The sequence below is a fragment of the Pseudomonas reactans genome (genome assembly GCF_013385825.1).
In the GTDB taxonomy this organism is placed as follows: domain Bacteria; phylum Pseudomonadota; class Gammaproteobacteria; order Pseudomonadales; family Pseudomonadaceae; genus Aquipseudomonas; species Aquipseudomonas reactans.
Window position 1 is genome coordinate 396,416 of sequence record NZ_JACAPG010000006.1, and the last position, 56,900, is coordinate 453,315.

Genomic DNA, 56,900 nt, shown 5'->3' on the forward strand with positions numbered 1-56,900 from the left:
CGGTAGATAGGCGCTGAACACCAACCCGGTGGACGAACTGAGCAGCGGCAGCACCGAACCCAATTGCGTCACCACCGTGACGGCACGCACGGCGGGTTCGATCTGCACCACGGTCGCGCCCTGGTTGCCCCATACCGCCAGGAAGCAGGTTTCATTCAACTCATCGCGCAGCTCCGCCAGGGGCATCGCGCCGACCTTCAACACATCCATGCTGCCCAGCGCCGCCAGGCCCACGCGCAAGGCTTCGCGGCCCAGCCCATAGTGGTTGGTGGCGGTGTTCTGTTCAGCGAAACCCGAGGCGATCAGTGCCTGCAGGTAGCGGTGCACCTTGCTCGCCGGCATCTGCACATGTTCGGCCAGACGCGACAGCGAAGTCGCCGGCGACAGTTCGGCGAGGGCCTTGAGGATATCGGTGCCCACTTCGGCCGAGCGGACTTTCTGTTTACCGGTGTCGCGGGGCTTTTCCATGGAAGGGCGAGAATCCGAGAGATGAATGGGCGTCTTTATAGCTTGACGGTCGACAGTGATCAAATTACGTTATGCGTAACTGGATTACGATAAAAACAACTTCCGTACAGAGGACGATCCATGAACCTCGAATACCTGTCGGGCTTCGGCAATGAATTCGCCAGCGAAGCCTTGCCCGGCGCACTGCCGGTCGGCCAGAACTCCCCGCAAAAAGCGCCCTATGGGCTGTACACCGAACTGTTCTCCGGCACGGCGTTCACCATGGTGCGCAGTGAAGCCCGGCGCACCTGGCTGTACCGCATTCAGCCGTCGGCCAATCATCCTGCTTTCATCAAATTGGAACGGCAATTGGCCGGTGGGCCGCTGGGGGCGGTGACGCCCAATCGCTTGCGCTGGAATCCGTTGGATTTGCCGAGCGAACCGACGGATTTCATTGATGGGCTGGTAGGCATGGTCGCCAATTCGGCGGCGCAAAAGCCTTCAGGCATCAGCGTTTACAACTACCGCGCCAACCGTTCCATGGAACGTGTGTTCTTCAACGCTGATGGCGAACTGTTGATTGTCCCCGAGCAAGGCCGCCTGCGCATCGCCACCGAATTGGGCGTGCTGGAAGTGGAACCGCTGGAAATCGTCGTGCTGCCGCGCGGCCTCAAATTCCGCGTTGAGCTGCTGGATGCGCAAGCGCGCGGTTACGTCGCCGAGAACCATGGCGCGCCGTTGCGCCTGCCGGACCTGGGCCCCATCGGCAGCAATGGCCTGGCCAATCCGCGTGATTTCCTGACGCCGGTCGCCCACTACGAAGACGTGAAGAAACCGACAACACTGGCGCAGAAATTCCTCGGCGAACTCTGGGCCTGCGAGTTGGACCATTCACCCCTCAACGTGGTCGCCTGGCACGGCAACAACGTGCCGTACAAATATGACCTGCGCCGCTTCAACACCCTTGGCACCGTGAGTTTCGATCACCCGGACCCGTCGATCTTCACCGTCCTGACCTCGCCCACCAGCACCCACGGCCTGGCCAACCTCGACTTCGTGATCTTTCCGCCGCGATGGATGGTGGCCGAGAACACCTTCCGTCCGCCGTGGTTCCACCGCAACCTGATGAACGAATACATGGGCCTGATCCAGGGCGCCTACGACGCCAAGGCCGAAGGCTTCCTGCCCGGCGGCGCGTCGCTGCACAGCTGCATGAGTGCCCACGGCCCGGACGGCGAGACCTGTACCAAGGCCATCAACGTAGAGCTGGCGCCGCACAAGATCGACAACACCATGGCCTTCATGTTCGAGACCAGCCAAGTGCTGCGTCCCACCCAGTTCGCCCTGGACTGCCCGCAACTGCAAACCGCCTACGACGCGTGCTGGGCCTCGCTGCCCGCCACCTTCAACCCGAACCGGAGATAACCCATGACTCAGCCCACACTTACCCGCAGCTGGGTGGCCTCCGCCAATGGTCACGCGGACTTCCCGCTGCAAAACCTGCCGTTGGGCGTGTTCAGCATCAACGGTTCTGCACCACGCGCTGGCGTGGCGATTGGTGATTCGATCCTGGATCTGCACGCCGCCATTGATGAGTTCGACGGTGAAGCCCGTCGCGCCGTCGAAGCGACTGTCGGTGGTCAACTGAACGCTTTCTTTGAACTGGGTCGCGGCCCGCGCGTGGCCTTGCGCGAGCGCCTGCTGGAACTGCTGGCCGAAGGCAGCAAGCTGCACACCCGTGAAGCGCAGGTGCTGCACCGCGCCGCCGATTGCCAGATGCATGTACCGGCGCGGATCAATGACTACACCGACTTCTACGTCGGCATCGAGCACGCGCAAAACGTCGGCAAACTGTTCCGTCCTGATAACCCGCTACTGCCCAACTACAAGTATGTGCCGATTGGTTACCACGGTCGGGCTTCGACCATTCGCGCGTCGGGCACCGATGTACGCCGTCCCAAGGGCCAGACCCTGCCGGCTGGCCAGACCGAACCGACCTTCGGCCCCTGTGCGCGACTGGACTACGAACTGGAGCTGGGCATCTGGATCGGCCAGGGCAACGAGATGGGCGATTCGATTGCCATTGGTGACGCGGCCGATCACATCGCCGGTTTCTGCCTGCTCAATGACTGGTCGGCACGGGATATCCAGGCCTGGGAATATCAACCGTTGGGGCCGTTCCTGTCGAAAAGCTTCATCACCACCATCTCGCCTTGGGTGGTGACGGCTGAAGCCTTGGAACCGTTCCGCAAAGCGCAACCGGCGCGCCCTGAAGGCGACCCGCAACCGCTGTCGTACCTGCTGGATAAACGTGACCAGGCCGCAGGTGCCCTGGATATCGAGCTGGAAGTGCTGCTCACCACCGCCGTCATGCGCGAACAAAACCTTCCGGCTCATCGCTTGGCCCTGAGCAACAGCCTGCACATGTACTGGACGGTTGCGCAATTGGTGGCGCACCACAGCGTTAACGGTTGCCAATTGCAGGCAGGCGATCTGTTTGGTTCGGGGACGTTGTCCGGCCCGAAAAACGGTCAATTCGGCAGCCTGCTGGAAATGACTGAAGGCGGCAAAAAAGCCGTTGAATTGCCGTCCGGCGAAGTGCGTAAGTTCCTTGAAGACGGCGACGAAATCATCCTGCGTGCGCGCTGCAACCGTGAGGGGTTTACCTCCATCGGTTTCGGCGAATGCCGTGGCACCGTGATCGCGGCGCGCTAGGAGGGCAGGGCGATGGAACTCTACACCTACTACCGTTCCACTTCGTCGTACCGGGTGCGCATTGCCCTGGCGCTCAAGGGCCTGGATTTCACCGCGGTGCCGGTCAACCTGCTGGTCCCGGCGGGCGGCGCCAACCGCCAGCCCGAGTACCTGGCGATCAACCCGCAAGGTCGCGTCCCGGCCTTGCGTACCGAGGAGGGCGAACTGTTGATTCAGTCGCCGGCGATCATCGAATACCTGGATGAACGTTATCCACAGGCGCCGCTGCTCTCCAAGGACCTGGCGACCCGCGCCCATGAGCGCGCGGTGGCCTCGATCATCGGTTGCGACATCCATCCGCTGCATAACTCCAGCACCCAGAACCTGCTGCGCCAATGGGGGCATGACGAGGCGCAACTGTTGGAATGGATCGGTCACTGGATCAGCCAGGGCTTGGGCGCGGTGGAGCAGTTGATCGGCGACCAAGGGTTTTGCTTCGGCGAGCAGCCGGGGTTGGCCGACACCTTCTTGATCCCGCAACTGTATGCGGCCGAGCGCTTCAAGGTGCCGCTGGCGGCGTATTCGCGCATTGGGCGGGTGGCGGCGTTGGCGGCGCAGCATCCTGCATTCATTCAGTCTCACCCCGCCAGCCAACCCGACACCCCCTGACCCCTGTAGGAGCCGGCTTGCCGGCGATAGCGTTATTTCAGTCGATCAATCGTTGCCTGATTCACCGCCATCGCCGGCAAGCCGGCTCCTACACCGTTGCGCTAGACCATAAAAATAAAATCAAAGGTACCTTGCGATGCACAATCAGATTGCCAGCTTTCGCGCGGCGCTCGACGCCCGTCCGGTGTCGCGCTATCAGTGGCTGATTCTCCTGTTGCTGGCGCTGCTGCTGGTGACAGACGGCTATGACGCCCAGGTCCTGGGTTACGTGGTGCCGGCGCTGGCCCAGGATTGGGGGTTGGAGAAGGCTGCATTCGGCCCGGTGTTCAGCGCCAACCTGCTGGGGCTGACCTTGGGGTCATTGCTGGTCACGCCGCTGGCGGATCGGTTCGGCGTGCGTCGTATCCTGCTTGGCTGCGTACTGATCTACGCCACGCTGACGGTGCTGATGGTATTCGCCAATTCGCTGAACACGCTGATGGCCGCGCGGTTTATCTGCGGCATCGGCATGGGCGGCGCGATGCCCAGCGCGATGGCCTTGATGTCGGAATACTCGCCGCCGCGCCTGCGCACGTTGATGGTGACCTTGGCGGCGTGTGGCTTCTCGTTCGGTGGCGCAGCGGGCGGGTTTGTAGCGGCGGGGTTTATCGAAGGCTTCGGCTGGCAGGCGGTGTTCCTGGCGGGTGGCGTGACGCCGCTGCTGTTGTTCCCGTTTCTGGTGTGGCTGCTGCCGGAGTCCTTGCCGCGTTTGCTGCGTGATGCACCGCCCTATGCGCGGCTGCAGAGCGTAACGTCACGCATGCTGCCGGACTGGCAACCGCCGCCGGCGACCGAGGCCGAAAACCAGCAGGAGCAGGGCAGCAAGCTGACGGTGGTGGAGCTGTTTCGCAACGGCTACGCGCGCCCGACGCTGCTGATCTGGGCGACCTTTTTTGTCAGCCTGATCCTGCTGTATTTCATGATCAGCTGGTTGCCGTCGCTGCTGCTGGAAAGTGGCTTGGCGTTGAAAGAAGCCAACCTGGTGACCTCGATGTTCCTGTTTGCCGGCACCTTGGGCGCCATCGGCATGGCCTGGTTTGCCGACCGCTTGAAAAGCAAAGTGCGGCTGTTGTCCAGCGTGCTGGCAGCGGCTGCGGTATGCACCATTCTGCTCGGCCTGAATCATGACAACCCGCGTTACCTGGTGGCCTGCGTATTTGCGGCCGGGTTTTGCATCATCGGTGGTCAACTGACCCTCAATGCCTTCGCCAGTAACTTCTACCCGGCGCACGTGCGCGCCACCGGCACAGGCTGGGCGTTGGGTGTAGGGCGATTTGGCTCAATCCTGGGGCCGCTGTTTGGCAGCCTGTTGTTGGCGATGCATATTCCGGTGCAGCAGATTTTCTTCTTCTGCGCGATACCGGCGGTGATCGCCGCGTTGTTGATCATTCAGGTGCGTTCGCCTGGAATCGAGGTGCCGAAGAGTCCGCTGCCGGGCGATATTCTCAAGACACCGCAGGCTTAATGCACCACTGAATTGGGCGGCAGGTGGCCCAGGCGCTCGGTCAGGCGCAGGCGTTGGATCGGGTCTTCGCTGAGCATCAGCGCGTGTTCCAGGTCGAAGCGCTCGGCGTTGGGGCAGTCCAGGCGCTGATACAGGCTGGCCCGTGCCAGGTAGTCGGCGGCACTGGCGTTGCCCAATTCCAGCACGCGTTCGGCGTCGATCAAGGCCTGGAGCGGGTCGTCGTTGGAAAGGTGCAGTTGGCGCAGGTTGCGGGACAACCGTTGCAAGATCGAACGCGGGTCGGCTGTGTGGAGGTGATCGGCCTGCAGCTTGAGGTTGGGGCCGTATTGGCGCTGCAACAGATCACGGCAATCGTTGGGATACAGGCGCCGTCCACCGCAGGGATCCAGCAGGTGATCGGCGCCGGGGACTCTTAAAAGGAAATGGCCGGGGAAATTTACGCCGACCATGGGGATCTCCAGGCGCCGCGCCAGCTCAAGGGCGATCAAGCCCATGGCCAGGGGTTGCCCGCGTTTGCGTTGCAAGACCTTGTCCAGCAGGGCGGCGGCGGGGCGCAAGGGCGTGAATTCATCCTGGGCAAATCCCAGGTCATTCAAGCGCCGCAACAGCGGCTGGCCCAGTTCATCCGCCGGCAACAGCGGCATGCCCAGGCTCACCTGTTGTTGCAGCAAGGTCAGTTCCTGCAGGATCTGCAAGGGCTTTACGGCCGGATCATGCTCGGCAGCAATCCACAACGCCGCTTCAAACAGCGCGGGTGGGGAGCGTTCCAGGCAGGCGAAAAAGGCTTTGCGGGGATTCATTGCATTCTCCGGCAGATGCCCCCGTTTTAGCCTTGCTGGGAATTTTCGTCCAGTGGCTTGGGAAATATCCTGCGTGCTTATGTCGCAAGCCCTGTGAAATCGGGCGGCTTATTCCAGCCTGGTCCGGCAGTTTTCTGCCGCAAGCCTATACTTGGCCCACTACCAGAAGTGATTCGGGAGCTTGACGATGTTTGCTCTCATGCACAGCACCCGCCTTGAATCGCTGCACTTGAGCATCGACCCGGCCACCGGGCTGAAGGCGGTCATCGCCATCCATAACAGTCGCCTGGGGCCCGCCCTCGGTGGCTGTCGCTACCTTTCCTACCCCGACGACGAAAGTGCCGTGGCCGATGCCGCGCGCCTGGCCCAAGGCATGAGCTACAAGGCAGCCCTCGCCGGTTTACCCGTAGGCGGAGGTACCGCCGTGATCCTGCGTCCCGGCCATGTGGAAAGCCGTGCTGCATTATTTGAAGCCTTTGGTCGATGCGTTGAGCAACTCGACGGCCGTTACATCACCGCCGTCGACAGTGGCACTTCAGTGGCGGACATGGATTGCATCGCCCAGCATACCCGCTACGTCACCAGCACCACCGCAGCAGGCGACCCATCGCCCCATGCCGCCATGGGCGTGTTCGCCGGCATCCGTACCACCGCGATGGCGCGCCTGGGCAGCGACAACCTCGAAGGCCTGCGCGTGGCCATCCAAGGGCTGGGAAATGTGGGCTACGCCTTGGCCGAACAACTGCACGCCGCCGGAGCCGAACTGCTGGTAAGCGACATCGATCACGGCAAGGTGCAACTGGCCATGGAGCAGTTGGGCGCACACCCCATCGCCAACGACGCGTTACTCAGCACGCCGTGCGACATCCTTGCGCCTTGTGGCCTCGGCGCCGTGTTCAACCGCCAGAGCGTCGGCCAATTGCGTTGCGCCGCTGTGGCCGGTTCGGCCAGTGCGCAATTGACTCATCTGGACAACGCGGATCAATTGGAGGCACGCGGCATCCTCTACGCCCCCGACTACGTGATCAACTCCGGTGGCCTGATCTACGTCGCGCTGAAGCACGGCGGAGCGGAACTGCCGACGATTACCGCGCACCTGTCCAACATCGGCACGCGCCTCACCGAGATCTTCGCTCACGCCCAGGCGGAAAAACGCTCACCCGCCCGGGTGGCGGATGAGCTGGCCGAGCGCTTGCTGTACCGCTGATGCCCCCGTCAGAGTTGATACTTCTCGCGCACCAGTGAGCCGATCCCCATGCGATCTAGAATGTGCATCGGGCACAGGATCGTGACGCGAACGGTTCCCGGCAACCTGCTGATTTCAATCGAACCGTTAAGCGTTGCGCGGTTGCGCACCTCATCCATCGACAGGCCCGTGACCGCCGCCGCGCGCTCCAGGCCGTTTTCCGTCGCCAGGTTGAGGTCGGCGCCGCTGCCGATAAAGGTAATGGGCCCGTTGTCTTCGATCTCGAATTGCCCCCAGCGCTCGCCCAATGCCTTGACGTGCAGCCGTTGCTCGGCGGTCATCGGACGGGCCATGGGCGGCAGGTCATCAAGGTTTTGCAGCAGGATCGGGCCGTCAAGGTTCAACCCCTTGATCACGTTGGCAGTGAGTTCGGTTTCGCCCGACACATCGGTGGCATGCCCGGCAATTTCGCCGTTGCCTTGCTGGGCGTGCATATCGCCCATATAAACCCCGGCGCCGGGGACTCTCACCGGGCAAATCAGCACGCAACCTTCACGTACCGAGTTGGTGTCCATATGCCCGTCGGTTTTCGCCGCATGCAGTTGGTCATGGGTCATGCCGTAGCGGTGGGGCGCGCCGACCAAGTACTGGCCGAAGTCGGCACAGTTGTGGGAGTCCGGCAGGTCGCGTGAAGGCGTGGTGCCGATATTGCCCAGGAAAGGCCGCATGTGCGCGGCAAGGCCGGGGATATCGGCGCGGGCCAGGGACAGAATCGAATGCTGGGCGGACATCTCCGGCAACGCCGCCATATCCGGTGCCTGGCCGGCGAGGCGGTCGGCGACCAACTGGTTCACGGTCAGGCTCACCTGATGCTCGGCATCGAACACGATTACGTAGCCATGGCTGAAACGAAACGCGCTGACCTCCGCACCGCAGGCGTTGCAACGAATGGCGTCTGCGCCGATCCCCTCGACATGGCTGGCGGGATGCTCCTGCCCACAGTTGGAGCAGAACTTGGCGACAAAGGGATCGCCGTGATAGCGCCCCTCAACAAAGCGCATGACGCCTGACGAAGTGGCCAGCGACGTCACGCGCATGCGTTTGATCTTCAGGGCCACGGCGTCACCGACCTCTGCGCCGGCGATGAATACGGGTTGAGTCACCTCATGGCCACCCTCAAATGCGGGCGTGATCATTGGGCCCCAACACCCCGGCGGAGTACCGGTGATAAGCGTGCCGCCATCGGCTAGCGGGCCGAGCATCTTCTGGCTGGGGCCGATGAGGCCATTGGTGTAGGTGTTGACGATCAGGCGATCAACCGGTGTTGAGTCGTGCATTTTTATTCTCCGGGTCCTATGTGATTGAACCTTCGGTCACGGCGTATTGAACAGGGAAGGTTCAGGCAGGCCCAGTAGACCGGTGTTTTGTATCCCGGATATGTCGCGCGGGTGCGTTAATACACAGTGGTACATAACGAGGGGAGAGGAGGGTTTGTCAGCGTAAAAATCCTGATAGGGTTCTGAAGGCGGGCGCTTTTCGGTGTTTGCCCGCCATCGTTTTCCTACTTGCCGCGGAGAGTCTTCATGTCCAATCAAGCAACAGCGCATTCCGTAACGTTCAAGCGTCCAGACGGCGCTGAGGTCAATGGCTACATGGCCAGCCCGGCTGTGCTGGAAGGCGCGCCGGCCATCGTATTAATTCAAGAGTGGTGGGGGCTTAACGAGCAGATCAAGGGCGTGGCCATCCGCCTGGCCGAGTGCGGTTACCGGGTGCTGGTGCCGGACCTTTATCGCGGCGCCTCGACCGTGGAAGAGGAAGAAGCCCATCACCTGATGGACAGCCTGGATTTTGGCGATGCGGTGTCCCAGGACATCACAGGCGCGGTGCGTTACCTGCAGGCCGACTCGAAAAAAGTGGGCGTGACCGGCTACTGCATGGGCGGGGCGTTGACGCTGTTGGCGCTCAATGCCATTCCGGAGCTGGCTGCGGGTGTGGTCTGGTATGGCTTCCCACCGCTTGAATACCTGGATGCGGCAAAAATCAAAGCACCGCTGATTGGCCATTGGGGCACGCAGGATGCTTTTTTCAATATCGACACCGTCGCGAAACTGGAGTCAACGCTGCACGCGGCAGGTGTTGACGCTACGTTTTATCGCTACCTGGCCCGCCATGCCTTTGCCAATGAAACGGCGATCGGCCATGGCCGTATCCCCGACACGCAATACGACGCCGCATGGTCGCAATTGGCGTGGGACCGCACGTTGACCTTCTTCGGTAAAACCTTGTGGCAGGGGTAAGGCGTGAATAGCCTTTGGTAAAACCATGAGTCGCCGGTCTGCCTGAACCCGTTGGTTCACCCTGAATCAACGGAGGCGGGCCGCCGGTCCTCTTACTCCGCCTCCGGCTGCCCGATCTCGGCCAGGGCGCTGGCGTTGTTCTTGAACGCTGCTGCAAAGGCGGCGCGGTTCTTGGCCATGAAAATACCGGCGTCTTCTGCCTGCTTTTCAGTCAAGCCTTCCACGTTTTTCAACAGGACATCCATCAGAGACTCTGCCAGTTCAAGCATCTGGTCGTGTGCGTCGGCAAGTTTGCGATCCACGAATGTAGTCTCCAAGTCGCGGGTACTGCGATACAGGGTTTCAACAGCCATTTTTTGGCCTCGTCATCAGGGTGCAGTAGTGAAGGGGAGTAGCCCTTGTGTTCGGGTGTTGCTGGAATGCTGTATTTATATACAGTAAAAAGGTTAAGCCAAACCATCGAGTTTGGATAGCAGTTTTTTAATGTAGCCCGTAAATACAGGTTTGGAGTGCCTCATGTCACCCCGCCATCATCTTATACCTGCCCCTGGCCTTTTTTCTGCATGCAGAACAACCGTCACGTCCAACCCGCATTATCCGGTCGAGTCGACCTAAGGAAGCATCATCGTGAAGATCAATTGGGCCGAAAGGCTACGCCAGCAAGTGCACGGGCTGGCCGAATCCCTGGGTAACCTGTTCGTCGAGTCGTTCCACTACCTGGCGCTGTTCGCCATTGGTGCGGTGACGGCCTGGGCGGCGGTGATGGAGTTTCTGGGGATGTTGGAGAACGGGCACATCAAGATCGATGACATCTTGCTGTTGTTCATCTACCTGGAATTGGGTGCGATGGTCGGGATTTATTTCAAGACCAACCACATGCCGGTGCGGTTCCTGATCTACGTGGCGATCACCGCGCTGACGCGCCTGCTGATCTCCAACGTGTCGCACCACAACCCGCCGGACGTGGGAATCATCTACCTGTGCGGTGGGATTCTGCTGTTGGCGTTCGCGATTCTGGTGGTGCGCTACGCCTCGTCGGCCTTCCCTTCGGTGAAGGTTGAAGGCCCGCGCCGTAAGGGCGAGACGAGCCTGGAAACCGAGAAGGGCGAGCTTTAAAGCCCGACGCTGAACGGCAGGGCGCGGGTGGGCGGTCGCTGCAGGACTTTGTGATCGCCATCCGTCATCACCGCCAGGATCTCCATGGCGCTGTGGCCCTGTTCGATGGCAATGCCGAACTGGATGCTTTGCACCAAGCGTTTAAGCCGCTTTGGATCATTGCGCTGTTCGGCGCTGATCATGCGCTTGGCCACTACGCCTTGCTCGTTCGAGAGGGTCAGCATGATGCTGCCGTCCAGCCGTTGGATGCTCAAGTTGACGCGGTATTCAGGGGTGAAGGTGTCGGTGATGATCTGAAAAGGATTGTCCATGATGCGTACCGCCTGATAAGAACATGCAGTCATTGACGACCGGTGTCGGGATTAGTTCGCGTTTCTTGACCATCGGCCACTCCGTCGCTGAGGTTTTCACAAGGTCCGTTTCCCTCTACAGCTGTACAGCAAAGGCCGTGCCGCATAAGGCGCCGAGCCGTTATTGCGGGACAAAAAAAGGCGAACCGAGGTTCGCCTTTTTGTTGGGTGATCTATTTCAGGGCAGTACCGAGAAAACGATCGCAGACAGCGCAATCAGCCCAATCACTACTACAAATACATTCGACACCTGGCCCGAATACTGACGCAGCGATGGCACGCGACGAATGGCGTACATCGGCATCAGGAACAGCAGGCACGCGATGATCGGCCCGCCCATGGTTTCGATCATGCCCAGGATGCTTGGGTTGAAGGTGGCCACGGCCCAGCAGGTCAGCACCATGAACAGCGCCGTGCAGCGTTCCAGCCATTTGGCCGACATCGAACGGTTGCGCCCGCGCAGGGATTTGACGATCAAGCCCTGGAAACCTTCGCTGGCGCCGATGTAGTGGCCGAGGAAGGATTTGGTGATAGCTACCAGCGCAATCAACGGTGCGGCGTAGGCGATCACCGGCGTCTGGAAGTGGTTGGCCAGGTAGGACAGGATCGAGATGTTCTGCGCCTTGGCCGCTGCCAGGTCGGCTGGCGACAGTGCCAGTACGCAGCTGAAGCAGAAGAACATCACGGTCAGCACCATCATTCCGTGGGCCGTGGCCAGGATGCCGCTGCTTTTGCGTTCGGCCTGGGCGCCGTACACGCGTTTCTGGTCGACGGCGAAGGCGGAGATGATCGGCGAATGGTTGAAGGAAAATACCATCACCGGAATCGCTAGCCACAAGGTTTTGAAGAACAGTGGCATAGGCATGCCCTCCCCGGCGGAGGCGAAGAATGCACCATTCCAGTTGGGGATCAGGCTGAAGGCCAGCAACAGCAGGGCGGCGACGAACGGGTACACCAGGACGCTCATGGCCTTGACGATCACGCCCTGGCCGCAGCGCACGATGGCCATCAGGCCAAGGATCAGCACCAGCGACAGGATCGCCCGAGGCGGTGGGGCCATGTGCAGTTGGTGTTCCATGAAACTGCCCAGGGTGTTGGTCAGCGCCACGCTGTACACCAGCAGGATCGGGAAGATGGCGAAGAAATACAGCAGGGTGATCAGCTTGCCTGCGCCGACGCCGAAGTGCTCTTCGACTACTTCGGTGATGTCACCGGATTTGCCTGACAGCACAAAACGCGTCAGCCCACGGTGGGCGAAGAAGGTCATTGGGAAGGCCAGCAGGGCCAGTAAGATCAACGGCCAGAAGCCGCCGACGCCGGCATTGATCGGCAGGAACAAAGTGCCGGCACCGATGGCGGTGCCGTAGAGGCCAAGCATCCAGGTGGTGTCGTGTTTGGTCCAGCCGGTGGTCACGGTTGTTTCGGCAGCGGGATTTTCTACGGCAGGTGTACGTACATCGGTCATCGTTATTGCCTCGTTATTATTTTTGCGCGGGCTCACGTTGGGGCGATCAGGGAATGCTCCTCAGCACTCCACCCAGCTCACGGCCAGGCCGCCCCGTGAAGTTTCTTTGTATTTGTCATGCATGTCGGCGCCGGTATCGCGCATGGTGCGGATCACCCGGTCGAGAGAAATGAAGTGTTTGCCGTCACCGCGCAGGGCCATTTGCGTGGCGTTGATCGCCTTGACCGCTGCGATGGCATTGCGCTCGATGCACGGCACCTGTACCAGGCCGCCGACCGGGTCGCAGGTGAGGCCGAGGTTGTGTTCCAGGCCGATTTCGGCGGCGTTTTCCAGTTGCTCTGGAGTAGCGCCCAAAATATCGGCGAGCCCTGCTGCAGCCATGGCGCAGGCCGAACCCACCTCACCCTGGCAGCCAACTTCGGCGCCGGAAATCGAGGCGTTTTTCTTGCAGAGGATGCCGACTGCCGCAGCGGCCAGGAAGAAATTGACTACGTCATCGTCAGACGCGTCGGCGTTGAACTTCATGTAGTAATGCAGCACCGCCGGGATGATTCCTGCCGCGCCGTTGGTCGGCGCGGTGACCATGCGCCCACCGGCCGCGTTTTCTTCGTTAACGGCGAGGGCGAACAGGTTGACCCACTCCATGGCCGACAGGGTCGACGTGATGACATTCGGCTTACCGATTTCCAGCAGGCTGCGGTGCAATTTTGCCGCGCGACGGGGCACGTCCAGACCGCCCGGCAGGATGCCTTCATCGCGCAGGCCCTGCTCCACGCATTCGCGCATCACCGACCAGATATGCAACAGGCCACTGCGGATGTCGGCGTCGCTGCGCCACGCGCGTTCGTTGGCCATCATCAGTTCGGAAACCCGCAGGCCGTGCTTGTTGCACAAGGCCAGCAGTTCTACGGCGCTGGAAAAGTCGTAGGGCAATTGCACATCGCTGGTCGGCGCAATGCCCGAGGCCGCTTCCGCCGCTTCGATGATGAAACCGCCGCCCACCGAGTAATAGGTTTGCTCGCTCAGCAGGCCGTTTTCGCCGTAGGCGTGCAGGGACATGGCGTTGGGGTGGTAGGGCAGGCTTTCGTCCAGCAGTAGGAGATCGTGCTTCCAGTTGAAGGCAATGTCCTGCTGACCTGCGAGAAGCAGTCGGCCGGATTCGCGCAGTTGCTGGATACGTGCGTTGATCGAGGTGGGGTCGACCCGGTCCGGCCATTCGCCCATCAGGCCCATCACGCAGGCGCGGTCGGTGGCATGGCCGACACCGGTGGCGGACAGCGAGCCATACAGACGCACTTCCACACGGCGAGTGTCGCTCAGCAGGTGTTGGTCGATCAGGGTCTGGGCAAAGGTCGCCGCCGCCCGCATCGGGCCGACGGTGTGGGAGCTGGAAGGGCCGATGCCCACTTTGAATAGATCGAAAACACTGATAGCCATGCTAAAGCCTTACAAGCAATGGAGTAGAAATCGCTGCCATGTTTTGTAGGACGAGCGGAATTGGCGTGATACTGAGCCTCTGGAACGGCACTGACCAACGAATTATCCTAAGACACCCTTTAGCAGGACTAAACGCTATGACCCGGCCCCTTCATGGCCAGACGTATGTCTGGCTGCACGTTTTTTCCTGTGCTGCGCGGCATTTGTCGTTCACTCGCTGCGCCGAGGAACTGCACATCACGCCAGGCGCGGTGAGCCAGCAAATCCGCCAGTTGGAGGAGCGATTGGGTTTCCGTTTGTTTCATCGGCGCGCGCGGGGGGTGGAGTTGAGTGCCGAGGGGCAGCGATTGGCGACAACGGTAGGGGAGGCCTACGGCAGCATCGACGCGGAGTTGCAGCGCCTGGACGCGGGGATGATCAGTGGCACCCTGCGCCTGCGCTCGATCCCGTCGTTTCTTGGCAAGTGGCTGACCCCTCGGTTACCGCGCTTGCAGCAGCGCTTTCCGGATATCCAATTGCGTATGGTCGCCGAGGACAGCAGCATCGCCCTGCATGAGGGGGACTTCGACCTGGCCATTGACCTGAACGACGGCAGCTACCCTGGCCTGTTATCCACAGCCCTGCTGGACGAACAGATTTTCCCCGTCTGCGCCCCGAGCCTGCTGCGCGGCCGGCCACCGCTGCATGGCCCCGCTGACCTGGTGCATTTCCCACTGCTGCACGACATCACCGCCTGGCGTGGGAGTTATGAGTACGCCGAGTGGGAGTTTTACCTGAATGCTATCGGCTATCACGACGCCGACGTACGGCGCGGGCATACCTTCAACCGTAACCACCTGACCATCGAAGCCGCCATCGCCGGCATGGGCGTGGCCATTGCGCGGCGCACCTTGCTCAACGATGAGCTGGAGCGTGGCACCTTGATCGTGCCCTTCGGCCTGGCTGTGCCTAACCACAAACGTTACGTGTTGCTGTATGCGCCAGGCGCACTGAGCCACCCGGGCGTACGCGCGGTGCACGATTGGTTGGTTGAAGAAGCAGGGATTTTCCGCGGATTGCACCCGTTGGGAGAGGGGCAATTGTGAGGTTGGCTGGGCATAAGAAGATGTAACCAACTCCCCACCCTAACAGCGTTTTTGCTCGTAGTCAGACTTAATTTGTAATGTGGGATTTATCTTTGCAAAGGGGTTGAATTGTTCTGCTGACTGCTCAATTGTGTAATCAAGAGGTCATGGTTTCACCGACCCGGTGTTGCAGTTGTGACCTCTCGCGAGCTAGCTGAAATAAGGGAAGAACTATGCAAATCCAAGTCAATAGCGATAACCATATTGAAGGCAGCATCCGACTGGAGGAGTGGGTACGTACTACCATTGAGAGCACGCTCGAACGTTACGAAGAAGACCTGACCCGAGTGGAGGTCTACCTGCGGGATGAGAACGGCGACAAGCCCGGTCCCCACGATTTAAGTTGCCGCCTGGAAGCGCGGCCAAAAGGCCATCAACCGCTGTCCGTGCAGCATAAAGCCGATACCCTGGAACAGGCGATCGACGGTGCGGCGACCAAGCTGGACCATGCGTTGGAACATCTGTTCGGCAAACTGCAAGGCAAGCCACGCGCTGCCGGGAAAAACCAGCCGACCACCAAAGTCAACGAAGATGAGCTTGAGCAGGAGTTTCTGGAAAAAGAACGCGCCGTGTTCAACGGCTGATAGCTTTCTCACGCTCCACTAAAAACGGGCCTGCATTTGCAGGCCCGTTTTCGTTTGAGTGGCGTTAGAACGCAATGGAGGTCTGCACGTAGACCGTGCGGGGTTCGCCGACGTATTTACCCTTGTTGTTATCGTCGAACGAGCGGGTGAAATACTGGGTGTTGAAGATGTTTTTCACACCCACTGCCACATTCAAATCCGACAGTTGCGGGCCGAAGTCATAGGCCGCGCGGCTACTGAACAACATGTAGCCAGGGATGCGTCCGTTGGCGCCGTTGGCGGTTTCCTTTTCGGTGTTGGCGTTGTCGGCGAATTGGCTGCTCTGGTAGCTGCTGTCCAGGTTGAGCTTCCAGCGGCCTTCGGTGTAGCCCACGCCAAGGGTGCCTTTGTGCTTGGACGAGAAGGGCACGCGGTTGCCTTTGTTCGGGCCGTCTTCGCGGATGGTGGCGTCGACGTAGGCGTAAGTGGCGTACACATCGAAGCCGGCCAGGGCCGGGCTCAAACCGTCGAGCGCGTAGTTGACGCTGGTCTCGATCCCCTGATGGCGCGTTTCGCCACGGGCAATCACCGAGTCGTTGGTCTGGTTGCTTTCGTACTGGTTGTCGAAGTTGATCAGGAATGCGCCGATTTCCGCACGCAAGGTGCCGTCGTCGTAGCGGGTACCGAGTTCCCAGGTACGGGCTTTTTCCGGTTTCACTTCGCCGCTGGTCACGCGGTTCGGCATCTGGCTGTACTGCACGCTGCCGAACGAACCTTCGGTGTTGGCGTAGAGGTTCCAGCTGTCGCTGAGGTGGTACAGCACGTTCAGTGCCGGCAGCGCGGTGTTGTAGTCGCCTTTGTATTTGACGTTGGTCAGGTTGTTGGTCTGCTGGGACTCGATCATCTCGTAGCGAATGCCCGGCGTGATGGTCCACTTGCCGATATCGATCCGGTCATCGATGAAGAACGCATTGGCTTCGGTGCCGCCACGGGTGTCGCGGTCGTTGCGGCTGTTGGTAGTGGGAATCTGCTGGTTGGCGGCAATCGGCGTGCGGTAGCGCAACTCGTGGCCGGCCTCGTTGATGTAACGGTAACCGACACCGACTTCATGGCTGGTTGGGCCCAGGTCAAAACCTTGGGCGAAGCGGGTCTCGATGCCACGCACCCAGTATTCACGCGGAGACAGCGAAAGGAACGTGCCCTGGTCCAGGTAACCGCTGCGCAAGGTCTTGGTGAAGAAGCTGTTCACGGTGAACTCGCGGCGGTCCTGCTCATAGCGATAGCCGACGTTGAACATCGTACGTCGGCCCCAGAATTTGTCGTAGGGGCGGGTGGACTGGTAGGGATCCGCCTTGTAGTCCGCGACGTTCAAGCCACCTGGCATATCGGCCTGGCCTTCGTAGTATTGCGCCATGGCGTTGAAGCTGTTGGCGTCATCCAGTTGGTATTTGCCCTTGAGGATCAGGTCGTCGATGCGCGTGTTGCTGTTCTCGCGCCAGTCGCCGCCACGGGTGCCGGAGTACAGAATCGCGCCGCCCAGGCCGTTGTCGGCGGTGCCGCCGGCCAGCAGGTTGCCGGTGGTCTTGAAGCCGTCTTGGCTGGAAGACGGGCTGGTTTCGGTCTGCAAGCCGCCTTTGACCGTGGGCGCATCCGGGATCGCACGGGTCACGAAGTTGACCACGCCGCCGACGTTCTGCGGGCCGTAGCGCACCGCACCGCCGCCGCGCACCACGTCGACCGCGTCCATATTGCCCATGCTGATCGGCGCAAAGGAAAGCTGCGGTTGGCCGTAGGGCGCGAACGGCACTGGAATGCCGTCCATCAGTACCGTGGAGCGCGAGGCCAGGCGTGGGTTGAGGCCGCGAATGCCGAAGTTCAGTGCCATGTCGTGGCTGCCGGTGCCGTTGTTGTCCGGGGCGTTGACGCCGGGAATACGGTTGAGCACGTCCTTGGCCTGGGTGGCGCCCTGGCGTTCGAACTCTTCACGGCGGATCACATCACGGGCGCCCGGATGTTCGAACACGTTGGTCTGCGCCGCGTCGCCCAGCCAGTCGCCGACCACGCTGGAGGTGCCCAACTCAATACTGGCCGGTGCAGTGGCCGGTTGCAGGCTGTAGGCATTGTCGCCTTCGGCACGGGCTTGCAGGCCAGTGCCTTCCAGCAGTTTCTGCAGGCCGTCCGCGGCGCCGTAGTTGCCGGACAAACCACGGCTCTGCATACCCGCCGTCACTTCGGAGCCGAAGGAGATCAGCACGCCGGCTTCACGGCCAAACTGGTTCAGTGCAGCTTCCAGCGACGTCGGGGCGATGTGATAGGGCTTGGCGTCGGCCGCCATCACCGGGGGCAGCACGGTCAGACTGAGGCTGGCACCGAGTAGGAGTTGGCGCAAGGTGCGGGCAAGAAGCGTCGGTTGCTGGGGCATGAAGAGCGGTCCTGAGAAGGAAGGATCAAGGTGGCTTTCCTTCTCTGTCACGCGAGGGGTGGAAAACGGCTCACCGTTGCAAAAAAAAGTTCAAGGGTATGCTTTGTGTAGGAGCGAGCTTGCTCGCGAAGAATGTCAACGATAACGCGGGAAACCTGACACCCTGCGGCGTTCTCCCGGTCTTCGCGAGCAAGCTCGCTCCTACAGAGGATCTCATCAGGCGCGTGCCTGAACGGTCACCCAATAGCGCGTAAAGCGCCGTACCTTCACCGGCAGGCTCACCTCAAGCAGGTCGAGAATGCGCTCGCTGTCGTCCAGCGGGTAGCTGCCGGAGATCAGCAGGTTGGCTACCTGTGGGTCGCAATTGACCTGGCCACGGCGATAACGGCCGAGTTCGCCGAGGAAATCTTCCAGGCGCATGTGGGCAGCAACCAGCATGCCGTCGGCCCAGGCGCCGCTGTTGGCGTCGGTGGGGCGCGGGGTGTCCCAACCTTTGCGGGTGAAGTTGACCTGGTGTGCGGCCTGGACGCTCAGCGGCAGGCCGGTGTAGGTATTGGGCATGACGTCGACGCGGCCGTCGAGCACCGCCAGTTGGGTGTGATCGTTGAATTGCCGCACGTTCAGGCGCGCCGCCTGGCTGGTGAGCAGGCCCTGGCCGGTCAGCACCTGCAATGGTGTGCTGCCTGTAATACCCGTCAGCAGAATCTCACCTTCAAGCAGGCGGATCAGCCGTTGCTGGCCATCAAAATGCACATCCACTGCGCTGCCAGTGTTGAGCTGCAACTGGCTGCCATCGGCCAATTGCACCTTGCGTCGCTGGCCAACGGGACTGCGGTAGTCGGCGGTCAGCGGCGGCAGGATATGTTGCTGGCGCAGGCTCCAGGCGGCAGCGGAACCGGCGCCGAGGATCAACAGCAACTTAAGCGCCTGACGACGGCTGGTGGAAGTTGGCACATTCAACGCCGCATGGGCCAGGGGCGAGGGCATGCCGCGCAGGCGCTGATTGACGCGCTGCATGTGGTCCCAGGCGCGCTGGTGTTCGCTGTGGGCGTTCAACCATTGCTGCCAGGCGGCTTGCTGGCGTGGGTTGAGCGCGCCTTGCTGCATTTCCATCAACCAATGCACGGCTTGTTCGGCGACTTGGGTGGAGAAGTTCATAGGGCAAAGTAGCAGCGCATGGCCGCTTTGCTCAGGTGGCGTTTGACAGTGGCGATGGAAATACCCAGTTCCGCGCCGATTTGTGCGTAGGTCAGGCCATCGAGTTGGGCCAGCAGGAACGCACGCTTGACCTGAATCGGCAGGCCGTCGAGCAGTTGGTCCAACTCCACCAGGGTTTGCAGAATGATGGCGCGTTCTTCTTCCGACGGTGCCACGTGCTCGGGCATCTGCGCCAAGGCGTCGAGGTAGGCGCGCTCCAGGTCCTGGCGACGGTAGAAGTTGAACAGCACACGCTTGGCGACTGTGGTGAGGAACGCGCGGGGCTCGACCAACGTGGGTGTTTCCCGTGCGGTGAGCACGCGGATGAAGGTGTCCTGGGCCAGGTCGGCGGCGCTTTCCGGGCAGCCGAGCTTGCGTCGCAACCAGCCGGTGAGCCAGTGGTGATGGTCGTTGTACAACACTTCGACGGTATTGGACGGGCTCAACGCGGACACTCCACAAGCATCGCCATGCTTTAGAGAACAAGAATTGTTCGCATTGTAGGGCCCGCGACGGGCTTCGGCAATCCGTCAGGGCAGGTGTTTCATCCGTTCTGTTTTGCTTATGAGAATATTTATCATTAATATTGCGGCCTGATGAACCTGGCGCCTCCCGCATGAAAAGCAAAACCTCGCTGCCTGTCTCCTATCGTCTCTCCGTCACCTCGCGCGTGCTGGCTGCCGTGGTGGGTGGTTATCTGATGGCTTCCCTGGCCAGTATCTGCCTGGCGCTGTGGATGCCCACGTCCCGAGCCGACGCCGTGATCACCGGCATGATGAGTTCATTCGTGTTCTACCTGCTGGCCGTGATCTGGTGTTTCGCCTGCCGCAGCGCCGCGCGCGCTTGGTTTGGCGTGATGCTGCCAAGCGCGGTATTTGCCACGCTGGCGGGTGTGGGCTTCTGGATGGCACGTACATGAAAGATGGCTTTCGCCAGGCCATGGCCTGGTTGCACACCTGGGCGGGGCTGATCTTTGGCTGGCTGCTGTTTGCGATTTTCCTGACGGGCACCTTGGCGTATTTCAAGGATGAGATCAGCCACTGGATGCAGCCTGAAGTGCAGGCCCATCCGCTGGACGATGCGCGCAGCCTGACCGTCGCCCAGACCTATCTGCAGCAAGTCGCGCCGACCGCCGCACGCTGGTTTATCACTCTGCCAGACAGCCGCGATCCTGGTTTGTCGGTGATGTGGCAAGACAAAGTCGACCCTGGCCGACGCGGTAATTTCATCCAGAAAACCCTCCACCCTGTTACCGGCCAGGCTGTGCAAGCCCGTGAAAGCATGGGCGGCGATTTCTTCTACCGCTTTCACTTCCAGCTGCAAATGCCTCACCCGTGGGGCCGCTGGCTGTCGACGATTGCCGCGATGGTGATGTTCGTCGCCTTGATCACCGGCATCATCACTCACAAGAAAATCTTCAAGGACTTCTTCACCTTTAGGCCCCGCAAAGGCCAGCGTTCCTGGCTCGACGGGCACAACGCGGTGGGAGTGCTGGTGCTGCCGTTCCATTTGATGATCACCTACAGCAGCCTGGTGATCTTCATGAGCATGGTGATGCCGGCGCCGATTCTTGCTTCCTATGGCGGCGACACCCGCGCCTTTTTCAGCGAGGTATTCCCGAACACCAACAACGCGCCGGCGCTGGGCCAGCCTGGAAAATTGCTGCCGCTGGTGCCGATGTACGAGCAAGCGCGGGCGCAGTGGGAAGGTGGCCATGTGGGGCGCGTGGCGGTCAATAATCCCGCCGATATGAACGCCTCGGTCAATGTGTTTCGCGCGGGTTCCGACAGCGTGGTGCATGATTTCGGCAGCACCGTTTCCTTCAATGGCACCACCGGCGAGCTGGTACGGGTGTATGGCGGGCAGTCGCTACCGGCAGCCATCAGCGGTAGTTTCTATGGGTTGCACATGGGCCATTTCGCCGGCCCGGTGTTGCGCTGGTTGTACTTTATCTGTGGCCTGGCGGGCACGGCGATGATCGGCACCGGGCTGGTGATCTGGCTCGGCAAGCGTCAGCTCAAACATGCCAAGGCTGCGGTAATGCCGTTTGAGTTGCGCTTGGTAGAAGTGCTGAACATCGCCAGCATGTCCGGGTTGATGATCGCCATCGCCGCATTTTTCTGGGCCAACCGTTTGTTGCCGGTGAGCTTTGCCGACCGTTCCGATTGGGAAATACAAACCTTCTTTATTGCCTGGGGCCTGAGTCTGTTGCACGCGATCCTGCGTCGTGGCCGCCAGGGGTGGGTCGAGCAACTGAGCTTCGGCGCGCTGCTGTTTATCGCCATCCCACTGCTCAACGCGTTGACCACATCGCACCACCTCGGTGTTTCGTTGGCAACCGGCGATTGGGCCATGGCTGGCTTTGATCTGACCTGCCTGGCCAGCGGCGTATTCCTTGGCTGGGCCGCCTGGAAGATGCAGCGTCGCACCGCGCCGGCGCCTAAAGCTCAGCGCGCACGCCCGCTGGCGTTGAAGCAGGAGGCGAACTGAATGCTGCTCGCACTGCTGATGTGCTACGCCGGGTTCACCGCACTCTGCCTGTCCACTGACCGTCACCACGGCGAGTTGCTGCACAGCAAACCTTCGCCTCGTCGGCGCCTGGGTTTGCGGGTGATCGGTTGGTTGCTGCTGGTGGTGTCGATCTGGCCGGCGGTGGATGTCGCCGGTTGGGGCCAGGGCCTGGTGGAGTGGTGCGCCGTGTTGATGCTCAGCGCATTGCTGCTGGTGTTGTTGTTGCCGTACCGGCCAAGGCTGGCCTTGATCCTGGCGGGCGTTGGTCTACTCGCCAGTCCTGTTGCAGCCTTCGCCACCCTCTGAGCCCGCCCATGATGATCAGCACGCCACCCGAATCCCAGGACAGCCAGCACGCTGACGCGGCAGGTGGGCGTGCGCATTTCCTGCAGGTGTTTTTGTCCCAGCGTTCACAGATGGAAGCCTTGGTGAGTCGCCGCGTGGGGTGTCGCGCCACGGCGGCCGACTTGGTGCAGGACCTGTTCCTGCGTTTCTGGCGCCGGCCGTTGGTGCAGGTCGAGGAACTCAGCACCTACCTGCTGCGCTGCGCCGGCAATATCGCCATCGACCACCTGCGCAGCGAAGGTGCACGGGTACGCAGCAGTGAAGGCTGGCTGCCCGAACAGCAAGACAACCAAGGTTCCGAACCCCAGGCAGCATTGGAAGCTGGCAATGACCTGCGCCACGTCGAAGCCGCCTTGCGCAGCCTGCCCGAGCGCACGCGGCAGATTTTCCTGCTCAACCGCATTCACGGTCGCAAGTACGCGGAAATCGCCAAGGCCATGGGCCTGTCCCAAAGTGCCGTGGAAAAACATATGATGCGTGCCCTCGAAGCCTGCAAAGCCAGCCTTCGCGAACCCTCATCCCCACGCACGCCAGGGAAAGCACCGTGAACGCCACCCCCACGCCCGCCCAGGAACAAGCCGCACTGGCCTGGCTGAGCCTATTGCATGATCAGCCCAGCAGTGGCGACCAGGCCACTTTCAGCCAGTGGTTGCGGGCTGATCCGGCGCACGTCGAGGCCTACTCCCAGGCCCAGGTGTTGTGGGAGTTGAGCGAAGTGCCGGCACGCAAGCTGGCGGATGAAGAGGCGTTGGCGTTGCAGGGCTACCTCAATGCGATGAGCACCTCGAAGCGTTCACGGGTGGTGCGTTGGTCCGGCGCCTTGGCGATGGCTGCGTGCCTGCTATTGATGGTGTCCATGGGCGCCGGCTGGCAGCCGTCACGCTGGATCGATGATCTCGGTGCCGACTACGTGACGGCGCCGGGTGAAGTCAAAACCGTCACGCTGGCCGATCAATCCCAGGTAACTCTCGATGCCGACAGCGCGATTGCCGTGGATTTCAGCCATGGCGAGCGGCATATCAAGCTGCGTCGTGGCGCGGGCTTTTTCAGCGTGACCCACACGGGACAATCCTTTGTGGTGGAGGCGGGCAGCGGTGAGGCGCGCGTGCTGGGGACGCAATTCGAAGTGCGCCTACAACCGGCAGGCGCTCAGGTAACGGTGTTGTCCGGGCGTGTGGGCGTGACGCCGTCCAAGCAAGGTGCGCAGCAAATTCTTACGGCGGGACAGCAAGTGGCCTACGTAGACGGCGTTGCTGACCCTCTGCACGCGGTAGACAGTGAGTCGCGCCTGGCCTGGCGCGACGGTTGGCTCAACTACTACAAGGCGCCGTTGGCGGACGTGGTCAAGGACCTGGAGCGTTACTACCCAGGCCGCATTCTGTTGCTCAACGAAGCGATGGGCGCCAAGCGCGTCAGCGGCAGTTTCCCGAGCAAGGACCCGGAGGCGGTGTTGAATGCCCTGCAGGCAGTGTTGGGTTTTGAGCAGCGCAGCCTGTTGGGGCGAGTGATCGTGTTGCGTTGAGCCCTTGCTGTTAACGATGGTTAATAGAGCAGCACGCTGCAACGTTCCGCCTTGGAATAATAGCGCGTTGGATATTGCTAATCAGTAGTGCTAACTGTTAATTCTGACAGTAGAAGATTTTTTGCACACGCGCTTTTATAAGTTGACGACTACTCATCAACTTCTGAAGGGGTGTGTTATGTGGCAATTATTGATTTGCTCAGGTTTTTGTTTGCTGTTCGGTAATTCTGCGATTGCTAAGTATTCTACCCATGATGAGGCGGGGGTCGCAGCCGTGTTTGGTCTCTACGCGGCTTACAGTAAGGTGGTCGCGGATTGTGGCACACCTATACGTCCAGCATTTTTGTGTTCTGGGTTATTTTTACGTGGCACCGTCTATTCGGACCTTTATAGGTTTTGGAACCCAGGGCCCGCGTCTAAAGAAGCGTCCGCTTTTTCCTGGTTACGCAAGGATGCAAGTTTTCGTCAATTAGCATCTGATCATCGACATGGCTATGTCATTTGGTCAATGTTTTACGCCCCAGACGATGATCTTAAACTTCAAGTACTGTGTGCGTTTCCTATGGATGCGGGCTCCCACAACAGGAGTGATGGAGGTTGTGGAGATTTTGTCGCGACAGCACAAGTCGAACGAAGTTGTCAGGGAATGGGCATCACCACTGCCAAGGCCTGGCGAGATGATTACATATTGAATGCCAAATCACATTATCGGCAGTGTGGTTTTGAATTAAGGCCGGATAGGGAATCGGCAAGTGCTAATGCATTTATGCAGTTTGTGGCATCTCATGCGTTTCCTGAGGTAGTGAGTGAGCACTTCGCAACCGTCGGCTTGAGTAATAATGAAGTACGCATAGCATCCTGGCCTCAAAGTGATGGCAGCCGCGTACCTATCTGGGTGATTTTTTGGATCAGTAAAGATACCGTGACTGGGGCTCCGTCTGAAGTAGGAAAGTCTGAGGCGCAAAAAGATCAGATTGCGTTGTATGAGTACTCAGGAAAGTATGTTCCGGTGGTCAGAATAACGTTGCCGAGTTCACCGTCTGAAGAAGCAACTTTTTTCTATGCTCCGGAAGATCAGGCGCAATTGGTCAACGTGCAATGCCGTCGTTTCATCGACAAAGCGCAGTGGGTAAATCGGTATGATCCCGGTGTGAGGGTTAATCGTTGGACGTTGGAGATTACGCCGACCGATTGCGGACGATTGAGTCAAGCCGACCAACTCGATAAATTCTATGCTGAGGTGGTTGCCAAATACGGCAACGATGCGCAGTGGGTCGCGGAATATCAAGGCGGCGTTCGGCGTCAGTTGGCCTGTGTATTGGCGACCTATCGCACAAAAGACACTTATAACCTTGAGCCTTTCAGGCGTGATGCTTCGCAGGCAGAAGCGGTGGCTGCAGGATGTAATGTTATTTAGTGTATGAGTGCGCGGGAAAACTCAGTCACCGGCGTCTGAAGAGTTGGCAGAGTAAAGAGATCGTTTTGCAAGCGGTACTGGGTTGAACAGTACCGCTTGCAACGGTGGCTAAGTTTGGGTTGTTGAGGGTTTAAAAGAGATTACATCCGGCCGCCACGGCGGCTTTCTGGCTGCCATCTGGACGGAAGGGTTCCAAGTTCCATACCTCCTGCTGACGGGCCGTTTCCAAGAGACAGGCCAATTGCCTGCGCATGCCACCGCCATCCTTACCTCTCCATTGAATATCTTTACCGAATTTGCTGAACAACTCCTGATAGGCCGCGTCGGTTAAATCTTCTTTTATTTTCCTTGCGCAGGGTGTTGGAGTGACTTTCAGTGTCCACTCATTTTGTTTCGTGCCGGGGTCGTAGCGTGCCTCCCAAGTGCCAGACTCTATGAAGGCGGCACAACGTTGAGCCAACGCGGTGATGACCTGATCTTCTGGCTTAAATTCGAAGCGTGCTTTCTCGCCTATCTTTGTTGGCAGGGTGATCGCGATGATTGGAACGATGACTTCTGACCGGGTGGAAATGAAAAAGTCTTTCTGATTGTATTGCGCATTTTTCAAGCCATCCCTGATGTAAAAGAAAGCTTGTACCGGGTACGTGCTCGGCTTGTCCTCAGGCCAGAGCGCAGTGATCAATTCATTATGCTGGTCAAAAAACAACTGGCCGAGAGCGTTCATCGCGAGCATTGCCTGGTAAAACGCTTCGGCGGAAAGATTATTTCTGCTATCGCTGACATCAAATGCGCACTGCTTTAGATAGCGGTCCTCGACGGGTTCTACCGGTTGTTTATTCCATACCTCGACCCATTGCTGGGCAGTATGGATGCCCACTAAATGGCAAAGGCCGGGCACTTCAGGAAATTTTTGGCTCGAGCCACAGGCCTCTTTACGGTGCCAGCCCCACGCATCCAGTATGTAGGTACATTTGATCTCTGGACTGGGTTTACCAGCAGGTTCACTCCAGACGTCATAGATGATAAAGCCATCCGTTCGGCCCCACGCGGCATACTGGAAGTTCACGTCTTGGCGGATGAAAGAAAAGGACATTCCATTAATTTTTTTGGCGTCCGGGCTGTGATTCCATACTTTGTAAACCTGTTTGGGGTCTACAAGGGTGAACCTGAAAATAATACCGCTACAGAGGAAGGCGGGCTTGGAGGGGCCGCCACAATCGTGTGGGATAGCCTCGTAGCGCGCCGTTAATGCGGCCGCAGTTTGGTAGCCATCTTCTGTTGAGCTGATAGGGTCGCCTTTATTCCATTGTGCGTGAGCACTGAAACTGCCAACTAGTAACAATGTAAGCAGCGGTGCTGTGAGTTTAGAATGCTGAGGGGAGAGGTGGCTGTTTGATTTCGATCTTTTCATGATGGCGTGCCTCTGGAATGGATGCTGTTAGTCTCCTGGCTGAATGTTGAAAAAGGTACTGTTAAAAATAACAGTCCCGACCAATGGAGGCGGTACTGTTTGATGCTGTGGCGCGTCGTGATGACCTGATAAGTTTCATAGTGGGCTCGAACGGTGTGTGCCCTCTAGCCTCGTGCGCGCGATTAATTTATGTGCGGGGAAGTGAAATTGTAAAAGTCACTGGCGTCGGTGGGCGGCAGGTAGTGATGGCTATAATATGGTTTTTTTAATTTCGAATTGATCTTTGGTACTGTTATTTCTAACAGTAGTGACTCGGGTGTTTTTAGGGTTTATTGATGTGTGATTTTTTGTTGTTGCTGCGTCTAATAAGATAAGTAGGAGCGTCTGTCATGAGAGTTAGATGGGTGAAAATATTACTTTTTCTGAGTATGGTGTCAGCCGCTATACCTGTGCAGGTAGTACAGGCGGACGCCGCCGGTGACGCAGTAGGTGGACAAGTTGCGGCGGATTTACGTGCGCGTTACTTAGACACCCGCATGTTTTGCATTCGGCCATCTGCGCCTGGGTTCACGTGCAATGGCATTATTTTAAGGGTGACAATACCTTCAACAGCTTTTAAGTTTTGGGCGCCAAGCCCCCCGTCGGTCTCCAACGGAGGGTGGTCTTATTCTTATTTGCGCAAAGACGTAGAGTTTAAAAGAACCGTACGCCATGAGAATAATGGGAATATTCTCTACCCTCCACTGCTAACACCTCCTGGAAAAACGGTTGCTAACGTATTGTGCGCTTTTCCTGAGGATGGCGGCACATTCACACGACCGACACAGGAGGGCTGTGGCGCCAGCACTAAAGCAACAGCGGATAGTCGAGTATGCCATGAGCAGGGCATATTGACCGCTGAACAATGGATCGCCAAACATAATAAAGACGGTCTTGGCAACCTTGATCAATGTGCCTTCAACGTGCGTGACAGCGCTAATGAAAAAGCCACCCAGTCTTTTGAAGCGTTTGTCAAAGCGTCCGGAATGGATAAGGACACGTTTGAACAGCAAAATGAATTTCGTCTTGCAGTATGGGATCCCAGTAATCCCAAGGCGCTACCTATCAAGGCGTTATTCTATTTGCCGGGTGGCCTGGCAGATGCACAGTACGATCAGACCGACTTTTTGAACAGTTCGGGTGACTGTCTGCCTATTATTCAAATGACGCTGCCCCAAACCCCTGTTGAGGACGCTACCTTTGTGTATGTGCCCAGTGATCAGAAGTGTTCGCCTTCTCCCGTGGCTGAATACATTCAATCCGCTACATGGATTGAACGGTTTGACCCAGGGAGTGGCAAAATTGAGTGGAGTCTGTCTATCACGCCAACCCAATATGGTAAGGACGCAACGGCGGATAAGACGGACTTCGTTCTAGCCGAGCTACAAAAAAAATACGGTGATGATCCGCGATGGAAAGATAACGATGGGGGAGGGATGCGGCGGCAATTGGTCTGCCATTATGTCATTGCTCGGAACAAGACTCCCTGGAACCTTGAGCCGCGCCGCAAGGATACGTCTGAGCAAGTGGCAGAAGCTAACGGTTGCAACTCACCGTTTTGAGGTGACTTCTAGTTCGCAGGGAAGGCGTTCTTCAGGACGCCTTTCACGTCGTTAATGGAAGCCTGCATTGAGCGCGCGTTCAATTTTCTCGGGTGCGTATTCGCGAATCAGCGCGCCGTTCACGTCCACAAACGGTATTCCTCCTCCTCCCAACGCTTCATATGCCTTGCGCGCCTGGGCATCCTTTTCGATATCGAACGCCTGGTAGGGAATACCTTTCTGGTCCAGGAACCGGCGGATCTGCTTACAGTAACCACACCACTCGGTCGAGTAGAGCACCACACGCGCTGAAGCACGTACGTGCTCCGGCGCCATTTGTGAGGGGTTGAACACCCGTTCGATCTTGCCCCAGTTCTGGATCACCATCACGACCAGCAACACCAGCAGGACTTTTTTAAAGACCCCGCCGAGCATCAGTTACGGCGCTTGAGTTGATCAGTCAGTTGGGTCGGCAGGCCCTTGATGATCAAGGTGCCGGCGGCTTCGTCGTATTCGATCTTGTCGCCCAGCAGGTGCGCTTCAAAGCTGATGGACAAGCCCTCGGCCCGGCCGGTGAAGCGGCGGAACTGGTTGAGGGTGCGCTTATCCGCCGGGATTTCCGGCGACAGGCCGTAGTCCTTGTTGCGGATATGGTCGTAGAACGCCTTAGGCCGATCTTCATCGATCAACCCTGACAGTTCTTCCAGGCCCATCGGTTCACCGAGCTTGGCCTGGCTGCTGGCGTAATCCACCAGGGTCTTGGTTTTCTCGCGGGCGGATTCGTCCGGCAGGTCTTCGCTTTCGACGAAGTCACTGAAGGCCTTGAGCAAGGTGCGGGTCTCACCCGGGCCGTCGACGCCTTCCTGGCAGCCGATGAAGTCGCGAAAGTACTCCGAGACCTTCTTGCCGTTCTTGCCCTTGATAAAGGAAATGTACTGCTTGGACTGCTTGTTATTCTGCCACTCGGACACGTTTATACGTGCCGCCAGGTGCAATTGGCCGAGGTCCAGGTGGCGCGAGGGGGTCACGTCCAGCTCGTCGGTCACCGCCACGCCTTCGCTGTGGTGTAGGAGGGCAATGGCCAGGTAGTCGGTCATGCCCTGCTGGTAGTGGGCGAACAGTACATGGCCGCCGGTGGAGAGGTTGGACTCCTCCATCAGCTTCTGCAGGTGCTCGACAGCGGTGCGGCTGAAGGTGGTGAAATCCTGACCACCGTCGAAATATTCCTTCAACCAGCCGCTGAACGGGTGCGCGCCGGACTCGGCATGGAAGAAACCCCAGGCCTTGCCTTGTTTGGCGTTATAGCTCTCGTTGAGGTCGGCAAGCATGTTCTCGATGGCTGCGGACTCGGCAAGCTCGGAGTCGCGGGCGTGGAGAACTGCAGGTGTGCCGTCGGGTTTTTTGTCGATCAGGTGGACGATGCAATGACGGATCGGCATAGGCTTCTCGGCTGGTTGAGCGGGGAGCGGTGGGCCTCCCCGAAAAGTCGCCAAGTGTACCGCACCATTGGCCGAGACGGGCTTCGAAGGGTGTTTTGGGCCCCTTCCGACGGGCCATATGCCTTTTTTTCACGGTTTAGAGCGATAAAGCTGACCAAATGGGTAGGTAGAGGCGGATATTTCCCCGTCTCTGTGCTAGTTTTGCCCCGTCTTACGCCAAGTCTCGGCGATAAGCGTGCATTCAGCATCTGTCAGGTCGAACCAATCCCCGTTTCAAGCATCTATAACCCCGATCTCCGTGGTTATAGCCGGGGGTGCCAGGCCATGACGGTCGGGCTCGACGGCTGACACTGCACTCTGCAATCCATATGAATTTGATAGGGAAGGAACACCACAATGGCTATTACTAAAGACCAACTGATCGCTGACCTGGCTGAAGCAGTAGACGCACCGAAAACCACCGTGCGCGCTCTGCTGGACCAACTGAGCCAAGTTGTTGCTGACCAGCTGGAAAACGGCGGCGAAATCACTCTGCCAGGCGTTGGCAAACTGAAAGTGACCGAGCGTCCTGCCCGTACTGGCCGTAACCCTTCGACTGGCGCTGCCATCGAAATCGCTGCCAAGAAAGTTATCAAGCTGGTTGTGGCCAAAGGCCTGACCGACGCTGTTAACAAGTAAGACGCAGCAAAAAAAACCGTGCTCCGGAGCGATCCGGGCACGGTTTTTTGTTGCCTGTAGGAGCGAGCTTGCTCGCGAGGATCGCCAACGATGACGTGGGTATTCTGAATAAGCGCGGTGTCATTGCGTTTTTCGCGAGCAAGCTCGCTCCTACAGTGAAGCAGGCAGCGTTTAGACTTAGCGCACCCAGCGCTGGCGCCAGATCTGCTGCTCGTTCTTGGTCTGGAAAGTCCACGCCACAAACCGGCTCTGCTTCTGGCCCTGGGACATTTCCACGACTTGGCTCTCCAGCACGCCGGCCTTTTTCAGGGCGGTCTCGATCGCGGGCAAGTTCGACGCTTTTGACACCAGGGTGCTGAACCACAACACCTTGTGGGCAAAATGCGCGCTCTCGGCAATCAGTTGCGTCACAAAACGCGCTTCACCACCTTCACACCACAACTCGGCCGATTGGCCACCAAAGTTCAGCACCGGCAACTTGCGCTTTGGGTCCGCCTTGCCGAGGGCGCGCCACTTGCGTTCGCTACCCTTGGTGGCTTCATCCATGGACGCATGGAACGGCGGGTTGCACATGGTCAGGTCAAAACGCTCGCCCGGCTCCAGCAGGCCCAGCAGGATCTGCTTGGGATTGCTCTGCTGGCGCAGCTGGATGACCTTGCTCAGGTCATTGGACTGCACGATGGCCTTGGCAGCGGCGACGGCGATAGGGTCGACTTCCGAGCCGAGGAAGTTCCAGCGGTATTCCATGTAGCCAATCAGCGGATAGACGCAGTTGGCGCCCATGCCGATGTCCAGCACCTTGACGATGGAACCGCGCGGGATCTTGCCGTCGTTGGTGTTGGCCAGCAGGTCGGCCAGGAAGTGTACGTAGTCCGCACGCCCCGGCACCGGCGGGCACAGGTAGTCGGCCGGAATGTCCCAGTGCTGGATGCCATAGAAGGCTTTCAGCAGCGCTCGGTTGAACACCCGCACCGCATCCGGGCTGGCAAAGTCGATACTTTCCTTGCCGTACGGGTTGATGATCACGAATTTCGCCAGTTCCGGCGTGGTCTTGATCAGCGCCGGGAAGTCGTAACGGCCTGTGTGGCGGTTGCGCGGGTGCAGGGTCGCCTCTTTACGCGGCGCGACGGGCTTGGCCGTGGCGGCGGTTTTAGGCTTCTTGCGTGGAGGCTTGGGCGTGCTGGGGGCGGTCATGTTGATTCTGGTGTTGGCTCAAAGTGGTGGGCATTGTCCCACATTCTCCGGTGACATACGGCAGGCATAAAAAAAGAGACCCGAAGGTCTCTTTTTTCACACGGTTCACACCTTACAGGCTAGAGATCCGCGCATGTTGCTCCGCCAGCTTGCCCAGGGCCTGTTCAGCCTCGGCCAGCTTGGCGCGTTCTTTTTCGATCACTTCAGCCGGTGCCTTGTCGACGAAGGCCGCGTTGGACAGCTTGCCGCCCACGCGTTGCACTTCGCCTTGCAGGCGGCCGATTTCCTTGTCGAGACGCGCCAGCTCGGCATCTTTGTCGATCAAGCCGGCCATCGGCACCAGCACTTCCATCTCGCCGACCAGTGCGGTCGCGGACAGTGGTGCTTCTTCGCCGGCCGCCAATACGGTGATCGACTCCAGCTTCGCCAGCTTCTTGAGCAGCGCATCGTTCTCGGTGAGGCGACGCAGGTCTTCGGCACTGGCGTTCTTCACAAACACCGCCAAAGGCTTGCCCGGCCCGATGTTCATCTCGGCACGGATGTTACGCGTGCCCATCATCAGGGTCTTGAGCCATTCGATATCGCTTTCGGCCGCCTCATCGATGCGCGCTTCGTTGGCCACCGGCCAAGGTTGCAGCATGATGGTCTTGCCTTCGATACCGGCCAGCGGCGCCAGGCGCTGCCAGATTTCTTCGGTGATGAACGGCATGAACGGGTGCGCCAAACGCAGTGCCACTTCCAGCACGCGAACCAGGGTGCGACGGGTGCCACGCTGGCGTTCGATCGGTGCGTTCTCGTCCCACAGCACAGGCTTGGACAGTTCCAGGTACCAGTCGCAATACTGGTTCCAGATGAACTCGTACAAGGCTTGTGCGGCCAGGTCGAAGCGGAACTGGTCGAGTTGGCGGGTCACTTCGGCTTCGGTGCGTTGCAGCTGCGAGATGATCCAGCGGTCGGCCAGGCTCAGTTCGACGGCTTCGCCGTTCTGGCCGCAGTCTTCGCCTTTATCCAGCACGTAGCGTGCAGCGTTCCAGATCTTGTTGCAGAAGTTGCGATAGCCTTCGACACGGCCCATGTCGAACTTGATGTCGCGACCGGTGGACGCCAGCGAGCAGAAGGTGAAGCGCAGGGCGTCGGTGCCGTAGCTGGCAATGCCGTCGGCGAACTCGTCGCGGGTCTGCTTCTCGATCTTCTTCGCCAGTTTCGGCTGCATCAGGCCCGAGGTGCGTTTCTGCACCAGGGTTTCCAGGTCGATGCCGTCGATGATGTCCAGCGGGTCCAGAACGTTGCCCTTGGACTTGGACATCTTCTGGCCCTGGCCATCACGCACCAGGCCGTGCACGTACACGGTCTTGAACGGTACCTGCGGCGTGCCGTCCTCGTTCTTCACCAGGTGCATGGTCAGCATGATCATCCGGGCAACCCAGAAGAAAATGATGTCGAAACCAGTGACCAGCACGTCGGTGGAGTGGAATTTCTTGAGGAATTCGGTCTGCTGCGGCCAGCCCAGGGTGGAGAAGGTCCACAGGCCCGAGCTGAACCAGGTGTCCAGGACGTCGTTGTCCTGTTGCAGCGCAACGTCGGCACCGAGGTTGTGCTTGGCACGCACTTCGGCTTCGTCGCGGCCTACATAGACCTTGCCCGACTCGTCGTACCAGGCCGGAATGCGGTGGCCCCACCACAACTGACGGCTGATGCACCAATCCTGGATGTCACGCATCCACGAGAAGTACATGTTTTCGTACTGTTTCGGCACGAATTGGATGCGGCCATCTTCCACGGCGGCAATGGCAGGTTCGGCCAGCGGCTTGGTGGACACGTACCACTGGTCGGTCAGCCACGGCTCGATCACGGTACCGGAGCGGTCGCCCTTCGGCACTTTCAGGCCGTGGTCGTCAACGCTGACCAGCAGGCCAGCGGCGTCGAAGGCGGCAACAATCTGCTTGCGTGCTTCGAAACGATCGAGACCGGCGTATTCAGCCGGGATCTTGCCGTCGATGCTGTCGTTCAGCGTGCCGTCCAGGTTGAACACCTGGCAGGCTGGCAGTACGGCGGCGTTTTTGTCGAAGATGTTCAGCAGCGGCAGGTTGTGGCGCTTGCCGACTTCGTAGTCGTTGAAATCGTGGGCCGGGGTGATTTTCACGCAGCCGGTGCCGAATTCAGGGTCGCAGTAGTCGTCCGCGATGATCGGGATGCGACGGCCGACCAACGGCAGCTCGACGAACTTGCCGATCAGCGCCTGGTAGCGTTCGTCGTTCGGGTTAACCGCGACGGCGGCGTCGCCGAGCATGGTTTCCGGACGGGTGGTGGCGACGATCAGGTAGTCGTTGCCTTCAGCGGTCTTGGCGCCGTCGGCCAGTGGGTACTTGAGGTTCCACAGGAACCCTTTCTCGTCGTGGTTTTCCACTTCAAGGTCGGAAATCGCCGTGTGCAACTTGGTGTCCCAGTTGACCAGGCGCTTGCCGCGGTAGATCAGGCCATCTTCATGCAGACGCACGAAGGCTTCTTTCACCGATTCCGACAGGCCGTCGTCCATGGTGAAGCGCTCGCGGCTCCAGTCGACGGACGAGCCCAGGCGACGGATCTGACGGCTGATATTGCCGCCGGACTGGTCTTTCCATTCCCAGATCTTTTCCAGGAATTTCTCGCGACCCAGGTCGTGACGGTTCTGACCGGTGGCTTCGAGTTGGCGCTCCACCAGCATTTGCGTGGCGATACCGGCGTGGTCGGTGCCCGGTTGCCACAGGGTGTTGCGGCCCTGCATGCGGCGGAAACGGATCAACGCATCCATGATCGCATTGTTGAAGCCATGGCCCATGTGCAGGCTGCCAGTGACGTTCGGTGGCGGAATCATGATGGTGTAGGAATCGCCCGCGCCTTGCGGGGCGAAATAATTCTCGGATTCCCAGGTGTTGTACCAGGAAGTTTCGATGGCGTGCGGCTGGTAGGTCTTATCCATGCGCGGCGGGACCCTAGTTGGCATTTATTCAGGAAAGCCGGCAAGTATAACGGGGGATAGGGGAGAGGGGTAGGAGCGAGCAAAATCGCTCCTGATAGGACTTATGACTGGTATTGGCTCAGCAACCGTTCCATCCGCGCATCCAGCCGGCGCTTGATCTCGGTTTCGATATGCGGCGCAAAGTCGTCGATCACGTCTTGCATGATCAGTTGCGCAGCGGCGCGCAGTTCGTTGTCCAGGTGCAGCAGCAGGGCGTCTGGGCCTTTTTCAGCGGGGGCAGGTTCGACGGCGGGGGCTACCGCAACCGGCTCCGGCGCGACGGGTTTGCCGCCGACCATGTCGAACAACAGCGGAATCTGTACCTCGCCCTCGACCGATTCGGTCAACAGCGGCGGTTGCAAGTCATCATCACCGAGCAACTGACGGATCGACTCCAGGTCGTCCAGCAGGTGGTCGTCTTTTTTCAGTGGGTTGGAATTGTCCATCATGTACTCAAAGTCGTTGTAGCCGGTGATCTTGCAAAGGATAGCCCTGTTCGCGGTAGAAACGGAAACTCTCCCGCGCGGCCTGACGAATCGCCGGATCTTCCACCACCACTTCCGCCACACGGGCGAACGCCTTGGCGAATGGCGGTACTTTCAGGTCCAGGTTGACCAGCAGGTCCTGGTGATCGCCACAACTGTCCCCCAAACCCAGGACAACCAGGCCGTCGGGTTCGGATTCTGCGGGGCCGTGGGGCACAAAGCTTTCGCCTTTGAAGCGCCACAGGCGGGCATCCAGCTCATCGCGCTGGGCGGCATCGCTGCAATGCAGATAGATGCGGTGGCCCATTCGCCAGGCCTTTTCGGTGAGCTTGCAGGCAAAGTCCAGGCGCGCGAGCGGGTCGGCGCTGGGCAATATATAGAAGTCGACTTGGGTCATTGCATTTCCTGGTCGTGCGCATACCCCTTGTAGGAGCCGGCTTGCCGGCGATGAGTCCCTTGAATCTTATAGCGATTTCAAGGCAGCCATCGCCGGCAAGCCGGCTCCTACAGGGAGGGTTGCGTTTAGGCCTTGGCGCGATCCAGCAGGTACTGGGTCAGCAGGGGAACCGGACGGCCGGTTGCGCCCTTGTCCTTGCCGCCGCTGGTCCAGGCCGTGCCGGCGATGTCCAGGTGCGCCCAGTTGAAGTTCTTGGCAAAGCGCGACAGGAAGCACGCAGCGGTGATGGTGCCGGCTTTCGGGCCGCCGATGTTGGCGATGTCGGCGAAAGGGCTGTCCAGCTGTTCCTGGTACTCATCGAACAGCGGCAGTTGCCAGGCACGGTCGTCGGCGGCTTTACCGGCGCTGAGCAGTTGCTCGATCAGCTCATCGCTGTTGCCCAGCAGGCCCGACGTGTGGGAACCCAGGGCGACGATGCAGGCACCGGTCAGGGTGGCGATGTCGATCACGGCCTGTGGCTTGAAGCGCTCGGCGTAGGTCAGGGCATCGCACAGCACCAGGCGGCCTTCGGCGTCGGTGTTGAGAATTTCGACGGTCTGGCCGCTCAGGGTGGTGACGATGTCGCCCGGACGGGTCGCGCCGCCGCTCGGCATGTTCTCGGCGCAGGCCAGGATGCACACCAGGTTGATCGGCAGCTTGAGTTCCAGCACGGCACGCAGGGTGCCGAACACGCTGGCGGCGCCGCCCATGTCGTACTTCATCTCGTCCATGCCCAGGCCCGGCTTGAGGCTGATGCCGCCGGTGTCAAAGGTGATGCCTTTGCCGACCAGGGCGTAAGGCTTCTCGGACTTCTTGCCGCCGTTGTATTGCATCACGATCAGGCGTGGCGGCTGGTCGCTACCCTGGCCCACGGCATAGAACGAGCCCATGCCCAGTTCCTTGATCTTCTTCTCGTCCAGCACTTCGACTTTCAGGCCTTTGAACTCTTTGCCCAGCGCCTTGGCTTGTTCGCCGAGGAAAGTCGGGTGGCAGATGTTCGGCGGCAGGTTGCCCAGGTCGCGGGTAAACGACATCCCATTGGCGATCGCAGTCGCATGGGTCACGGCCCGCTCGACTTCAGCCTGGGCAGCCTTGATGGTCAGCAGGGTGATTTTCTTCAGGGCGCGGGGTTCGGCCTTGGTGCTCTTGTACTGGTCGAAAATGTAGCCGCCGTCCACCAGGCTCTCGGCCAGCAGGCGGGTCTTGCCGTAGCTGTCACGGCCTTTGACCACGACTTCATCGAGTGCCAGCGTGGCGTCAGTGCCGCCCAGCCCCTTGAGGGTGGTGAGGATGCCGCTGATGATTTTGCGGAACGGACGGTCGCCCAGTTCAGCGTCCTTGCCCACGCCCACCAGCAATACGCGGTCGGCTTTCAGGTTGGGCAGGCTCTGCAGCAGCAGGCTCTGGCCGACTTTGCCGGCCAGGTCGCCGCGCTTGAGCACTGCGCTGATGGCGCCGCCGCTGAGTTCGTCGAGTTGCTTGGCGGCAACGCCGAGCTTGCGGCCTTCGCCGATGGCGACCACGAGGGTGGCGGTTTTCAACGTTTCGGGGCTAACGCTTTTTACAACCAATTCCATTTTCGGGTCCCTTATAAAGGTCGGTTAGCCAGGAGTCTGTACTCCGGCTTTAATACCAGGCAGCTGTGTAAACCGCTGGCGACAAAGGCCGCAGTTTGAACCTCGCCGGCGGAGGCTGACAACCCTTGTCACCCGCTTTGTGCACGTGCATGAGCAAGCTCCGTGACAGGCACGGTCAATCACAGGATAATGCGCCATCTTTTTAGCTGGCCCGTGCAAGCGGGCTGACTCGGTATGCTTGCTTGTTTGGCCGCCTTAGCCTGACAACCCTGGAGTGTCTGGTTTGATCGTCTTCCGTTATCTGTCCCGCGAAGTCCTGTTGACCCTGAGTGCCGTGAGTGCGGTATTGCTGGTCATCATCATGAGTGGTCGTTTCGTCAAATACCTGGCCCAGGCTGCCTCCGGCGCCCTGGATCCGGGCTCGCTGTTCCTGATCATGGGCTTTCGTCTGCCGGGCTTCCTGCAGTTGATCCTGCCGCTCGGCCTGTTCCTCGGGATCCTGCTGGCCTACGGCCGCTTGTACCTCGAAAGCGAGATGACCGTGCTCTCGGCCACCGGCATGAGCCAGCAGCGCCTGCTGGGTATGACCATGATCCCGGCCGCCGGCGTTGCGCTGATCGTGGCCTGGCTGAGCCTGAGCCTGGCCCCTCAGGGCGCCATGCAGTTCCAACTGGTACTGAATAAACAGGACGCGATGACCGAGTTCGACACCCTCGAACCCGGCCGCTTCCAGGCGCTCAATGACGGTTCACGTGTGACCTACACCGAAACCCTGACCGACGACCGCGCCAACCTGGGCGGTGTGTTCATCTCCGAGAAGCGTCTGGGCCAGGACAAGAAAGACCGTGGCATTTCCGTACTGGTGGCCGATTCCGGTCGCCAGGAAGTGCGTCCTGACGGCAGCCGCTACCTGATCCTGGAAAATGGCTATCGCTACGATGGTAGCCCGGGCATGGCCGATTACCGTGCGATCAAGTACGACACCTATGGCGTGATGCTGGCGCGCCCGGATATCAGTGACGAAGTCACCGACCGCGACGCCATCCCGACCACCGATTTGTTCGGCAGCAAGGAGCTGCGCTCGATTGCCGAGCTGCAATGGCGGATTTCCTTGCCGCTGCTGGTGTTCATTGTGACCTTGATGGCGGTGCCGCTGTCGCGCGTCAACCCGCGTCAGGGCCGCTTCCTCAAGCTGTTGCCGGCAATCCTGCTGTACATGGCGTACCTCACCATCCTGATTTCCGCCCGTGGTTCCCTGGAGAAGGGCAAGCTGTCGCCGACCCTGGGCCTGTGGTGGGTGCACGGGATCTTCCTGGTGATTGGCCTGGGCCTGCTCTATTGGGAACCGATCCGTTTGAAAATGATGAGCCGTCGTGGCCAGAAGGAGTTGGCTCGTGGCTAAGCTCGATCGCTACATTGGTAGCAGCGTACTGATCGCCATCCTGGCGGTATTGGGCATCATCCTCGGTCTGGCTTCGCTGTTCGCCTTTATCGATGAAGTCGGCAACGTCACTGACACCTACACCGTGTGGGACGTGCTGAGCTACGTGGCCCTCACCGCGCCGCGCCGCCTCTACGACATGATGCCGATGGCCGCGCTGATTGGCTGCCTGATCGGCCTGGGCAGCCTGGCCAGCAACAGCGAGTTGACCATCATGCGCGCCGCCGGCGTGTCCATCGGTCGTATCGTCTGGGCGGTCATGAAGCCCATGCTGCTGCTGATGGCGTGCAGCGTGTTGATCGGTGAATACGTTGCGCCGCCGGCTGAAACCACTGCCCAGGCCAATCGTGCCCTGGCCCAGGGGTCGGGCGATGCGCAAAGCTCCAAGCACGGCCTGTGGCACCGCCAGGGTGATGAGTTCATCCACATCAACGCCGTGCAGCCGGGTGGCCTGTTGATTGGTGTCACGCGTTATACGTTCGACAAAGAACGTCACCTGCTGGAGTCAAGCTTCGCCAAACGTGCGCAATACGGCAGCGAAAAATGGCAACTCAGCGATGTCACTACGACCTACTTCCGTAATATCGACCAAGGCACCAAGGCCAGTACCGAAGTGATCAATGTGCCGAGCCAGGAGTGGGATATCGCCCTCAAGCCGGAACTGTTGAATACCGTGGTGATGATCCCCGAAAGCCTGCCGATCTCCGGGCTGTGGGGTTACATCCACTACCTGAAGGACCAGGGCCTGAACAATGGCCGCTACTGGCTGGCATTTTGGGTCAAGGTGTTGCAACCGGTGGTGACTGCCGCGTTGGTGTTGATGGCAATTTCCTTCATCTTTGGCCCATTGCGCTCGGTTACCCTCGGCCAGCGCGTGTTTACCGGCGTACTGGTGGGCTTCACCTTCCGTATCGCCCAGGACCTGCTTGGCCCGTCGAGCCTGGTGTTCGGCTTCTCGCCGCTGTTTGCGGTGCTGGTGCCCACGGCCATCTGTGCCCTGGCCGGCTTCTGGCTATTGCGCCGGGCCGGTTGATTGCGCGCTTATGAACAAAAAATGCCCCGGTCGAGAGATCGGGGCATTTTTGTTCTGGTCAGCAAAGATGACGTCCGGCCCGGGCATCAGGTACAATTCCCGGCTATTTTTCAGCGGGCAATCTGCCTGCAGCCTTTTTGAGTGTTGATCCGTGAGTGATTTGAGTCATATCCGCAATTTCTCCATCATCGCCCACATTGACCATGGTAAGTCGACGCTGGCCGATCGATTCATCCAGATGTGCGGCGGCCTTGCCGAGCGTGAAATGGAAGCCCAGGTACTGGACTCCATGGACCTCGAACGCGAGCGCGGGATCACCATCAAGGCCCACAGCGTTACGCTGTATTACAAAGCCAAAGACGGCATCACCTACCAACTGAACTTCATTGACACCCCAGGCCACGTCGACTTCACCTACGAAGTCAGCCGGTCCCTGGCGGCCTGTGAAGGTGCCTTGCTGGTGGTTGACGCAGGGCAGGGTGTGGAAGCGCAGTCGGTTGCCAACTGCTACACAGCGATCGAGCAGGGCCTGGAAGTCATGCCCGTGCTGAACAAGATCGACCTGCCTCAGGCCGAGCCAGAGCGCGTCAAGGAAGAGATCGAGAAGATCATCGGCATCGACGCCACCGACGCCGTCACCTGCAGCGCCAAGACCGGCCTGGGTGTCGACGAAGTGCTCGAACGCCTGGTGCAGACCATTCCAGCCCCGACCGGCAACTACGAAGATCCGCTGCAAGCGTTGATCATCGATTCCTGGTTCGACAACTACCTGGGCGTTGTCTCCCTGGTACGCGTGCGCCACGGCCGTGTAAAGAAGGGCGACAAGATCCTGGTCAAGTCCACCGGCAAGATCCACCTGGTGGACAGCGTCGGTGTCTTCAACCCCAAGCACACCGCGACCGTTGATCTGAAAGCCGGTGAAGTAGGCTTCATCATCGCCGGTATCAAGGACATCCACGGCGCGCCGGTGGGTGACACCCTGACCCTGAGCTCCACGCCGGATGTCGACGTGCTGCCAGGCTTCAAGCGCATCCAGCCGCAGGTCTACGCGGGTCTGTTCCCGGTCAGCTCCGATGACTTCGAAGACTTCCGCGAGGCCCTGCAAAAGCTGACCCTCAACGACTCGTCGCTGCAGTACACCCCGGAAAGCTCCGACGCCCTGGGCTTCGGCTTCCGCTGTGGTTTCCTGGGCATGCTGCACATGGAAATCATCCAGGAGCGCCTCGAGCGCGAATACGACCTGGACCTGATCACCACCGCGCCAACGGTTATTTTCGAGTTGTTGCTGAAAACCGGTGAAACGATTTACGTCGACAACCCGTCCAAGCTCCCGGATCTCTCGGCGATCGAAGACATGCGCGAGCCTATCGTGCGGGCCAACATCCTGGTTCCGCAGGAGCACTTGGGCAACGTTATTACCCTGTGCATCGAAAAACGTGGCGTGCAGCGCGACATGCTGTTCCTCGGCACCCAGGTCCAAGTGACCTACGACATGCCGATGAACGAAGTGGTATTGGACTTCTTCGACCGCCTCAAATCCACCAGCCGCGGCTATGCTTCGCTGGATTACCATTTCGACCGTTACCAATCGGCTAATCTGGTGAAGCTGGATGTGTTGATCAACGGCGACAAGGTCGATGCCCTGGCACTGATCGTGCACAAGGACAACGCGCACTATAAAGGTCGCCAGTTGACCGAGAAGATGAAAGAACTGATTCCGCGCCAGATGTTCGACGTCGCGATCCAGGCCGCCATCGGTGGGCAGATCATTGCGCGGACCTCCGTCAAGGCACTCAGAAAGAACGTACTGGCCAAATGCTACGGCGGTGACGTAAGCCGTAAGCGCAAGCTGCTTGAGAAGCAAAAAGCCGGTAAAAAACGCATGAAGCAAGTAGGTAACGTGGAAGTTCCACAAGAAGCCTTCCTTGCGGTGCTCAGGTTGGATAGTTAGGTCCTATGTCGCTAAATTTCCCGCTGTTGCTGGTCATCGCCGTTGCCGTTTGCGGTCTCCTGGCGTTGCTCGATCTGGTGTTCTTCGCCCCGCGTCGGCGGGCGGCTATTGCGTCCTATCAGGGCAGCGTCAGCCAGCCCGATGGCGTGGTAATCGAGAAGCTGAACAAAGAGCCTTTGCTGGTTGAATACGGCAAGTCGTTCTTCCCGGTGTTGTTCATCGTGCTGGTGCTGCGTTCGTTCCTGGTGGAACCGTTTCAGATCCCCTCGGGGTCGATGAAACCTACTCTGGACGTCGGCGACTTCATCCTGGTGAACAAGTTTTCCTACGGGATCCGCCTGCCGGTGATCGACAAGAAGGTCATTGAAGTCGGTGACCCGCAGCGTGGCGATGTGATGGTGTTCCGCTACCCGAGCGACCCGAACGTCAACTACATCAAGCGTGTGGTCGGCCTGCCGGGCGACGTGATCCGCTACACCGGCGACAAGCGCCTGTTCATCAATGGCGAGTCGGTGGCCGAGAAACTGATCGGTTCCGAGCCGAACAGCCTGGGCAGCGCTGAGCTGTACCAGGAAAAACTCGGTGCGGTGGAGCACGAAATCCGCAAGGAAATGAGCCGTTACCGTGCCCAGCCTGACGGCCAGTGGACAGTGCCGGCCGGGCACTACTTCATGATGGGCGACAACCGCGACAACTCCAATGACAGCCGGTACTGGGATGACCCCAACATTCCCAAGGACCTGCTGGGCATGGTTCCCGACCAGAATATCGTCGGCAAGGCCTTCGCGGTCTGGATGAGCTGGCCGGAACCCAAACTCAGCCACTTGCCGAACTTCTCGCGGGTCGGGCTGATCAAGTAATACAGGCGGCGCTGTGAACACAGCGCCGAATGCTTTTCTGGGGTGGGGACAAATCTGTCCTGCCTCATGCTGCACCAATCAGGATTTGAATTTGAACACTGCGTCAATCGTCGATGGCCGCCGGTGCCACCAAACAGATATGGGTAAACCGTGAGCGTTTCTTTAAGTCGTCTCGAGCGCCAGCTCGGCTACACCTTCAAGGACCAGGAATTGATGGTCCTTGCCCTCACACACCGCAGCTTTGCAGGGCGCAATAACGAGCGCCTGGAATTCCTCGGTGATGCCATCCTCAATTTCGTCGCCGGTGAGGCCCTGTTCGAGCGCTTCCCGCAAGCCCGTGAAGGCCAGCTGTCGCGTTTGCGCGCCCGCCTGGTGAAAGGCGAGACCCTGGCGGTGCTGGCTCGTGGTTTTGGCCTGGGTGAGTACCTGCGCTTGGGCTCCGGTGAGCTGAAGAGCGGCGGTTTCCGCCGCGAATCGATCCTCGCCGATGCTCTGGAAGCTCTTATCGGTGCCATCTATCTCGATGCAGGCATGGAAGCGGCCAAGGAGCGTGTCACCGCGTGGCTGACCTCCGAGATCGAGAGCCTCACGCTGGTCGACACCAACAAAGACCCCAAGACCCGCCTGCAGGAATTCCTACAGTCCCGTGGTTGCGAACTGCCACGCTACGAAGTGGTGGATATCCAGGGTGAGCCGCATTGCCGCGTGTTCTTCGTGGAATGTGAAATCACCTTATTGAACGAAAAAAGCCGAGGTCAGGGTGTGAGCCGTCGTATTGCCGAACAGGTAGCGGCCGCTGCAGCACTGATTGCCCTGGGCGTGGAGAATGGCCATGACTGATTCAACCGCAACACGCTGTGGCTATGTTGCCATCGTCGGCCGCCCGAACGTGGGCAAGTCCACGCTGCTGAACCACATCCTCGGCCAGAAGCTCGCGATCACCTCGCGCAAGCCGCAGACCACCCGCCACAACATGCTGGGCATCAAGACCGAAGGCAACGTGCAAGCGGTCTACGTTGATACCCCAGGCATGCACAAGGGGGGCGAGAAGGCCCTGAACCGCTACATGAACAAGACCGCTTCGGCGGCGTTGAAAGACGTCGACGTGGTGATCTTCGTGGTCGATCGCACCAAGTGGACCGACGAAGACCAGATGGTCCTGGAACGTGTGCAGTACGTCACCGGCCCGCTGATCGTCGCGCTGAACAAGACCGACCGTATCGAAGACAAAGCCGAATTGATGCCGCACCTGAGCTGGCTGCAGGAACAACTGCCGAACGCGCAGATCATCCCGATCTCGGCCCAGCACGGTCACAACCTGGATGCGCTGGAGCGTGTGATCGCCGAGCACTTGCCGGAGAACGAGCACTTCTTCCCGGAAGACCAGATCACCGACCGCAGCAGCCGTTTCCTTGCCGCCGAACTGGTGCGCGAGAAAATCATGCGCCAGATGGGCGCCGAGCTGCCGTACCAGATCACCGTCGAGATCGAAGAGTTCAAGCAGCAGGGCAAGACCTTGCACATCCATGCGCTGATCCTCGTCGAACGTGACGGCCAGAAGAAGATCATCATTGGCGACAAGGGCGAGCGCATCAAGCGCATCGGCACCGAAGCGCGCAAGGACATGGAATTGCTGTTCGATTCCAAGATCATGCTCAACCTGTGGGTGAAGGTGAAGGGTGGCTGGTCCGATGATGAGCGTGCATTGCGCTCGCTGGGCTACGGCGACCTCTGACACATCGTTAACCCCCTGTAGGAGCCGGCTTGCCGGCGATGGCTGCCTCAAGAACACTTCACATTTTGAGGGCCCCATCGCCGGCAAGCCGGCTCCTACAGAGATCGCTGTCGCTTTGAAGCCTGTGTTCCCTCAGCGAGCCTGACATGTCCCAATCCCCACCCCCCAGCCAACTCGCCTACGTCCTGCACAGCCGCGCCTACCGCGAGACCAGCGCCCTGGTGGACTTCCTCACGCCCCAAGGCCGCCTGCGCGCTGTCTTGCGCAGTGCGCGGGGCAAGGCGGGCACGCTGGCACGGCCATTCGTGGCCCTGGACGTGGAGTTTCGCGGCAAGGGTGAGCTGAAAAACGTCGGTCGCATGGAAAGCGTCGGCACCTCTGCCTGGCTCAATGGCGAAGCGCTGTTCAGCGGTCTCTACCTCAATGAACTATTGATCCGCCTGCTCCCTGCCGAAGACCCGCACCCGGCCGTCTTCGATCACTACGCTGCCACCTTGTTGGCCCTGGCCGAAGGGCGTCCATTGGAGCCTCTGCTACGCGCCTTCGAATGGCGCCTGCTCGACGACCTGGGCTATGGCTTTGAATTAAACAACGACGTGCACGGCAACCCCATCGCCGCCGACGGCATGTACCGTCTGCAGGTCGACGCCGGCCTGGAGCGTGTCTACCTGCTGCAACCGGGTCTGTTCCAGGGCACCGAACTGCTGGCCATGAGCGAAGCCGACTGGACCGCCCCCGGCGCGCTGTCTGCCGCCAAGCGCCTGATGCGCCAGGCCCTGGCCGTGCACTTGGGCGGACGGCCGCTGGTCAGTCGCGAGTTGTTTCGAAAGCCCTGACAACCCCGTGTATGCTGTGCAGCGTTTCTTTCCCTTTTCAGGAGCGCTTCCGTGACCACCAGCAATCGCATTCTTCTTGGCGTCAACATCGACCACGTCGCTACCCTGCGCCAGGCCCGGGGCACTCGTTACCCGGACCCGGTCAAGGCCGCGCTGGACGCCGAAGAAGCAGGCGCCGACGGCATCACCGTGCACCTGCGCGAAGACCGCCGCCACATCCAGGAACGTGACGTGCTGGTGCTCAAGGATGTGCTGCAAACCCGCATGAACTTCGAAATGGGCGTCACCGAGGAAATGATGCAGTTCGCCGAACGTATCCGCCCGGCGCACATCTGCCTGGTGCCGGAAACCCGCCAGGAACTGACCACCGAAGGCGGCCTCGACGTGGCTGGCCAGGAAGCGCGGATCAAGGCTGCGGTGGAGCGCCTGTCGAAGATCGGCAGCGAAGTCTCGTTGTTCATCGACGCCGACGAGCGTCAGATCGAGGCGTCGCGTCGCGTCGGCGCACCAGCGATCGAGCTGCACACCGGCCGTTACGCTGATGCCACCACGCCCACCGAAGTAGCCGATGAATTGCAACGCATCATCGACGGCGTGAGCTGCGGCCTCAAGGAAGGCCTGATCGTCAACGCCGGCCACGGCCTGCACTACCACAACGTCGAAGCCGTGGCCGCGATCAAGGGCATCAACGAGCTGAACATCGGCCATGCGCTGGTGGCTCATGCGCTGTTCGTCGGCTTTAAAGGCGCCGTGGCCGAGATGAAAGCCCTGATCCTGGCGGCCGCCAAGGCCTGATCCGTCGATCATTCTGTAGGAGCGAGCTTGCTCGCGAAGGTCGTCAACGATGACGCGGGGAGCCTGGCTACCCGAGTTGTTCTCAGGTCTTTCGCGAGCAAGCTCGCTCCTACAGCCTGGGCAGGTGTATCGTATCTGCCCTTTGCAGGTCTTGGGCCTGCGGCCGATACGTGAGGTTGTTGTGTCCCGATCCTTTTCCCGTCGACAAATCCTGGGTGGTCTTGCAGGCCTGGCCGTAGTAGGCGTCGGTGCCGGTGGCGCCTACCGCTACTGGCTGGGGAAAGTCGCCGAGGCCGAGGCCGGGCACGATTACGAACTGATCGCCGCACCGCTGGACGTGGAGCTGGTACCGGGGCACAAGACTGAAGCCTGGGCATTCGGCCCATCCGCGCCGGGCACCGAGTTGCGCGTGCGTCAGGGCGAATGGCTGCGGGTGCGTTTTATCAACCACCTGCCGGTCGCCACGACCATTCACTGGCATGGCATCCGCCTGCCACTGGAAATGGACGGCGTACCCTACGTTTCGCAATTGCCGGTGCTGCCCGGTGAATATTTCGATTACAAATTCCGCGTGCCCGACGCTGGCAGCTACTGGTATCACCCCCATGTGAACAGCAGCGAAGAACTCGGCCGTGGCCTGGTCGGCCCGCTGATCATCGAAGAGCGCGAACCCACCGGTTTCAAACATGAACGCACCCTCAGCCTGAAAAGCTGGCACGTGGACGAAGAGGGCGCCTTCGTCGCCTTCAGCATTCCCCGTGAGGCGGCACGCGGCGGCACCGCCGGGCGGTTGTCGACGATCAATGGCGTGTCCCAGGCCGTGATCGATTTGCCGGCCGGACAGATCACTCGCGTGCGTCTGCTCAACCTCGACAATACCCTGACCTACCGCATCAACATTCCGGATGTCGAGGCGCAGATCTACGCGCTGGACGGTAACCCCATCGAGCCGCGCCCGTTGGGCAAGGAATACTGGCTGGGCCCCGGCATGCGCATCTGCCTGGCGATCAAGGCACCGCCAGCTGGCGAAGAACTGTCGATCCGCAACGGCCCGGTGCGCCTCGGTACGTTCCGTTCGGTGGCCAACACCGATCAACCGACCGAGTGGCCACCGGCGCTGCCGGCTAACCCGATCAGCGAGCCGGACCTGGCGAATGCCGAGAAACTCAACTTCAATTTCGAGTGGGTGGGCTCCGTTTCGGTCAATGTCGACAACGGCAAGCCACCCAGCCTGTGGCAGATCAACGGCAAGGCCTGGGACATCACCGACAAGACCTGCGCCGACCGCCCGATTGCCAAACTGGAAAAGGGCAAGAGCTACATTTTCGAATTGAAGAACATGACCCAGTACCAACACCCGATCCACCTGCACGGCATGAGCTTCAAGGTGATCGCCTCGAACCGCCACAAGGTGATCCCGTACTTCACCGACACTTATCTGCTGGGTAAAAACGAGCGCGCCCGCGTGGCGCTGGTGGCAGATAACCCAGGGGTGTGGATGTTCCACTGCCATGTGATCGACCACATGGAAACCGGCCTGATGGCCGCCATCGAGGTGGCGTGATGCGCCAGTTTCGCCCCACCGCGATCATCGACCGCAGCCGCGACCAGGACTTCATGCGCGAAGCCCTGGCCCTTGCCGCCCAAGGCGCTGCTTTGGGTGAAGTCCCCGTAGGCGCTGTGTTGGTGCAGGACGGTGAAATCATCGGCCGTGGCTTCAACTGCCCCATCAGCGGCAACGACCCCAGCGCCCATGCCGAAATGGTCGCCATCCGCGCCGCCGCGCAAGCCATCAGCAACTATCGCCTGGTGGGCAGCACGCTGTATGTGACCCTGGAACCGTGCAGCATGTGCGCGGGGCTGATCGTGCATTCGCGGATTGCACGGGTGGTGTACGGCGCGCTGGAACCCAAGGCGGGGATCGTGCAAAGCCAGGGGCAGTTTTTTACCCAGGGCTTTCTCAATCATAAGGTGCTGTTTGAAGGAGGGGTGTTGGCCGAGGAATGCGGGACGGTCTTGAGCGAGTTCTTCAAGGCGCGAAGAGCCAAGCCGTCCCTTTGAGGTTTATTTGCGGGCGATGATCACTGCCCGCATCGGCGCCGGCAGCCCTTCGATGGTTTTGCTGTGATCTTGCGGATCAAGGAAATCACTCAGCGACTGGTACTTCATCCACTCTGTCCCACGCTGCTCCTCGACGGTGGTGACGCTCACATCCACACAGCGCACATCACTGAACCCGGCACGCCGCAGCCACAGCATCAACGCTGGCACCGATGGCAGGAACCACACGTTGCGCATCTGCGCGTAACGGTCTTCCGGCACCAGCACCTGCTGCTGATCGCCTTCGACCACCAAGGTCTCCAGCACCAGTTCGCCGCCCTTGACCAGGGTGTCCTTCAGCGCGAGCAAATGCTCGATGGGCGAACGGCGGTGATAAAACACTCCCATGGAAAACACCGTGTCGAAGCCTTCCAGATTCGATGGCAGGTCTTCGAACGGGAACGGCAGGTGCCAAGCCTTGGGTTCTGACAGATAACGCTGAACCGCCTGGAACTGACAGAAGAACAACCAGTTCGGGTCCACACCAATCACGCTGTCGGCCCCGGCGCCGAGCATGCGCCACATGTAGTAACCGTTGCCGCAGCCCACGTCGAGGATGCGCTTGCCCTTCAGGTTCAGGTGCGGTGCCACGCGGGACCATTTCCAGTCCGAGCGCCATTCGGTGTCCACATGCACGCCGAACAGGTGGAACGGCCCTTTGCGCCAAGGGCTCAGGCCCATCAGTGCCGTGTGCATTTGGGCACGGGTATCGTCGTCGCAATCGGTATCGAGTGTCAGGCTGTTGAGCAAGTCCACTTCGCTGGGCTGGATCTTCGGCAGTGCATCGAGCGCACTCTGCCAGCGCTCCAGGTCGCCATGGCCCTTTTCCATCTTGTTATCGAGTTGCGCTTGCAGGCCCTGGGCCCACACAGCCAGGGGAGTGCCGACCAAGTGGCGGGCGAGGGGGGACAGATCAATCATGGCAAGGCAATCAACGAGGCAAAGTTAAGACACTGGAACCACGGCACGACTTTCGAGAACCCTGCTGCCAACAGGCGTTCGCGGTGTTCTTCGAGGCTGTCGGGCTTCATGACGTTTTCGATGGCGCTGCGCTTCTGGGCGATTTCCAGTTCGCTGTAGCCGTTGGCGCGTTTGAACGCGATATGCAGGTCGGTGAGCAGCGCGTGTTCTTCGGGATCATTGAAGCGCAGCTTTTCCGAAAGGATCAATGCACCGCCCGGCAACAATGATTGGCGGATGCGCGCGAGCAGCGCCAGGCGCTCATCGGGTGCGATGAATTGCAGGGTGAAATTCAGTGCCACTACCGAGGCCGTCTGGAACTGCAGCGCGAGGATATCGCCCTCGATAACCTCTACCGGCAGCAGCTCCTGAAACATCGAGTCCTGGCCATTGAGGTATTCACGGCAACGCTCGACCATTGCAGCCGAGTTATCCACCGCGATCACTCGGCAACCGTCGGTGCGCACATGGCGGCGCAGGGCCTGGGTCACCGCGCCAAGCGAGGATCCAAGGTCATACAGCACGCTGTTGGGTTGGGCGAACTGCGCGGCGAGTACGCCGAGGTTCTCGACGATGGTCGGGTAGCCGGGCACCGAACGCTTGATCATGTCCGGGAACACCCGCACCACATCCTCGTTAAAGGCGAAGTCCGGCACCTGGGGCAGGGGCTGGGCGAATAGGCGATCGGGTTCTTTGCTCACGGTTGTTCCGGCGACGAGGGGGAAAGGCCGGCATTTTAGCCACTTTGGCCCTCGTGTGCGCGGGTTGTCTGATAAACCGTGATGCCGTTGTCGATACTGGCTTCACTGCTCCGGCGGTTGGCTGGGGGCCGTATCAATAGCAAAAGTACCAACTACCTTAATAGTGTTTTTAGGTGGAAAGACATTTATGGCCGTGAAGTTGAATTGGCCTTTGTAGCGGCCAATTTCATGGCCAAAATCAACGTCCACACGACCGCTACTAGTTAAATAGTTTGCTTGAGGAGTGTTAGCACCGCCTTCGAGTGCGCGAATCTGGTTGCCCGGAAAATCATGTTTGCCGTTTGGTATATCCGCCACCATCTCAATCTGGATGATGCGTAGGGGGCTGGTTGAATCCTCGTCCACACCCACAACCGTTATCAGTCCATTCTTGTGAGTCAGATGAACCGTGTCTGCAATGAAATTCGCTGTACCGTTGATGGATGCGGTCAATGTTCCCTTGGCGTTCTCGAACGTTTTACGGGTGGCCATGATTGAACCCTCCTGACCCACTCGCTCACTTGATTGTGCGCGTTTGTCCCTGAACGGTATCCCTAGACGCCCACGTTGCGTAACTGTCAAAACTACCAGTCGTATAGAAGTTTTGATTCTAGGTAACGCGTAGGAAAGAGAATCTGGTTTTTAATGATTGTCGCTGGGGTGGTCTGTCTGTGGATTGAGTGCAAATGCAGATGCAGTAATGCCCCATTGGCCCAGCCAATACGTGGTGATCAGCAAATAAGGCGCTGCATCGAACGCCACCACAAACCGATTGATGCCGATCAGCGTGTCGGAAAACACAAACGACACCGCACCTGCCGCCGCCAACCATGCCGAGCGTTTCGGCACATCGCTGCCCAGTCGCGCCAACGCACGCCAGAGCATGGCGCTGATCACCAGCGCATAAACCACCACCGGTACCAATAAGTCACCCAGGCCGTGGGATATCAGAATGCTCAGCAGGATCGCGCCCACCCCCAGCGCCAATACCAACGGCAGCAGTGCAAAGCGTCGGCAGTCGCTGAAGTAGGCTTTGAGGTACGCCAGGTGCGCAAACAGAAATGCCCCGAGGCCAAAGATAAACAGGTCGCCCGGCCAGGCGAGCAACACATCGCCCACCAGGGAAAAAATCAGCCCCAGGCTGATCCAGCGTCGATAGTCGGTGGGCGGCGCGTCATGCAGCCAGCCCAGCAGTGCCAGTACCGGCAACGGTTTGACCAGCAGGCACAACAAGGTGGCATGGGTGGCAAGGCCATAGATAAAGGTGCCGGCGCCCATCAACGCAAGAATCAGCCATGGCATATCAGTTCACCGTGATGGCGCAGTCAAAGGTTTCGACGGGTTCGGCTTCCGGTTCCCAGGGTTGCTGGGAGGTCAGGCGCAAGCGGCCCTGGCCGGTGGCGAAAGCCTGGAAGCGCCAGGTCGACTGGCCGCCGCCGCCGATCACACCGGATTCCGCGCTGCTGTAGACCTCCGGGCTCAGCGCGCGCAATACGCCGCCAGCGGAGTCCTGGATGGCCCAGCGGTAGCCGGTGGTGGGGTTGCTTGGCAAGGTGAGGATCAGGTTTTGTCCGCTTTTAAGCTGGAGCGGGCAGGCACTCTGGTTGTCCACGGTGATGTTTTGCTTCGGTGCACTGGCGCACGCGGCCAGCAGGGCAAGGCTCAAGGGGAGAAGCAGGCGGGCAGCGGTCATGGGGGCTCCGTTCATTCGCGACGAAGGGCGAGCATAACCGAAGATGAGACAAGGTGTGACAAGACAGGGGGGCTGAGGCCAATGACGCCATCGCCGGCAAGCCGGCTCCTACAGGGGAACGCATTTCACTTGTAGGAGCCGGCTTGCCGGCGATGGCGTCAGGTCAGGCCATGCAGATCAATCAGAACAGCACTTTCGCCACATCCGCAAAGCGCTTGGCAAAGTGCACCGTCATGCCTTCTTTCAAGTATTCCGGCAACTCTTCATAGCTGCCACGGTTCGGCTCCGGCAGGATCAGCTCATGGATCTTCTGGCGCCGCGCCGCAATCACCTTCTCGCGCACCCCGCCAATCGGCAGTACATGCCCGGTCAACGTCAGTTCGCCGGTCATCGCCACTCCTTTTTTCGGCGGCTGGTTACGTGCCAGGGACAGCAGCGCACTGGCCATGGTCACACCGGCGCTCGGGCCGTCTTTCGGTGTCGCACCTTCCGGCACATGCAAGTGCACGAAGGCCTCATCGAAGAACTTCGCATCACCGCCAAACGACTTCAGGTTCGAGCTGATGTAGCTGTAGGCGATTTCCGCGGACTCCTTCATCACTTCACCCAACTGCCCGGTCAGTTTGAAACCGCGATTGAGCGTGTGGATACGCGTCGCCTCGATCGGCAAGGTCGCGCCGCCCATGCTGGTCCAGGCCAGGCCTGTGATCACACCGGTACCGGATAGCACTTGCTCGTTGCGGAATACCGGGATGCCCAGGGAACTCTCCAGGTCCTTGTTGCCGATCTTGATCACCGAGTCCGGCTCATCCAGCAGCTTGACCACGGCTTTGCGCACCAGCTTGCCCAGTTGTTTTTCCAACTGACGCACGCCGGCTTCCCGCGCATAGCCATCGATCAATGCACGCAAAGCGCCATCGCTGATGGTCAGGCTGTTTTTCGACACGCCGGCTTTTTCCAGCTGTTTCGGCCATAGGTGGCGCTTGGCGATGGCGACTTTTTCTTCGGTGATATAGCCCGACAGGCGAATCACTTCCATACGGTCCAGCAGTGGGCCGGGGATGGAATCCAAAGTGTTGGCAGTGCACACGAACAGCACTTTGGACAGGTCCAGGCGCAGGTCCAGGTAGTGGTCGAGGAATTCGACGTTCTGCTCGGGATCGAGGGTTTCCAGCAAGGCCGACGCCGGGTCGCCCTGGAAGCTCTGGCCCATCTTGTCGATCTCGTCGAGCATGATCACCGGGTTCATCACTTCCACATCTTTAAGCGCCTGCACCAGCTTGCCCGGCAGGGCGCCGATGTAGGTGCGGCGATGGCCTTTGATCTCGGCCTCATCGCGCATGCCGCCGACACTGAAGCGATAGAACGGCCGGCCCAGGGACTCGGCGATGGATTTACCCACGCTGGTCTTGCCCACGCCTGGCGGGCCGACCAGCAGCACAATGGAGCCAGCAACTTCGCCTTTGTAGGCGCCCACCGCAAGGAATTCGAGGATGCGACTCTTGATGTCATCCAGGCCCGCGTGGTGTTTATCCAACACCTTGCGCGCATGTTTCAGGTCGAGTTTATCCTCGCCATACATGCCCCAGGGCACCGAGGTGGCCCAGTCCAGGTAATTGCGGGTCACCGCGTATTCCGGCGAACCGGTTTCGAGGATCGACAGTTTGTTCAATTCTTCATCGATGCGTTTTTTCGCCTGGGGCGGCAGCACTTTGCCTTCCAGGCGTTGCTCGAACTGTTCGACGTCCGCGCTGCGGTCGTCCTTGGTCAGGCCCAGCTCCTGCTGGATGACCTTGAGTTGTTCCTTGAGGAAGAACTCGCGCTGGTGCTCACCGATCTTGCGGTTCACCTCGGCGGACAGTTCTTTTTGCAGGCGCGCGACCTCGACCTCTTTGCGCAGCATCGGCAGCACTTTTTCCATGCGCTTGAGCATGGGCACACAGTCCAGCACTTCCTGCAATTCGTTACCGGTGGCCGACGTCAGCGCGGCGGCGAAGTCGGTGAGTGGCGACGGGTCGTTGGGGCTGAAGCGGTTGAGGTAGTTCTTCAACTCTTCGCTGTACAGCGGGTTGAGTGGCAGCAGTTCCTTGATCGCATTGATCAGCGCCATGCCGTAGGCCTTGACCTCATCGGTCGGCTCGCTCGGCTGGTGCGGGTATTCGACTTCCACCAGGTACGGTGGGCGGTGGTGCTTGAGCCAGGTCTTGATGCGCACGCGCGTCAGGCCCTGGGCGACGAATTGCAGCTTGCCGTTTTCGCGGCTGGCGTGGTGCACCTTCACCAGGGTGCCGTACAGCGGCAGGCTGGAGGTGTCGAAGTGGCGCGGGTCTTCCGGCGGCGTGTCCATGAAAAACAGCGCCAGGGAGTGGTGGTCGGATTTGCTCACCAACTCCAGGGTCTCGGCCCACGGCTCTTCATTGACGATCACCGGCAGCACTTGTGCCGGGAAGAAGGGCCGGTTGTGGATCGGGATGATGTAGACCTTGTCCGGCAGGTTTTGCCCAGGCAGGGCCAGGCCGGTATTGGACGAGGCGGATTCAGCGTTTTCGGGGTCTGCGTAATCGTTGAGGTCGTAATCAGGGAATTCTTGCTGGTCGCTCATGGGGCACCTGCATAAGGAAGTATGCAGGTTAGATGGGGCGGGGTAGCGGTGGTTTCAATGGTCGCGTGAAGTTAGCAACAATTTGCATGAATTCAGCTGATCTTGTGCAGGTAGCTCGGCAATGGCTGCTCCGGCAGCACTGACAACACTTTCAATCTTTGCAGCATGCGCTGGCGTGCACGCTGCAGGTGCTCACGCAGGTTCAACGCCGCCGCATCAAATGCGCCGTGCAGCAGCAATTCCAGAATCAGGCGATGTTCGGCGAGCATGGCCGGATCGGCGCCGATCCCCAGTAAACGGTAAAAAATCCGGCTGATGATCATCGGGCTCTGCCCCTGGCGAATCAGCGCCGCAATCTTGCGGTTCTGCAGGCCGGCGAGGCAGCGCTGGTGCAAGTCCTCCTCGATCTGCTCGATGGCCTCCAGGCTGCAGTGGGCGCTGTCCTGGGCGTCCAGCACGCGTTGCAACATGGCTTCCAGCATTTCGCGGTCCAGCCCCGGCGCGCTCTGGCGCAGGGCTTCGGGTTCCAGGCAGGCGCGCAGCTCGTAGTCTTCGGTGACTTCGCGGGCGGTCAACGGCCCTGCCAGCCATTGGGAGTAGGGCTCTTTTTCTACCAGCCCCCGGTCGCGCAGGCGCATCAGCGCTTCACGCACTACCGCGCGGCTGACGCCGTAGTGGTCGGCGGCGGCTTGCTCATCCAGGCGGTAGTGGCCGAAAGCAATGCAGGTGGACAACGCCGCGCCGATTTCCTCGACGATGCGCTCGCCCAGGGGCCGTGTGTCCACCAACTCATCTTCGCCGTTGAGGCCCAGGTGCGCATGGCTCAAGGGCAGGCGCAACGGCTCCATCACCAGGCCGTCGGGGTTGATCAGGTAACCCCGGCCGTTGAAGCGGCAGATCAACCCTTCCTCATGCAGCAGGTCCAGGGCTCGGCGCACCGGCACACGACTGGTGCCGAACAATTCGGCCAGCGGCGCTTCCAGCAAGACCAGGCCGTGGCGCGCGGTGCCGTTGACGATCGCATCACGCAATACCTGATGAATCATCGCGTAACGGGAGGCCGGGGCGGACGCTGCTTTCATTGCTTTCTCTGAGGCTTGTAGGACGGTGGCCGGGGATTCTCTCATAAGTTGCGCCTGTCACCCTGCGCCACAGCGGTGGCACCTTTGTGGGGCTCGGAATCGGGGAATGTTACTTTTCTGCACCAAAATGTACTTATTAATAAAAGATACATTATTTCATTGAAGGCGCTTTCCTGTGGCCTGGCAAGATTTTTTCCGACTGTTTAAAACCATCTATCCCGTAGCTCTAGGCGAAATCCTCCGATTGCGTAAAAGCTGCCTGAGAAAGACTGGCACGAAAGCTGCCTCTGCAAAATGTATATTTTATTAATAAATACATTTTGTGAGGGGCACCTTGATGTCAGACGCCACTTCAATGGCCGAGGATTTCGCCAGCGGTCGCAGCGACCCTGTGCAAGCCCTTGAGCAGGCACTCGAAAAGGCGAGCCGGGCCCCGGCAGTCTTTATCAACCTGACCGCAGAGCGTGCGCGCCGCGAAGCCGAAGCCTCTGCCGCTCGTTGGCGCGCCGGCCAGCCGTTGAGCGTATTCGACGGCGTGCCCCTGGCCTGGAAAGATCTGTTCGATGTGGCCGGCAGCATTACCACTGCTGGCGCGGCTTACCGCCGCAACGCGCCGGCTGCGTTGCTCGACGCACCGACCGTGGGCCTGCTGTGCCGCGCCGGGATGGTCGGCGTGGGCAAGACCAACCTCAGCGAGCTGGCCTATTCCGGCCTGGGCCTGAACCCGCATTTCGGCACGCCGCACAACCCCCATGGTACTGACCAACCGCGCATTCCTGGCGGTTCGTCGTCCGGTTCAGCCGTGGCCGTCGCCGCTGGCATCGTGCCGATCGCCATGGGCACCGACACCGCCGGTTCGATCCGCATCCCCTCGGCCTTCAACGGCCTGGTGGGGTACCGCAGCAGCAGCCGACGCTACAGCCGCGACGGCGTGTTCCCCCTGGCGCACACCCTCGACAGCCTCGGCCCGCTGACCCGCAGCGTGCGCGATGCCCTGGCCATCGACGACCTGCTGCATAGCCGCAGCCAAATCCACACGGTCCGCAGTCTCAAGGGGCAGCGCTTTGTGCTGGCGCAACAAGACGCCGAACCCGCCGTGCGCAACAACCTGCTGCGCGCCGTTGAGCAACTCAAGGCCCACGGCGCACTGATCGAAGAGCGCGAATGCCCGATCTTCCAGGCCACCCTGGACCTGATCAAACACCACGGCTGGCTCGGCTCCTTCGAGGCTTTCGCCCTGCACGAAGCCTTGCTCGACAGCCCTGACGCCGAACAACTCGACCCACGTGTACGCCGCCGCCTCGAAGCCGCGCGCACGCTGCCGGCCAGCCAACTGCTGCATCTGGTCGATGCCCGCCGCCGCCTGCAACAGCAACTGGTCGACGACCTCGACGGCGCCATCCTGATCACCCCCACCGTCGCCCACGTCGCACCCGCATTGGCACCGCTGGAAGCCGACGACGACCTGTTTGTGAACACCAACCTCGCCACCCTGCGCCTGACCATGCCCGGCAGTTTGCTCGACATGCCTGGCGTGACCCTGCCCAGCGGCCGCGATGCCCAGGGCCTGCCCACCGGGCTGTTGCTCAGCGCCCCGACGGGGGAAGACGCTCGCCTGCTGCGCGCAGCGTTGTCCGTCGAATCCGTACTCAACGTTTAAGGAGACACAACATGGCTAAAGACATTCTCTGTGCATTCGGCGTCGACGTTGACGCCGTCGCCGGTTGGCTCGGTTCCTACGGCGGCGAAGATTCGCCGGACGACATCTCCCGTGGCCTGTTCGCCGGTGAAGTCGGCGCGCCGCGCCTGCTCAAATTGTTCGAACGCTACGGCCTGCGTACCACCTGGTTTATCCCTGGTCACTCGATGGAAACCTTCCCCGAGCAAATGAAAGCCGTGGCCGACGCCGGTCACGAAATCGGTGTGCACGGCTACAGCCACGAAAACCCCATCGCGATGACCGCCGAGCAGGAAGAAATCGTTCTGGACAAATCCATCGAGCTGATCACCCAGGTCACCGGCAAACGCCCGACGGGTTACGTGGCGCCGTGGTGGGAATTCAGCAAGGTCACCAATGAACTGCTGCTGAAAAAAGGCATCAAGTACGACCACAGCCTGATGCACAACGACTTCCACCCCTACTACGTGCGCAAGGGCGACAGCTGGACCAAGATCGACTACAGCCAGCACCCCGACACCTGGATGAAA

At 60.0% G+C, this 56,900-nt stretch carries 54 protein-coding genes (2 of these 54 running past the window's edge); 29 read left to right on the forward strand and 25 right to left on the reverse strand.

Annotated features, from left to right (window positions below):
• Positions 1 to 468: the 5' portion of an IclR family transcriptional regulator gene (locus tag HX868_RS07950; protein WP_016978236.1), read on the reverse strand. It extends 312 nt beyond the left edge of the window; 468 of the gene's 780 nt are visible here — the first part of the coding sequence; it begins with the start codon at positions 466 to 468; its stop codon lies off the left edge, out of view.
• 120 nt (positions 469 to 588) lie between these two features.
• On the opposite strand from HX868_RS07950, the gene hmgA reads away from it, so the two are divergent.
• From hmgA to HX868_RS07970, 4 genes are all read left to right on the forward strand, one after another.
• A complete protein-coding gene (gene hmgA / locus HX868_RS07955) occupies positions 589 to 1,872 on the forward strand; it encodes a homogentisate 1,2-dioxygenase (RefSeq protein ID WP_177002491.1) in 1,284 nt (427 codons plus the stop codon).
• A gap of 3 nt (positions 1,873 to 1,875) precedes the next feature.
• Positions 1,876 to 3,162 carry a fumarylacetoacetase gene (fahA, locus tag HX868_RS07960; RefSeq protein ID WP_177002492.1) on the forward strand — a complete coding sequence of 429 codons (1,287 nt, stop codon included), beginning with the start codon at positions 1,876 to 1,878 and terminating at the stop codon, positions 3,160 to 3,162.
• Between the two features lie 12 nt (positions 3,163 to 3,174).
• On the forward strand, positions 3,175 to 3,810 hold the full coding sequence (gene maiA / locus HX868_RS07965) for a maleylacetoacetate isomerase (RefSeq protein WP_177002493.1): 636 nt from the start codon (positions 3,175 to 3,177) through the stop codon (positions 3,808 to 3,810).
• A gap of 136 nt (positions 3,811 to 3,946) precedes the next feature.
• On the forward strand, positions 3,947 to 5,314 hold the full coding sequence (locus HX868_RS07970; RefSeq protein WP_177002494.1) for an MFS transporter: 1,368 nt from the start codon (positions 3,947 to 3,949) through the stop codon (positions 5,312 to 5,314).
• On the opposite strand, the gene HX868_RS07975 is transcribed toward HX868_RS07970, so the two are convergent.
• A complete protein-coding gene (locus HX868_RS07975; RefSeq protein WP_095014807.1) occupies positions 5,311 to 6,114 on the reverse strand; it encodes a SirB1 family protein in 804 nt (267 codons plus the stop codon). The genes HX868_RS07970 and HX868_RS07975 overlap by 4 nt on opposite strands.
• 187 nt (positions 6,115 to 6,301) lie before the next feature.
• Between HX868_RS07975 and HX868_RS07980 the strand changes: the two genes are divergently transcribed.
• A complete protein-coding gene (locus HX868_RS07980) occupies positions 6,302 to 7,321 on the forward strand; it encodes a Leu/Phe/Val dehydrogenase (protein WP_016978242.1) in 1,020 nt (339 codons plus the stop codon).
• Between the two features lie 8 nt (positions 7,322 to 7,329).
• Here HX868_RS07980 and HX868_RS07985 read toward each other — a convergent pair whose 3' ends face one another.
• Positions 7,330 to 8,637 carry an acetamidase/formamidase family protein gene (locus HX868_RS07985; protein ID WP_177002495.1) on the reverse strand — a complete coding sequence of 436 codons (1,308 nt, stop codon included), beginning with the start codon at positions 8,635 to 8,637 and terminating at the stop codon, positions 7,330 to 7,332.
• Between the two features lie 246 nt (positions 8,638 to 8,883).
• Between HX868_RS07985 and HX868_RS07990 the strand changes: the two genes are divergently transcribed.
• Positions 8,884 to 9,597: a dienelactone hydrolase family protein gene (locus tag HX868_RS07990; protein WP_177002496.1), complete on the forward strand. Its 714-nt coding sequence runs from the start codon at positions 8,884 to 8,886 to the stop codon at positions 9,595 to 9,597.
• A gap of 92 nt (positions 9,598 to 9,689) precedes the next feature.
• On the opposite strand, the gene HX868_RS07995 is transcribed toward HX868_RS07990, so the two are convergent.
• Positions 9,690 to 9,950 carry a YebG family protein gene (locus HX868_RS07995; RefSeq protein WP_016978245.1) on the reverse strand — a complete coding sequence of 87 codons (261 nt, stop codon included), beginning with the start codon at positions 9,948 to 9,950 and terminating at the stop codon, positions 9,690 to 9,692.
• A gap of 274 nt (positions 9,951 to 10,224) precedes the next feature.
• Here HX868_RS07995 and HX868_RS08000 point away from each other — a divergent pair, with 274 nt between their 5' ends.
• Complete coding sequence (locus HX868_RS08000; protein ID WP_177002497.1) at positions 10,225 to 10,713, forward strand: phosphate-starvation-inducible PsiE family protein; 489 nt, start codon at positions 10,225 to 10,227, stop codon at positions 10,711 to 10,713.
• On the opposite strand, the gene HX868_RS08005 is transcribed toward HX868_RS08000, so the two are convergent.
• The 3 genes from HX868_RS08005 to HX868_RS08015 form a co-directional block, all read right to left on the reverse strand.
• Positions 10,710 to 11,024 (reverse strand): DUF3509 domain-containing protein, encoded by a 315-nt coding sequence (locus HX868_RS08005; protein ID WP_038850023.1) that lies wholly within the window; start codon positions 11,022 to 11,024, stop codon positions 10,710 to 10,712. The two genes, HX868_RS08000 and HX868_RS08005, sit on opposite strands and share 4 nt — an antisense overlap.
• Before the next feature lie 217 nt (positions 11,025 to 11,241).
• Entirely contained in the window at positions 11,242 to 12,528 is a 1,287-nt protein-coding gene (locus HX868_RS08010) for a serine/threonine transporter (RefSeq protein ID WP_177002498.1), read from the reverse strand.
• Between the two features lie 60 nt (positions 12,529 to 12,588).
• Complete coding sequence (locus HX868_RS08015; protein ID WP_177002499.1) at positions 12,589 to 13,965, reverse strand: L-serine ammonia-lyase; 1,377 nt, start codon at positions 13,963 to 13,965, stop codon at positions 12,589 to 12,591.
• Positions 13,966 to 14,102: 137 nt separating this feature from the next.
• On the opposite strand from HX868_RS08015, the gene HX868_RS08020 reads away from it, so the two are divergent.
• Positions 14,103 to 15,050 (forward strand): LysR substrate-binding domain-containing protein, encoded by a 948-nt coding sequence (locus HX868_RS08020; RefSeq protein ID WP_012722379.1) that lies wholly within the window; start codon positions 14,103 to 14,105, stop codon positions 15,048 to 15,050.
• Between the two features lie 212 nt (positions 15,051 to 15,262).
• Entirely contained in the window at positions 15,263 to 15,673 is a 411-nt protein-coding gene (locus HX868_RS08025; RefSeq protein WP_177002500.1) for an HPF/RaiA family ribosome-associated protein, read from the forward strand.
• A gap of 64 nt (positions 15,674 to 15,737) precedes the next feature.
• On the opposite strand, the gene fecA is transcribed toward HX868_RS08025, so the two are convergent.
• The 3 genes from fecA to HX868_RS08040 form a co-directional block, all read right to left on the reverse strand.
• The gene (gene fecA, locus HX868_RS08030; RefSeq protein ID WP_177002501.1) at positions 15,738 to 18,074 is read right to left on the reverse strand and encodes a TonB-dependent Fe(3+) dicitrate receptor FecA; all 2,337 of its coding nucleotides are present in this window, start codon (positions 18,072 to 18,074) and stop codon (positions 15,738 to 15,740) included.
• Positions 18,075 to 18,290: 216 nt separating this feature from the next.
• Positions 18,291 to 19,232 (reverse strand): FecR domain-containing protein, encoded by a 942-nt coding sequence (locus HX868_RS08035; protein WP_177002502.1) that lies wholly within the window; start codon positions 19,230 to 19,232, stop codon positions 18,291 to 18,293.
• Positions 19,229 to 19,717: a sigma-70 family RNA polymerase sigma factor gene (locus tag HX868_RS08040; protein ID WP_025999878.1), complete on the reverse strand. Its 489-nt coding sequence runs from the start codon at positions 19,715 to 19,717 to the stop codon at positions 19,229 to 19,231. The genes HX868_RS08035 and HX868_RS08040 overlap by 4 nt, the downstream gene beginning before the upstream one ends.
• Positions 19,718 to 19,887: 170 nt before the next feature.
• Between HX868_RS08040 and HX868_RS08045 the strand changes: the two genes are divergently transcribed.
• The 6 genes from HX868_RS08045 to HX868_RS08070 all read left to right on the forward strand — a co-directional run bounded on the left by HX868_RS08045 (position 19,888) and on the right by HX868_RS08070 (position 25,066).
• Positions 19,888 to 20,190 carry a DUF3649 domain-containing protein gene (locus tag HX868_RS08045; protein ID WP_177002503.1) on the forward strand — a complete coding sequence of 101 codons (303 nt, stop codon included), beginning with the start codon at positions 19,888 to 19,890 and terminating at the stop codon, positions 20,188 to 20,190.
• Entirely contained in the window at positions 20,187 to 21,761 is a 1,575-nt protein-coding gene (locus HX868_RS08050) for a PepSY-associated TM helix domain-containing protein (protein WP_177002504.1), read from the forward strand. Before HX868_RS08045 ends, HX868_RS08050 begins: the two co-directional genes overlap by 4 nt.
• A complete protein-coding gene (locus tag HX868_RS08055) occupies positions 21,762 to 22,088 on the forward strand; it encodes a DUF3325 domain-containing protein (protein WP_095014821.1) in 327 nt (108 codons plus the stop codon).
• An 8-nt stretch (positions 22,089 to 22,096) separates the two neighbouring features.
• Positions 22,097 to 22,675 (forward strand): RNA polymerase sigma factor, encoded by a 579-nt coding sequence (locus tag HX868_RS08060; protein WP_043204830.1) that lies wholly within the window; start codon positions 22,097 to 22,099, stop codon positions 22,673 to 22,675.
• Positions 22,672 to 23,649 (forward strand): FecR domain-containing protein, encoded by a 978-nt coding sequence (locus HX868_RS08065; RefSeq protein ID WP_177002505.1) that lies wholly within the window; start codon positions 22,672 to 22,674, stop codon positions 23,647 to 23,649. Before HX868_RS08060 ends, HX868_RS08065 begins: the two co-directional genes overlap by 4 nt.
• Before the next feature lie 178 nt (positions 23,650 to 23,827).
• Complete coding sequence (locus HX868_RS08070; RefSeq protein ID WP_177002506.1) at positions 23,828 to 25,066, forward strand: DUF2599 domain-containing protein; 1,239 nt, start codon at positions 23,828 to 23,830, stop codon at positions 25,064 to 25,066.
• A 130-nt stretch (positions 25,067 to 25,196) separates the two neighbouring features.
• On the opposite strand, the gene HX868_RS08075 is transcribed toward HX868_RS08070, so the two are convergent.
• The gene (locus HX868_RS08075) at positions 25,197 to 26,477 is read right to left on the reverse strand and encodes a DUF2599 domain-containing protein (RefSeq protein ID WP_177002507.1); all 1,281 of its coding nucleotides are present in this window, start codon (positions 26,475 to 26,477) and stop codon (positions 25,197 to 25,199) included.
• 389 nt (positions 26,478 to 26,866) lie between these two features.
• Here HX868_RS08075 and HX868_RS08080 point away from each other — a divergent pair, with 389 nt between their 5' ends.
• Positions 26,867 to 28,078 carry a DUF2599 domain-containing protein gene (locus tag HX868_RS08080; protein WP_177002508.1) on the forward strand — a complete coding sequence of 404 codons (1,212 nt, stop codon included), beginning with the start codon at positions 26,867 to 26,869 and terminating at the stop codon, positions 28,076 to 28,078.
• A gap of 51 nt (positions 28,079 to 28,129) precedes the next feature.
• Here HX868_RS08080 and HX868_RS08085 read toward each other — a convergent pair whose 3' ends face one another.
• Complete coding sequence (locus tag HX868_RS08085; protein ID WP_177002509.1) at positions 28,130 to 28,492, reverse strand: glutaredoxin family protein; 363 nt, start codon at positions 28,490 to 28,492, stop codon at positions 28,130 to 28,132.
• Positions 28,492 to 29,496, reverse strand: a complete 1,005-nt coding sequence (gene yejK / locus HX868_RS08090; protein WP_010212893.1) for a nucleoid-associated protein YejK — start codon at positions 29,494 to 29,496, stop codon at positions 28,492 to 28,494. The genes HX868_RS08085 and yejK overlap by 1 nt, the downstream gene beginning before the upstream one ends.
• Before the next feature lie 396 nt (positions 29,497 to 29,892).
• Here yejK and HX868_RS08095 point away from each other — a divergent pair, with 396 nt between their 5' ends.
• A complete protein-coding gene (locus tag HX868_RS08095; RefSeq protein WP_003188840.1) occupies positions 29,893 to 30,174 on the forward strand; it encodes an HU family DNA-binding protein in 282 nt (93 codons plus the stop codon).
• A 177-nt stretch (positions 30,175 to 30,351) separates the two neighbouring features.
• Here HX868_RS08095 and rlmF read toward each other — a convergent pair whose 3' ends face one another.
• From rlmF to HX868_RS08120, 5 genes are all read right to left on the reverse strand, one after another.
• Entirely contained in the window at positions 30,352 to 31,368 is a 1,017-nt protein-coding gene (gene rlmF / locus HX868_RS08100) for a 23S rRNA (adenine(1618)-N(6))-methyltransferase RlmF (RefSeq protein ID WP_095014825.1), read from the reverse strand.
• 112 nt (positions 31,369 to 31,480) lie between these two features.
• Positions 31,481 to 34,327, reverse strand: a complete 2,847-nt coding sequence (locus HX868_RS08105) for a valine--tRNA ligase (RefSeq protein WP_177002510.1) — start codon at positions 34,325 to 34,327, stop codon at positions 31,481 to 31,483.
• 101 nt (positions 34,328 to 34,428) lie between these two features.
• Positions 34,429 to 34,812, reverse strand: coding sequence for a DNA polymerase III subunit chi (locus HX868_RS08110; protein ID WP_177002537.1), 384 nt, complete (start codon positions 34,810 to 34,812; stop codon positions 34,429 to 34,431).
• Positions 34,813 to 34,819: 7 nt separating this feature from the next.
• Positions 34,820 to 35,248, reverse strand: coding sequence for a DNA polymerase III subunit chi (locus HX868_RS08115; RefSeq protein WP_033902453.1), 429 nt, complete (start codon positions 35,246 to 35,248; stop codon positions 34,820 to 34,822).
• A 125-nt stretch (positions 35,249 to 35,373) separates the two neighbouring features.
• Positions 35,374 to 36,864, reverse strand: coding sequence for a leucyl aminopeptidase (locus tag HX868_RS08120; protein WP_095014828.1), 1,491 nt, complete (start codon positions 36,862 to 36,864; stop codon positions 35,374 to 35,376).
• 283 nt (positions 36,865 to 37,147) lie between these two features.
• Here HX868_RS08120 and lptF point away from each other — a divergent pair, with 283 nt between their 5' ends.
• The 10 genes from lptF to tadA all read left to right on the forward strand — a co-directional run bounded on the left by lptF (position 37,148) and on the right by tadA (position 47,576).
• On the forward strand, positions 37,148 to 38,266 hold the full coding sequence (gene lptF / locus HX868_RS08125) for an LPS export ABC transporter permease LptF (RefSeq protein ID WP_016978267.1): 1,119 nt from the start codon (positions 37,148 to 37,150) through the stop codon (positions 38,264 to 38,266).
• Positions 38,259 to 39,338: an LPS export ABC transporter permease LptG gene (gene lptG / locus HX868_RS08130; protein WP_095014829.1), complete on the forward strand. Its 1,080-nt coding sequence runs from the start codon at positions 38,259 to 38,261 to the stop codon at positions 39,336 to 39,338. The genes lptF and lptG overlap by 8 nt, the downstream gene beginning before the upstream one ends.
• Before the next feature lie 151 nt (positions 39,339 to 39,489).
• Positions 39,490 to 41,289, forward strand: coding sequence for a translation elongation factor 4 (lepA, locus tag HX868_RS08135; RefSeq protein ID WP_028618986.1), 1,800 nt, complete (start codon positions 39,490 to 39,492; stop codon positions 41,287 to 41,289).
• Positions 41,290 to 41,294: 5 nt separating this feature from the next.
• Entirely contained in the window at positions 41,295 to 42,149 is an 855-nt protein-coding gene (lepB, locus tag HX868_RS08140; protein WP_016978269.1) for a signal peptidase I, read from the forward strand.
• A 150-nt stretch (positions 42,150 to 42,299) separates the two neighbouring features.
• Positions 42,300 to 42,989 (forward strand): ribonuclease III, encoded by a 690-nt coding sequence (gene rnc, locus HX868_RS08145; RefSeq protein ID WP_016978270.1) that lies wholly within the window; start codon positions 42,300 to 42,302, stop codon positions 42,987 to 42,989.
• Complete coding sequence (gene era, locus HX868_RS08150) at positions 42,982 to 43,884, forward strand: GTPase Era (RefSeq protein ID WP_016978271.1); 903 nt, start codon at positions 42,982 to 42,984, stop codon at positions 43,882 to 43,884. Before rnc ends, era begins: the two co-directional genes overlap by 8 nt.
• Before the next feature lie 146 nt (positions 43,885 to 44,030).
• On the forward strand, positions 44,031 to 44,720 hold the full coding sequence (recO, locus tag HX868_RS08155) for a DNA repair protein RecO (protein WP_177002511.1): 690 nt from the start codon (positions 44,031 to 44,033) through the stop codon (positions 44,718 to 44,720).
• A gap of 51 nt (positions 44,721 to 44,771) precedes the next feature.
• On the forward strand, positions 44,772 to 45,515 hold the full coding sequence (gene pdxJ, locus HX868_RS08160) for a pyridoxine 5'-phosphate synthase (RefSeq protein ID WP_095014831.1): 744 nt from the start codon (positions 44,772 to 44,774) through the stop codon (positions 45,513 to 45,515).
• 181 nt (positions 45,516 to 45,696) lie between these two features.
• Positions 45,697 to 47,079: a multicopper oxidase domain-containing protein gene (locus tag HX868_RS08165; protein WP_177002512.1), complete on the forward strand. Its 1,383-nt coding sequence runs from the start codon at positions 45,697 to 45,699 to the stop codon at positions 47,077 to 47,079.
• Positions 47,079 to 47,576, forward strand: a complete 498-nt coding sequence (tadA, locus tag HX868_RS08170) for a tRNA adenosine(34) deaminase TadA (RefSeq protein ID WP_033902446.1) — start codon at positions 47,079 to 47,081, stop codon at positions 47,574 to 47,576. The genes HX868_RS08165 and tadA overlap by 1 nt, the downstream gene beginning before the upstream one ends.
• A 3-nt stretch (positions 47,577 to 47,579) precedes the next feature.
• Here tadA and cmoB read toward each other — a convergent pair whose 3' ends face one another.
• The 7 genes from cmoB to HX868_RS08205 form a co-directional block, all read right to left on the reverse strand.
• Positions 47,580 to 48,536 carry a tRNA 5-methoxyuridine(34)/uridine 5-oxyacetic acid(34) synthase CmoB gene (gene cmoB / locus HX868_RS08175; protein ID WP_177002513.1) on the reverse strand — a complete coding sequence of 319 codons (957 nt, stop codon included), beginning with the start codon at positions 48,534 to 48,536 and terminating at the stop codon, positions 47,580 to 47,582.
• Complete coding sequence (gene cmoA, locus HX868_RS08180; protein WP_177002514.1) at positions 48,533 to 49,276, reverse strand: carboxy-S-adenosyl-L-methionine synthase CmoA; 744 nt, start codon at positions 49,274 to 49,276, stop codon at positions 48,533 to 48,535. The genes cmoB and cmoA overlap by 4 nt, the downstream gene beginning before the upstream one ends.
• 102 nt (positions 49,277 to 49,378) lie before the next feature.
• Entirely contained in the window at positions 49,379 to 49,807 is a 429-nt protein-coding gene (locus HX868_RS08185; protein ID WP_177002515.1) for a hypothetical protein, read from the reverse strand.
• A gap of 150 nt (positions 49,808 to 49,957) precedes the next feature.
• A complete protein-coding gene (locus HX868_RS08190; RefSeq protein WP_177002516.1) occupies positions 49,958 to 50,617 on the reverse strand; it encodes a lysoplasmalogenase in 660 nt (219 codons plus the stop codon).
• A gap of 1 nt (position 50,618) precedes the next feature.
• Complete coding sequence (locus HX868_RS08195; protein ID WP_177002517.1) at positions 50,619 to 51,008, reverse strand: protease inhibitor I42 family protein; 390 nt, start codon at positions 51,006 to 51,008, stop codon at positions 50,619 to 50,621.
• A 181-nt stretch (positions 51,009 to 51,189) separates the two neighbouring features.
• Positions 51,190 to 53,610, reverse strand: a complete 2,421-nt coding sequence (gene lon / locus HX868_RS08200) for an endopeptidase La (RefSeq protein WP_246355501.1) — start codon at positions 53,608 to 53,610, stop codon at positions 51,190 to 51,192.
• 92 nt (positions 53,611 to 53,702) lie between these two features.
• Entirely contained in the window at positions 53,703 to 54,692 is a 990-nt protein-coding gene (locus HX868_RS08205; RefSeq protein ID WP_095014840.1) for a GntR family transcriptional regulator, read from the reverse strand.
• A gap of 337 nt (positions 54,693 to 55,029) precedes the next feature.
• On the opposite strand from HX868_RS08205, the gene HX868_RS08210 reads away from it, so the two are divergent.
• Positions 55,030 to 56,352 (forward strand): amidase, encoded by a 1,323-nt coding sequence (locus HX868_RS08210; protein WP_177002518.1) that lies wholly within the window; start codon positions 55,030 to 55,032, stop codon positions 56,350 to 56,352.
• An 11-nt stretch (positions 56,353 to 56,363) separates the two neighbouring features.
• Positions 56,364 to 56,900, forward strand: the 5' portion of a protein-coding gene (locus HX868_RS08215; protein ID WP_177002519.1) for a polysaccharide deacetylase family protein. The gene runs 342 nt beyond the window's last position; only the first 537 of its 879 coding nucleotides appear in the window; its start codon is at positions 56,364 to 56,366; its stop codon lies beyond the right edge, outside the window.

Bases quoted from the DNA above. Each gene is read 5' to 3' on its own strand.
- hmgA (WP_177002491.1), top strand. From the start codon at position 589: ATGAACCTCGAATACCTGTCGGGCTTCGGCAATGAATTCGCCAGCGAA.
- fahA (WP_177002492.1), top strand. From the start codon at position 1,876: ATGACTCAGCCCACACTTACCCGCAGCTGGGTGGCCTCCGCCAATGGT.
- maiA (WP_177002493.1), top strand. From the start codon at position 3,175: ATGGAACTCTACACCTACTACCGTTCCACTTCGTCGTACCGGGTGCGC.
- HX868_RS07970 (WP_177002494.1), top strand. From the start codon at position 3,947: ATGCACAATCAGATTGCCAGCTTTCGCGCGGCGCTCGACGCCCGTCCG.
- HX868_RS07975 (WP_095014807.1), bottom strand. From the start codon at position 6,114: ATGAATCCCCGCAAAGCCTTTTTCGCCTGCCTGGAACGCTCCCCACCC.
- HX868_RS07980 (WP_016978242.1), top strand. From the start codon at position 6,302: ATGTTTGCTCTCATGCACAGCACCCGCCTTGAATCGCTGCACTTGAGC.
- HX868_RS07985 (WP_177002495.1), bottom strand. From the start codon at position 8,637: ATGCACGACTCAACACCGGTTGATCGCCTGATCGTCAACACCTACACC.
- HX868_RS07990 (WP_177002496.1), top strand. From the start codon at position 8,884: ATGTCCAATCAAGCAACAGCGCATTCCGTAACGTTCAAGCGTCCAGAC.
- HX868_RS07995 (WP_016978245.1), bottom strand. From the start codon at position 9,950: ATGGCTGTTGAAACCCTGTATCGCAGTACCCGCGACTTGGAGACTACA.
- HX868_RS08005 (WP_038850023.1), bottom strand. From the start codon at position 11,024: ATGGACAATCCTTTTCAGATCATCACCGACACCTTCACCCCTGAATAC.
- HX868_RS08010 (WP_177002498.1), bottom strand. From the start codon at position 12,528: ATGACCGATGTACGTACACCTGCCGTAGAAAATCCCGCTGCCGAAACA.
- HX868_RS08015 (WP_177002499.1), bottom strand. From the start codon at position 13,965: ATGGCTATCAGTGTTTTCGATCTATTCAAAGTGGGCATCGGCCCTTCC.
- HX868_RS08020 (WP_012722379.1), top strand. From the start codon at position 14,103: ATGACCCGGCCCCTTCATGGCCAGACGTATGTCTGGCTGCACGTTTTT.
- HX868_RS08025 (WP_177002500.1), top strand. From the start codon at position 15,263: ATGCAAATCCAAGTCAATAGCGATAACCATATTGAAGGCAGCATCCGA.
- fecA (WP_177002501.1), bottom strand. From the start codon at position 18,074: ATGCCCCAGCAACCGACGCTTCTTGCCCGCACCTTGCGCCAACTCCTA.
- HX868_RS08035 (WP_177002502.1), bottom strand. From the start codon at position 19,232: ATGAACTTCTCCACCCAAGTCGCCGAACAAGCCGTGCATTGGTTGATG.
- HX868_RS08045 (WP_177002503.1), top strand. From the start codon at position 19,888: ATGAAAAGCAAAACCTCGCTGCCTGTCTCCTATCGTCTCTCCGTCACC.
- HX868_RS08050 (WP_177002504.1), top strand. From the start codon at position 20,187: ATGAAAGATGGCTTTCGCCAGGCCATGGCCTGGTTGCACACCTGGGCG.
- HX868_RS08055 (WP_095014821.1), top strand. From the start codon at position 21,762: ATGCTGCTCGCACTGCTGATGTGCTACGCCGGGTTCACCGCACTCTGC.
- HX868_RS08060 (WP_043204830.1), top strand. From the start codon at position 22,097: ATGATGATCAGCACGCCACCCGAATCCCAGGACAGCCAGCACGCTGAC.
- HX868_RS08070 (WP_177002506.1), top strand. From the start codon at position 23,828: ATGTGGCAATTATTGATTTGCTCAGGTTTTTGTTTGCTGTTCGGTAAT.
- HX868_RS08075 (WP_177002507.1), bottom strand. From the start codon at position 26,477: ATGAAAAGATCGAAATCAAACAGCCACCTCTCCCCTCAGCATTCTAAA.
- HX868_RS08080 (WP_177002508.1), top strand. From the start codon at position 26,867: ATGAGAGTTAGATGGGTGAAAATATTACTTTTTCTGAGTATGGTGTCA.
- HX868_RS08085 (WP_177002509.1), bottom strand. From the start codon at position 28,492: ATGCTCGGCGGGGTCTTTAAAAAAGTCCTGCTGGTGTTGCTGGTCGTG.
- yejK (WP_010212893.1), bottom strand. From the start codon at position 29,496: ATGCCGATCCGTCATTGCATCGTCCACCTGATCGACAAAAAACCCGAC.
- HX868_RS08095 (WP_003188840.1), top strand. From the start codon at position 29,893: ATGGCTATTACTAAAGACCAACTGATCGCTGACCTGGCTGAAGCAGTA.
- rlmF (WP_095014825.1), bottom strand. From the start codon at position 31,368: ATGACCGCCCCCAGCACGCCCAAGCCTCCACGCAAGAAGCCTAAAACC.
- HX868_RS08105 (WP_177002510.1), bottom strand. From the start codon at position 34,327: ATGGATAAGACCTACCAGCCGCACGCCATCGAAACTTCCTGGTACAAC.
- HX868_RS08110 (WP_177002537.1), bottom strand. From the start codon at position 34,812: ATGGACAATTCCAACCCACTGAAAAAAGACGACCACCTGCTGGACGAC.
- HX868_RS08115 (WP_033902453.1), bottom strand. From the start codon at position 35,248: ATGACCCAAGTCGACTTCTATATATTGCCCAGCGCCGACCCGCTCGCG.
- HX868_RS08120 (WP_095014828.1), bottom strand. From the start codon at position 36,864: ATGGAATTGGTTGTAAAAAGCGTTAGCCCCGAAACGTTGAAAACCGCC.
- lepB (WP_016978269.1), top strand. From the start codon at position 41,295: ATGTCGCTAAATTTCCCGCTGTTGCTGGTCATCGCCGTTGCCGTTTGC.
- era (WP_016978271.1), top strand. From the start codon at position 42,982: ATGACTGATTCAACCGCAACACGCTGTGGCTATGTTGCCATCGTCGGC.
- recO (WP_177002511.1), top strand. From the start codon at position 44,031: ATGTCCCAATCCCCACCCCCCAGCCAACTCGCCTACGTCCTGCACAGC.
- tadA (WP_033902446.1), top strand. From the start codon at position 47,079: ATGCGCCAGTTTCGCCCCACCGCGATCATCGACCGCAGCCGCGACCAG.
- cmoB (WP_177002513.1), bottom strand. From the start codon at position 48,536: ATGATTGATCTGTCCCCCCTCGCCCGCCACTTGGTCGGCACTCCCCTG.
- HX868_RS08185 (WP_177002515.1), bottom strand. From the start codon at position 49,807: ATGGCCACCCGTAAAACGTTCGAGAACGCCAAGGGAACATTGACCGCA.
- HX868_RS08190 (WP_177002516.1), bottom strand. From the start codon at position 50,617: ATGCCATGGCTGATTCTTGCGTTGATGGGCGCCGGCACCTTTATCTAT.
- HX868_RS08195 (WP_177002517.1), bottom strand. From the start codon at position 51,008: ATGACCGCTGCCCGCCTGCTTCTCCCCTTGAGCCTTGCCCTGCTGGCC.
- lon (WP_246355501.1), bottom strand. From the start codon at position 53,610: ATGAGCGACCAGCAAGAATTCCCTGATTACGACCTCAACGATTACGCA.
- HX868_RS08205 (WP_095014840.1), bottom strand. From the start codon at position 54,692: ATGAAAGCAGCGTCCGCCCCGGCCTCCCGTTACGCGATGATTCATCAG.
- HX868_RS08210 (WP_177002518.1), top strand. From the start codon at position 55,030: ATGTCAGACGCCACTTCAATGGCCGAGGATTTCGCCAGCGGTCGCAGC.